The organism is Acidovorax sp. 22279 (assembly GCF_052045435.1).
GTDB classification, from domain to species: Bacteria; Pseudomonadota; Gammaproteobacteria; order Burkholderiales; family Burkholderiaceae_C; genus Acidovorax; species Acidovorax delafieldii.
Map to the genome: position 1 here is coordinate 268,431 of NZ_JBQEOV010000004.1, position 54,604 is coordinate 323,034.

Annotated in this window: 54 protein-coding genes (1 of these 54 running past the window's edge); 24 read left to right on the forward strand and 30 right to left on the reverse strand. The window is 66.7% G+C overall.

The window, feature by feature from the left end; translation table 11 throughout:
- From ACTJKQ_RS07505 to ACTJKQ_RS07515, 3 genes are all read left to right on the forward strand, one after another.
- Window positions 1-1,121, forward strand: a 1,121-nt coding sequence (locus ACTJKQ_RS07505) for an RHS repeat-associated core domain-containing protein (protein ID WP_440596479.1), incomplete at its 5' end; no start/stop codon positions are given.
- Between the two features lie 12 nt (window positions 1,122-1,133).
- Window positions 1,134-1,445, forward strand: a complete 312-nt coding sequence (locus ACTJKQ_RS07510; protein WP_440596480.1) for a hypothetical protein — start codon at window positions 1,134-1,136, stop codon at window positions 1,443-1,445.
- A gap of 145 nt (window positions 1,446-1,590) precedes the next feature.
- Window positions 1,591-1,875, forward strand: a complete 285-nt coding sequence (locus ACTJKQ_RS07515) for a hypothetical protein (RefSeq protein WP_440596481.1) — start codon at window positions 1,591-1,593, stop codon at window positions 1,873-1,875.
- A gap of 570 nt (window positions 1,876-2,445) precedes the next feature.
- On the opposite strand, the gene ACTJKQ_RS07520 is transcribed toward ACTJKQ_RS07515, so the two are convergent.
- The 4 genes from ACTJKQ_RS07520 to lplT all read right to left on the reverse strand — a co-directional run bounded on the left by ACTJKQ_RS07520 (window position 2,446) and on the right by lplT (window position 6,904).
- Window positions 2,446-3,120 carry an OmpA family protein gene (locus ACTJKQ_RS07520; protein ID WP_440596482.1) on the reverse strand — a complete coding sequence of 225 codons (675 nt, stop codon included), beginning with the start codon at window positions 3,118-3,120 and terminating at the stop codon, window positions 2,446-2,448.
- Window positions 3,121-3,846: 726 nt separating this feature from the next.
- Window positions 3,847-4,338: a glutathione peroxidase gene (locus ACTJKQ_RS07525; protein WP_440596483.1), complete on the reverse strand. Its 492-nt coding sequence runs from the start codon at window positions 4,336-4,338 to the stop codon at window positions 3,847-3,849.
- A gap of 75 nt (window positions 4,339-4,413) precedes the next feature.
- The gene (locus ACTJKQ_RS07530) at window positions 4,414-5,313 is read right to left on the reverse strand and encodes a DMT family transporter (protein ID WP_099731528.1); all 900 of its coding nucleotides are present in this window, start codon (window positions 5,311-5,313) and stop codon (window positions 4,414-4,416) included.
- 286 nt (window positions 5,314-5,599) lie between these two features.
- Window positions 5,600-6,904 (reverse strand): lysophospholipid transporter LplT, encoded by a 1,305-nt coding sequence (gene lplT, locus ACTJKQ_RS07535; RefSeq protein WP_056057261.1) that lies wholly within the window; start codon window positions 6,902-6,904, stop codon window positions 5,600-5,602.
- Between the two features lie 156 nt (window positions 6,905-7,060).
- Between lplT and alr the strand changes: the two genes are divergently transcribed.
- Both alr and ACTJKQ_RS07545 read left to right on the forward strand, forming a co-directional pair.
- Entirely contained in the window at window positions 7,061-8,176 is a 1,116-nt protein-coding gene (alr, locus tag ACTJKQ_RS07540) for an alanine racemase (protein WP_015012110.1), read from the forward strand.
- A 137-nt stretch (window positions 8,177-8,313) separates the two neighbouring features.
- Window positions 8,314-9,183 (forward strand): hypothetical protein, encoded by an 870-nt coding sequence (locus tag ACTJKQ_RS07545; protein ID WP_440596484.1) that lies wholly within the window; start codon window positions 8,314-8,316, stop codon window positions 9,181-9,183.
- A 92-nt stretch (window positions 9,184-9,275) separates the two neighbouring features.
- On the opposite strand, the gene ACTJKQ_RS07550 is transcribed toward ACTJKQ_RS07545, so the two are convergent.
- Window positions 9,276-9,767, reverse strand: coding sequence for a MarR family winged helix-turn-helix transcriptional regulator (locus tag ACTJKQ_RS07550; protein ID WP_440596485.1), 492 nt, complete (start codon window positions 9,765-9,767; stop codon window positions 9,276-9,278).
- A gap of 71 nt (window positions 9,768-9,838) precedes the next feature.
- On the opposite strand from ACTJKQ_RS07550, the gene ACTJKQ_RS07555 reads away from it, so the two are divergent.
- Window positions 9,839-10,648 carry a siderophore-interacting protein gene (locus tag ACTJKQ_RS07555; protein WP_440596486.1) on the forward strand — a complete coding sequence of 270 codons (810 nt, stop codon included), beginning with the start codon at window positions 9,839-9,841 and terminating at the stop codon, window positions 10,646-10,648.
- 37 nt (window positions 10,649-10,685) lie between these two features.
- Here the strand turns inward: ACTJKQ_RS07555 and ACTJKQ_RS07560 are convergent, their stop codons facing one another.
- Complete coding sequence (locus tag ACTJKQ_RS07560; RefSeq protein ID WP_440596487.1) at window positions 10,686-11,573, reverse strand: LysR family transcriptional regulator ArgP; 888 nt, start codon at window positions 11,571-11,573, stop codon at window positions 10,686-10,688.
- A 77-nt stretch (window positions 11,574-11,650) separates the two neighbouring features.
- Between ACTJKQ_RS07560 and ACTJKQ_RS07565 the strand changes: the two genes are divergently transcribed.
- Window positions 11,651-12,259, forward strand: coding sequence for a LysE/ArgO family amino acid transporter (locus tag ACTJKQ_RS07565; RefSeq protein WP_440596488.1), 609 nt, complete (start codon window positions 11,651-11,653; stop codon window positions 12,257-12,259).
- An 88-nt stretch (window positions 12,260-12,347) separates the two neighbouring features.
- Complete coding sequence (locus tag ACTJKQ_RS07570; RefSeq protein WP_440596489.1) at window positions 12,348-13,928, forward strand: ABC transporter substrate-binding protein; 1,581 nt, start codon at window positions 12,348-12,350, stop codon at window positions 13,926-13,928.
- A 180-nt stretch (window positions 13,929-14,108) separates the two neighbouring features.
- Here ACTJKQ_RS07570 and ACTJKQ_RS07575 read toward each other — a convergent pair whose 3' ends face one another.
- From ACTJKQ_RS07575 to hpaI, 3 genes are all read right to left on the reverse strand, one after another.
- On the reverse strand, window positions 14,109-14,732 hold the full coding sequence (locus tag ACTJKQ_RS07575; RefSeq protein ID WP_440596490.1) for a glutathione S-transferase family protein: 624 nt from the start codon (window positions 14,730-14,732) through the stop codon (window positions 14,109-14,111).
- Between the two features lie 76 nt (window positions 14,733-14,808).
- Window positions 14,809-15,786: a 2-dehydropantoate 2-reductase gene (locus ACTJKQ_RS07580; RefSeq protein WP_440596491.1), complete on the reverse strand. Its 978-nt coding sequence runs from the start codon at window positions 15,784-15,786 to the stop codon at window positions 14,809-14,811.
- A 34-nt stretch (window positions 15,787-15,820) separates the two neighbouring features.
- Window positions 15,821-16,651 (reverse strand): 4-hydroxy-2-oxoheptanedioate aldolase, encoded by an 831-nt coding sequence (hpaI, locus tag ACTJKQ_RS07585; protein ID WP_440596492.1) that lies wholly within the window; start codon window positions 16,649-16,651, stop codon window positions 15,821-15,823.
- Between the two features lie 113 nt (window positions 16,652-16,764).
- On the opposite strand from hpaI, the gene radA reads away from it, so the two are divergent.
- The 7 genes from radA to ACTJKQ_RS07620 are packed head-to-tail and all read left to right on the forward strand — an operon-like array spanning window position 16,765 to window position 22,904.
- Window positions 16,765-18,144 carry a DNA repair protein RadA gene (gene radA / locus ACTJKQ_RS07590; protein ID WP_056057287.1) on the forward strand — a complete coding sequence of 460 codons (1,380 nt, stop codon included), beginning with the start codon at window positions 16,765-16,767 and terminating at the stop codon, window positions 18,142-18,144.
- 49 nt (window positions 18,145-18,193) lie between these two features.
- On the forward strand, window positions 18,194-18,628 hold the full coding sequence (locus ACTJKQ_RS07595; protein WP_440596493.1) for a glycerate kinase: 435 nt from the start codon (window positions 18,194-18,196) through the stop codon (window positions 18,626-18,628).
- A 39-nt stretch (window positions 18,629-18,667) separates the two neighbouring features.
- Complete coding sequence (locus ACTJKQ_RS07600; protein ID WP_056057294.1) at window positions 18,668-19,606, forward strand: branched-chain amino acid transaminase; 939 nt, start codon at window positions 18,668-18,670, stop codon at window positions 19,604-19,606.
- Window positions 19,607-19,611: 5 nt separating this feature from the next.
- The gene (locus tag ACTJKQ_RS07605; protein ID WP_056057299.1) at window positions 19,612-19,818 is read left to right on the forward strand and encodes a zinc-finger domain-containing protein; all 207 of its coding nucleotides are present in this window, start codon (window positions 19,612-19,614) and stop codon (window positions 19,816-19,818) included.
- Between the two features lie 3 nt (window positions 19,819-19,821).
- Window positions 19,822-20,637 carry a glycosyltransferase family 2 protein gene (locus ACTJKQ_RS07610; RefSeq protein WP_395457613.1) on the forward strand — a complete coding sequence of 272 codons (816 nt, stop codon included), beginning with the start codon at window positions 19,822-19,824 and terminating at the stop codon, window positions 20,635-20,637.
- A complete protein-coding gene (locus ACTJKQ_RS07615) occupies window positions 20,634-21,917 on the forward strand; it encodes an O-antigen ligase family protein (protein WP_440596494.1) in 1,284 nt (427 codons plus the stop codon). Before ACTJKQ_RS07610 ends, ACTJKQ_RS07615 begins: the two co-directional genes overlap by 4 nt.
- 12 nt (window positions 21,918-21,929) lie before the next feature.
- Window positions 21,930-22,904, forward strand: a complete 975-nt coding sequence (locus ACTJKQ_RS07620; RefSeq protein ID WP_440596495.1) for a glycosyltransferase — start codon at window positions 21,930-21,932, stop codon at window positions 22,902-22,904.
- Between the two features lie 208 nt (window positions 22,905-23,112).
- On the opposite strand, the gene ACTJKQ_RS07625 is transcribed toward ACTJKQ_RS07620, so the two are convergent.
- Window positions 23,113-24,234, reverse strand: coding sequence for an NAD(P)H-dependent flavin oxidoreductase (locus ACTJKQ_RS07625; protein ID WP_440596496.1), 1,122 nt, complete (start codon window positions 24,232-24,234; stop codon window positions 23,113-23,115).
- Window positions 24,235-24,267: 33 nt separating this feature from the next.
- Window positions 24,268-25,152 (reverse strand): LysR substrate-binding domain-containing protein, encoded by an 885-nt coding sequence (locus ACTJKQ_RS07630; protein WP_440596497.1) that lies wholly within the window; start codon window positions 25,150-25,152, stop codon window positions 24,268-24,270.
- A 72-nt stretch (window positions 25,153-25,224) separates the two neighbouring features.
- On the opposite strand from ACTJKQ_RS07630, the gene ACTJKQ_RS07635 reads away from it, so the two are divergent.
- Complete coding sequence (locus tag ACTJKQ_RS07635) at window positions 25,225-26,469, forward strand: YbfB/YjiJ family MFS transporter (RefSeq protein ID WP_440596498.1); 1,245 nt, start codon at window positions 25,225-25,227, stop codon at window positions 26,467-26,469.
- Window positions 26,470-26,492: 23 nt separating this feature from the next.
- Here the strand turns inward: ACTJKQ_RS07635 and ACTJKQ_RS07640 are convergent, their stop codons facing one another.
- The 3 genes from ACTJKQ_RS07640 to ACTJKQ_RS07650 form a co-directional block, all read right to left on the reverse strand.
- A complete protein-coding gene (locus ACTJKQ_RS07640) occupies window positions 26,493-27,749 on the reverse strand; it encodes a HAMP domain-containing sensor histidine kinase (RefSeq protein WP_440596499.1) in 1,257 nt (418 codons plus the stop codon).
- A gap of 41 nt (window positions 27,750-27,790) precedes the next feature.
- Window positions 27,791-28,513 (reverse strand): response regulator, encoded by a 723-nt coding sequence (locus ACTJKQ_RS07645; protein WP_056057318.1) that lies wholly within the window; start codon window positions 28,511-28,513, stop codon window positions 27,791-27,793.
- Between the two features lie 150 nt (window positions 28,514-28,663).
- A complete protein-coding gene (locus tag ACTJKQ_RS07650; RefSeq protein ID WP_056057321.1) occupies window positions 28,664-30,058 on the reverse strand; it encodes an AmpG family muropeptide MFS transporter in 1,395 nt (464 codons plus the stop codon).
- 130 nt (window positions 30,059-30,188) lie between these two features.
- Between ACTJKQ_RS07650 and ACTJKQ_RS07655 the strand changes: the two genes are divergently transcribed.
- Window positions 30,189-31,040 (forward strand): M48 family metallopeptidase, encoded by an 852-nt coding sequence (locus ACTJKQ_RS07655; protein ID WP_056742161.1) that lies wholly within the window; start codon window positions 30,189-30,191, stop codon window positions 31,038-31,040.
- An 18-nt stretch (window positions 31,041-31,058) separates the two neighbouring features.
- On the opposite strand, the gene ACTJKQ_RS07660 is transcribed toward ACTJKQ_RS07655, so the two are convergent.
- The 8 genes from ACTJKQ_RS07660 to ACTJKQ_RS07695 all read right to left on the reverse strand — a co-directional run bounded on the left by ACTJKQ_RS07660 (window position 31,059) and on the right by ACTJKQ_RS07695 (window position 39,313).
- Window positions 31,059-32,159, reverse strand: a complete 1,101-nt coding sequence (locus ACTJKQ_RS07660) for a GGDEF domain-containing protein (RefSeq protein ID WP_395457628.1) — start codon at window positions 32,157-32,159, stop codon at window positions 31,059-31,061.
- Between the two features lie 244 nt (window positions 32,160-32,403).
- On the reverse strand, window positions 32,404-33,042 hold the full coding sequence (locus tag ACTJKQ_RS07665) for an MBL fold metallo-hydrolase (protein WP_056057330.1): 639 nt from the start codon (window positions 33,040-33,042) through the stop codon (window positions 32,404-32,406).
- Between the two features lie 161 nt (window positions 33,043-33,203).
- Entirely contained in the window at window positions 33,204-33,818 is a 615-nt protein-coding gene (locus ACTJKQ_RS07670) for a hypothetical protein (RefSeq protein WP_056057432.1), read from the reverse strand.
- A 1-nt stretch (window position 33,819) separates the two neighbouring features.
- Window positions 33,820-34,182, reverse strand: a complete 363-nt coding sequence (locus tag ACTJKQ_RS07675) for a response regulator (protein ID WP_225580994.1) — start codon at window positions 34,180-34,182, stop codon at window positions 33,820-33,822.
- Window positions 34,183-34,205: 23 nt separating this feature from the next.
- Window positions 34,206-35,852, reverse strand: a complete 1,647-nt coding sequence (locus tag ACTJKQ_RS07680; protein WP_440596500.1) for a diguanylate cyclase — start codon at window positions 35,850-35,852, stop codon at window positions 34,206-34,208.
- The gene (locus ACTJKQ_RS07685; protein ID WP_440596501.1) at window positions 35,833-36,381 is read right to left on the reverse strand and encodes a molybdopterin-dependent oxidoreductase; all 549 of its coding nucleotides are present in this window, start codon (window positions 36,379-36,381) and stop codon (window positions 35,833-35,835) included. Before ACTJKQ_RS07685 ends, ACTJKQ_RS07680 begins: the two co-directional genes overlap by 20 nt.
- Before the next feature lie 194 nt (window positions 36,382-36,575).
- The gene (locus ACTJKQ_RS07690) at window positions 36,576-38,483 is read right to left on the reverse strand and encodes a GspE/PulE family protein (RefSeq protein WP_440596502.1); all 1,908 of its coding nucleotides are present in this window, start codon (window positions 38,481-38,483) and stop codon (window positions 36,576-36,578) included.
- Between the two features lie 26 nt (window positions 38,484-38,509).
- Window positions 38,510-39,313 carry an exodeoxyribonuclease III gene (locus ACTJKQ_RS07695; protein ID WP_056057754.1) on the reverse strand — a complete coding sequence of 268 codons (804 nt, stop codon included), beginning with the start codon at window positions 39,311-39,313 and terminating at the stop codon, window positions 38,510-38,512.
- A gap of 10 nt (window positions 39,314-39,323) precedes the next feature.
- Here ACTJKQ_RS07695 and pyrE point away from each other — a divergent pair, with 10 nt between their 5' ends.
- On the forward strand, window positions 39,324-40,022 hold the full coding sequence (gene pyrE, locus ACTJKQ_RS07700) for an orotate phosphoribosyltransferase (RefSeq protein ID WP_440596503.1): 699 nt from the start codon (window positions 39,324-39,326) through the stop codon (window positions 40,020-40,022).
- 26 nt (window positions 40,023-40,048) lie between these two features.
- On the forward strand, window positions 40,049-40,726 hold the full coding sequence (locus ACTJKQ_RS07705) for a DUF4124 domain-containing protein (RefSeq protein WP_056057449.1): 678 nt from the start codon (window positions 40,049-40,051) through the stop codon (window positions 40,724-40,726).
- Between the two features lie 123 nt (window positions 40,727-40,849).
- Here ACTJKQ_RS07705 and gatB read toward each other — a convergent pair whose 3' ends face one another.
- The 3 genes from gatB to gatC are packed head-to-tail and all read right to left on the reverse strand — an operon-like array spanning window position 40,850 to window position 44,105.
- Window positions 40,850-42,298, reverse strand: coding sequence for an Asp-tRNA(Asn)/Glu-tRNA(Gln) amidotransferase subunit GatB (gene gatB, locus ACTJKQ_RS07710; RefSeq protein ID WP_440596504.1), 1,449 nt, complete (start codon window positions 42,296-42,298; stop codon window positions 40,850-40,852).
- Window position 42,299: 1 nt separating this feature from the next.
- Window positions 42,300-43,793, reverse strand: a complete 1,494-nt coding sequence (gene gatA / locus ACTJKQ_RS07715; protein WP_440596505.1) for an Asp-tRNA(Asn)/Glu-tRNA(Gln) amidotransferase subunit GatA — start codon at window positions 43,791-43,793, stop codon at window positions 42,300-42,302.
- 12 nt (window positions 43,794-43,805) lie between these two features.
- Window positions 43,806-44,105 carry an Asp-tRNA(Asn)/Glu-tRNA(Gln) amidotransferase subunit GatC gene (gene gatC, locus ACTJKQ_RS07720; protein WP_440596506.1) on the reverse strand — a complete coding sequence of 100 codons (300 nt, stop codon included), beginning with the start codon at window positions 44,103-44,105 and terminating at the stop codon, window positions 43,806-43,808.
- Window positions 44,106-44,312: 207 nt separating this feature from the next.
- Between gatC and ACTJKQ_RS07725 the strand changes: the two genes are divergently transcribed.
- From ACTJKQ_RS07725 to mrdA, 4 genes are all read left to right on the forward strand, one after another.
- On the forward strand, window positions 44,313-45,356 hold the full coding sequence (locus ACTJKQ_RS07725) for a rod shape-determining protein (RefSeq protein ID WP_008907364.1): 1,044 nt from the start codon (window positions 44,313-44,315) through the stop codon (window positions 45,354-45,356).
- Between the two features lie 132 nt (window positions 45,357-45,488).
- Window positions 45,489-46,412 (forward strand): rod shape-determining protein MreC, encoded by a 924-nt coding sequence (gene mreC, locus ACTJKQ_RS07730; RefSeq protein WP_056742141.1) that lies wholly within the window; start codon window positions 45,489-45,491, stop codon window positions 46,410-46,412.
- Between the two features lie 43 nt (window positions 46,413-46,455).
- The gene (gene mreD / locus ACTJKQ_RS07735; protein ID WP_056057460.1) at window positions 46,456-46,974 is read left to right on the forward strand and encodes a rod shape-determining protein MreD; all 519 of its coding nucleotides are present in this window, start codon (window positions 46,456-46,458) and stop codon (window positions 46,972-46,974) included.
- A 181-nt stretch (window positions 46,975-47,155) separates the two neighbouring features.
- Entirely contained in the window at window positions 47,156-49,096 is a 1,941-nt protein-coding gene (gene mrdA / locus ACTJKQ_RS07740) for a penicillin-binding protein 2 (protein ID WP_440596507.1), read from the forward strand.
- A gap of 85 nt (window positions 49,097-49,181) precedes the next feature.
- Here mrdA and ACTJKQ_RS07745 read toward each other — a convergent pair whose 3' ends face one another.
- The 5 genes from ACTJKQ_RS07745 to ACTJKQ_RS07765 form a co-directional block, all read right to left on the reverse strand.
- Window positions 49,182-50,069 (reverse strand): DMT family transporter, encoded by an 888-nt coding sequence (locus ACTJKQ_RS07745; protein WP_440596508.1) that lies wholly within the window; start codon window positions 50,067-50,069, stop codon window positions 49,182-49,184.
- A gap of 96 nt (window positions 50,070-50,165) precedes the next feature.
- Entirely contained in the window at window positions 50,166-50,918 is a 753-nt protein-coding gene (locus tag ACTJKQ_RS07750) for an amino acid ABC transporter ATP-binding protein (protein WP_099731500.1), read from the reverse strand.
- Window positions 50,915-51,697 carry an amino acid ABC transporter permease gene (locus tag ACTJKQ_RS07755; protein ID WP_056057473.1) on the reverse strand — a complete coding sequence of 261 codons (783 nt, stop codon included), beginning with the start codon at window positions 51,695-51,697 and terminating at the stop codon, window positions 50,915-50,917. Before ACTJKQ_RS07755 ends, ACTJKQ_RS07750 begins: the two co-directional genes overlap by 4 nt.
- Window positions 51,698-51,824: 127 nt before the next feature.
- Window positions 51,825-52,589, reverse strand: a complete 765-nt coding sequence (locus ACTJKQ_RS07760) for an ABC transporter substrate-binding protein (protein ID WP_056057476.1) — start codon at window positions 52,587-52,589, stop codon at window positions 51,825-51,827.
- A gap of 261 nt (window positions 52,590-52,850) precedes the next feature.
- Complete coding sequence (locus tag ACTJKQ_RS07765) at window positions 52,851-53,609, reverse strand: sulfite exporter TauE/SafE family protein (protein WP_056742136.1); 759 nt, start codon at window positions 53,607-53,609, stop codon at window positions 52,851-52,853.
- 352 nt (window positions 53,610-53,961) lie between these two features.
- Here ACTJKQ_RS07765 and ACTJKQ_RS07770 point away from each other — a divergent pair, with 352 nt between their 5' ends.
- Window positions 53,962-54,604, forward strand: partial view of an ammonium transporter gene (locus tag ACTJKQ_RS07770; RefSeq protein WP_099731499.1) — the beginning only. Its footprint extends 710 nt past the window's final position; only the first 643 of its 1,353 coding nucleotides appear in the window; the start codon lies at window positions 53,962-53,964; its stop codon lies beyond the right edge, outside the window.

Genomic DNA, 54,604 nt, shown 5'->3' on the forward strand with positions numbered 1-54,604 from the left:
TTGGCACCACGCACTTCACCTGGGACGGAATGCGGCTGCTGCAAGAAAGCCGGGGCGGGCACACGAGCACCTACGTCTACAGGCCGGGTGGCTACGTGCCCCTGGCGCGCATCGACGGAAGTGGCGGCATAGAGCCACACGCTGCGGCTGCGCATGCGCTGGGCGGAGGATCAGACAATACACAAGGCAAGCAGGCCAGCGTGCCCACGACCAACCCGGGCTGGAGCGACCGGTTCAACGTGGGGGCGGCGGCGAACGATGGGCGCACCGATGGCTTGGCCAGAGCGGACGCAAAGACCACAGCCGCAGCCGCAGCCGCAACTCCAACGGCGCAGGCAGCGCAGGTGTATTACTTCCACACCCAGCCTAACGGCCTGCCGGAAGAACTGAGCGACAACAGCGGCCACCTGGTGTGGACAGCGCAGTACAGCACGTGGGGCAGTACGGTCCGGGAGGAATGGCAGAGCTACGACGAAGCGGGAAGACCTGTTCAGCGACTGCAACAGCAGTCAGCGAACCAGACAGTGCAGCTTCAGCAGAACCTGCGGATGCAGGGGCAGTACCTGGACAGGGAAACAGGGCTGCACTACAACACGTTCCGGTACTACGACGCGGACCTGGGGGCGTTTACGACGCCGGATCCGATTGGGCTGTCGGGCGGATTGAACCTGCACCAGTATGCGCCGAACCCTGTTGGCTGGATTGATCCTTGGGGTTGGAGTTGCTCTTTTGACTCAAAAGCTAATCGGTGGAGAAATAATGAAACAGGTCGTTTTTCTCAACGTCCCAGTAGTCCGGCTGATCTGGTGAAAAACGGTCGGCTAAATTATCCTGACGTTCAGGTTTGGGCGCGTCAAGGCGGATTGCCTAATATTTTCCATCCTAATCCCACAAAATTTCCCTCTGGTGGATTCAAGCACGAAAACGCGCCTTATAGTATTCATGGGCATGGCGCAAACCCTGTTGCTGCCGCGAATTTTCCGGGTTCAAATGCTGGCGCCGGCCCTACTGCTAGCATTAAAGGTCCCGGTGGTAATAACTATAGAACTGACGGAACATGGGGGCCATTTGGCGCCGATAAAAATGGTGCGCATATCCCTTTGGATGGCTCTCCTTTTTAGCTTGAGATAATTATGATTAATCTCGAAAAAAAGTACGCAAACTTTCCAACTATTATGGATTACAAGGATGAAATTGCGGCAATTAAAGATTTGATTGATATTGGTGCAATCAATTTGTTGCAGGATGAGGGGGGGCTGTTTTTTGTTCTTCAAAAAATCGATGAAAGCCATCAGGATAACGGTGTTTTTGAATTTAAGCAGACTGATGGGGAGTTGTTTCGGCAGTTTGTTAATTTGTTGCGTGAAATTAAGTCGCTTTATCCCAATGGAAATGTTAATATAGAAAATATGATTTCTACTTTTTTGCGTCCCGGTTTTGATTGAGGCAATTTAATTAAACGTGCCGACCGTAGGAGCAATCAGCTAAGGCTGGGCATAGAACAGCGGCTTCGGTCGGCTGATCAGAAAACGCATAGGCAGCCACACGGAGCAGCACTACCGCTACGACCACCAGCACAGGCTGACCCAGGTGGCTGTGGTACGGGCGGGCAAAGACGGCCAGCCACAAAGCCAGGTCTTCAGCTACCAGTACGACGCACTGGGCAGACGCACCGCCAAGACTGACAGCTTTGGCACCACGCACTTCACCTGGGACGGAATGCGGCTGCTGCAAGAAAGCCGGGGCGGGCACACGAACACCTACGTCTACGAGCCGGGCAGCCACGTACCCCTGGCGCGCCTGGACGCAGATGGCGAGAGATCCGAGCAGGGTGCGCTGGGCACCACCCGAGACGTGCAGCAGCCAAAAACATAAAAAAACCTAGCGGCTAGCGCAGGTCGGACAAGCAATGGAGGCCAAAAAGACCCAAACTATTCCCAGCAACCAGCCAACGACCCACTGGAAGCCCGCTACTGGCAAGCACTAATTCACAGGGCACAGCGCAAAATACGCGCACAAATGGCCGCAGCGCAAACGCCAATCTGTGCGAGGTGTGCTACTCCCACATCGACCAGGTCGACCTGCCCGAAGAACTCAGCAACGCCCAAGGCCGGATCATTTGGCAAGCCGCTGCACTGGCGTGCTACTCCGTGCAAATTAAGTGCGCCTGTAAGAAAACCCGAGCAACGCTCGCACCCAGATCATCCGGCAGAGAGTTTTAGCGGGGCCGCCGCTACTACTGCGATCTACGACGAAGCAAGTGGGCGAGACGCGGTGCTTTAAATATCCCAATCATTAACACCCTGATGCAGCGCCTCGCGCCCGGGCTAGCCGTCAGGGAACGAGCCGGACGCGTCTCTCGCGCGGGCTGCCAGGCACGCGCGCGCGATGTGGACGCAACGACAAGTAGTAGCTGGCCCCGAAGGCAGGGCCAGCAAAATCAGTTTACCGAGTGGCTGCGCCGGGTGCAGCGCATGCGCAACCGGCTTGGGTGCTGGCTGCGGTGCTCATGGGGCCTGTGGGGTTTGCCTTTTCCGCGAGTTCAACGCGGCCCGTGTGCGGTGTGGAGGCCGTAGCAGGGCCGTCCTTCACCTCCATCTTGACTGCGTGCATGGGTTGCATGGTGTTGTACTTCACGCGGATGGATTTAGCGGGTACGCCCAGCTTGATGAGTTCGCGGCGTACCGCATTGGCGCGCATCGTGGCGATGTCGCGCGCATCGATGGGGGCCTCGCGTTTGTTGCAGTAGCCGGTGATTTCCAGGCGTTCGTTGGGGTCGCGGCTCTCTGCGAACTTGGCCAGCAGCGCCAGGGTTTCTGGCGAGAGTTTGACCTGCGTGGCTTTGAACTCGGCGACGATGCCGTCCTCTGGCAGGCGTGCGGGTTGGGCGATGGGCTCAGGCGCTGGCTGCTCGACAGGGGCGGCGACAGTCTCGGTCGCGGGCGCGGTGGTGGCGACTGGCTCTGTTGGCGCTTGAGGGGTGTCAGCGCAACCCGCCAAACCCGATGCCAGCGCTAGCGCCAGTGCTGCGCAAGCCATGACTTTGGCTGGTCTGGGCACCGAGGCGATAGGGCGATCGAGTGCGATATGGGTTCCCGTGGCGTGGCAAATGAATGACATCAGAAAAGCTCCTTCAAGATAACGATGTGTGTGGCCTGGTGGCGATGGTTCGGGTGCGGTACTTGCGGTACTGGAAGGCAGCACGCGGCCATGAGCTGCCGAGCGTGTGTGCTCTTTTAAGTGCGGTCCTTGCCGGGGCAGCGGTGATCGGGCACTTACACTCCGCCCTGGGCTTGTTGCATGCCGCGCTGTGGTGAATTGAGTAAGCCTTCAAAGGGGGCGGGTAGCCCGACGGCCGTGGGCGAGCGCGGGATTGGCTATCAGCGTCGTCGCAGTAGCTGGCACGAAGGCCGCTTGAGCGCCGGCCCGCCGGATCACTGGGTGCAGCCTTCGCGCTGAACAAGGTGCTGCCGTCGCCTGCGAGTCCCAGGAATGGGAACTTGCAGGTCAGCGATGCAGCGGCCATGGCGGCGCGCTGCCATGCGGCAGCGAAAGCAGGCAAAGGGGCTCCCTCCAGTAGCGAACAGATGGCGTGTGCGTTCGTTGGAGTGGGCGGTCTGATGCCACCCTGGCTCACTCGGGGTCAGCGCGATGGGCGCTGCTTCTCCGCGAACGGGCCAGAGTGTCGCTGCAGAAAAGGCCGATTGGCGCCGCAGCGGGGCGTTTGGCAACCGCTTGATTCAGGTTTCACAAATACCAACATTCGCCCACAACAGGGGGCGAGCGTCGGAAGAGAAGGGGCGCCAGGGCGTCGCAAATATTACTGATGGGTGCCGACGAAGGCGATCAGCCCGCGGCCAGCGCCGCCTCAATATCCCCCGCCAGCTTCTTCGGCGCGTCCTGCGGCGCATAGCGGCGGATCACGCGGCCGTCCTTGCCGACGAGGAACTTGGTGAAGTTCCACTTGATGGCCTTGCTGCCCAGCAGGCCCGGGGCTTCGGCGGTGAGCCACTGGTACAGGGGCGATGCGTTGGCGCCGTTCACGTCGATCTTGGCCATCATGGGAAAGCTCACGCCGTAGTTGAGCTGGCAGAAGCTGGCGATCTCGTCGTTGCTGCCGGGGTCCTGGGCGCCGAACTGGTTGCAGGGGAAGCCCAGCACGACGAGGCCTTTGTCTGCGTATTCCTTGTGCAGTTCTTCCAGCCCGCCGAACTGGGGCGTGAAGCCGCAGGCGCTGGCGGTGTTCACGATGAGCAATACCTTGCCGCGGTATTGCGACAGGGGCACGGCCTGGCCGTTCATCTGCAGGGCTTCAAAGTCGTAGATGCTGGTGGACATGCGGGTTCTCCGGGTGGGGATGACGGGCCATCGTAGCCCCAGCTGCAGAGGCCTGTGCGCAGGCGGGTCAATCCATCAATGAGGGCCCGCAGCGCCCGGTCGGCGGAACTGCAGCGCCGCCAGCAGCGAAGCCAGCAGGATCAGCGCCCCGCCCAGCACGGTGCGCGTGTTCAGCGTGGCCGCGCCCAGCAGGGCCGACGACACGCTGGCAAACATCACCTCCGACAGCATCACCAGCGCCGTGGTGCCCGCCGCCAGGCGGGCGGCGCCAAATTGCAGCGCCCAGTTGCCCAGCATCAGCACCCCGGCCAGCAGCAGGCCGGTAACGACCCAGGTGGCATTGACGGCAGGGAAGGGTTCCACCACGCCCACTTGCAGGCCAATGCTGGCCACGGCCAGCGCCATGAGCATGCAGCCACCAAACATCGAGAACATGCGCGCGGGCCCCGGCACGGTGTGCAGGCGGCGCAGTGTGACGTTGGTGAGCGCGAACATGAAACCGCCCAGCAGCGCCAGAGCGTCGGCCAGCGACAGGTTCTGCAGCAGGCGCGATGCAGGCGCGCCCTCGGGCAGCAGCACCAGCACCACGCCGCAGAAAGCCAGCGCCAGGCGCAGCAGCGCCGCAGGGGTAGGGCGCTCGCCCAGCACCTTCCAGGCCAGCAGCACGGCCCAGGCGGGCATTAGGTAGAACAGCAGGATCACGCGCACCACGTCGCCAATGGTCACGGCCCAGTTGAAGGCCACGTTGTTCAGGCCCGAGGCCAGCGCCAGCAGCCACAGCTGCGGATGCGCGCGCACCTGCTGCAAGATGCCGGGGCGCCAGGCCAGCAGCGCCAGCAGTACCACCGCATACATGCAGGCCGTGGCCCACAAGGGGTGCAGCCCCGCCTGGTGCATGTGCTGGAACGGCCACCACGCCAGGCCCCAGACAAAGGCGTTGAATAAGAGTGCGGCGAAGGGGAGGGGAGAGTGCATTGAAGGGAAAAACAGGCGGTAGCGCTAGTGGAATATGCGCTGAAAGCTATAAATTATGTAGCAGGTGGTTCCATGCTGCACAGCCAGCTAAAACTGGCACGCTTCAAGGCCAGTGCACCCGTGGAACTGGCTTTGCCAGGCCACTGGGTGCGTCCCCCTCCCGCGCAGCGAGAGAGGGGGAAGACGCGCAGCGGCTCAGGGGGAGCCTTCAATAGCTCCAGGCCACTGGGTGCGTCCCCCTCGGGGGAAGCGGCGAAGCCGCACAGGGGGGCTTCGCAATCAGGAGTCAATGGTGCGTATCGTGCCGCGCGATGTCCAGCAGGTGGTTCACTTCGTCGCGGTGGTTCACGCAGTTGCGCTGGTGCCAGCGGCGGATGACCCACATGATGCCCGCAACCACCAGCCCGAAGGTGGTGATGGCGCCAAACACCGACAGGCCGAGCTTGAGCGACAGGCTGTAGAAAGCCCCCAGGCCCAGGATGCAGGCCTGCTCGTTGAAGTTCTGCACGGCAATCGACCGGCCCGCGCCCATGAGGTTGTGGCCCCGGTGCTGCAGCAGGGCGTTCATGGGCACCACCAGATAGCCGCCCAGACCACCCAGCACGATGAGGAACGGAATGGCCAGCCAGATGTTGCTGATGAACACCATCAGGATCAGCAGCAAGCCCATCGCAATGCCCAGCGGGATCACGCGGGTGGCCATGTCCAGGCGCATGCGCATCGATGCCACCACGGCACCCACGGCGGTGCCGATGGCCACCACGCCGGTCAGGGCCGAGGCCTGGGTGGTGTTGTAGCCCAGGGCCACGGCGGCCCAGGCCAGCACGATGAACTTGAGGTTGCCACCGGCGCCCCAGAACAGGGTGGTGGTAGCCAGCGAGATCTGGCCCAGCTTGTCGCGCCACAGGCGGCTGTTGCAGGCCCAGAAGTCAGGCAGCAGGTTGAGCGCGTTGGCCACCACGCTGCGCGACGGGTCGGCGCGCAGGGGGCGCATCTCCACCCCGGTGTGCGGGATGCGGGTGTTGAACCAGGCAGCCAGCGCATAGACAGCGATCAGCGCTGCAATGGCGGCCTCGGCGGGGGTGTCCACGCCGGTGTCGATCACGGGAAAGTCAAAGCCCAGCAGCATGCCCGACAGCTGCTGCCCCACCAGCTGGCCGCCCAGCAGCACGCCCAGGATGATCGATGCAATGGTCAGGCCCTCGATCCAGCCGTTGGCCTTGACGAGCTGGGAGGCGGGCAGCAGTTCGGTCAGGATGCCGTACTTGGCGGGCGAGTAGGCCGCAGCACCCAGCCCCACCACGGCGTAGGCCATGAGCGGGTGCGAGCCAAACAGCATCATCAGGCAGCCCGCCACCTTGATGGCGTTGCTGACAAACATGACCTTGCCCTTGGGCAGCGCATCGGCAAAGGCGCCGACGAAGGGCGCCAGCACCACATAGAACAATGCGAACATGGGCACCAGGGCCGCACGCTGCCACTCGGGGGCGCCTCCGGTGCGCAGGAGTTCCACAGCGGCTACGAAGAGTGCGTTGTCGGCCAGCGAGCTGAAAAACTGCGCCGACATGATGGTGTAAAAACCGCGCTTCATCGAATGGCTGGTGAGAGCATCAGTTGGGCTGATGCCCTGGTAAATGTGAAGAATCGTAGCGAGGGACAGGCGGTTATATCACGCGGATAAACGGCCACAGTGCCAGAATCCGGCGCTGGTCCCCCGGTAAATCCCTCGCTCCATCAGGTCTGTCCCATGCCCCGTCCCATTGCTGCCACCATCCACACCACGGCCCTGCACCACAACCTCGCGCGCGTGCGCCAGTCGGTGCCTGACGCCAAGGTGTGGGCGGTGGTCAAGGCCAACGCCTATGGCCACGGCATCGAGCGGGTGTACGAGGGCCTGCGCGGCGCCGACGGGTTTGCGCTGCTGGACCTGGCCGAGGCCGAGCGCGTGCGCCACCTGGGCTGGCGCGGGCCCATCCTGCTGCTCGAAGGCGTGTTCGAGCCGCGCGACCTGGAGCTGTGCTCGCGCCTGGGTCTGTGGCATGCGGTGCATTGCGACGAGCAGATCGACATGCTGGCTGCGCACAAGACGCAGGTGCCGCACCGGGTGTTCCTCAAGATGAATTCGGGCATGAACCGGCTGGGCTTCACGCCTGAGCGCTACCGCGCCGCGTGGGCCCGGCTCAATGCGCTGCCGCAGGTGGACGAGATTTCGTTCATGACCCACTTCAGCGACGCCGACGGCCCGCGTGGCATTGCCCACCAGATGGCGGCGTTCAACGCCGCCGCGCAGGACCTGCCCGGCGAGCGCAGCCTGAGCAACAGCGCGGCCACACTGCGCCACGCGCAGGATGCGGGCGTGCGTGCCGACTGGGTGCGCGCGGGCATCGTGGTCTATGGCAGTGCGCCGGACTTCCCCGAGCACCATGCCGGCCACTGGGGGTTGCAACCCACCATGACGCTGTCCACGCGCCTCATCGCCACCCAGCAGCTGCAGGCGGGCGACACCGTGGGCTATGGCTCGCGCTTCACGGCCGACGGCCCGCTCACCATTGGCATCGCCGCCTGTGGCTACGCGGATGGCTACCCCCGCCACTGCGACACCGGCACGCCGGTGCTGGTGAATGGCGTGCGCACGCGCCTGGTGGGGCGGGTGAGCATGGACATGGTGACCGTGGACCTCACGCCGCTGCAGCAGGCCGGTGTGGACGTGGGCTTTGGCAGCGAGGTCACGCTCTGGGGCCGCGCCAGCAATGGCGTGGTGTTGTCCATCGACGAGGTGGCGCAGGCAGCAGGCACCGTGGGCTACGAGCTGATGTGCGCCCTGGCGCAGCGCGTGCCGGTGGTGGTGGACGGCGGGGCCTGAAGCCCCCCTTCATTGGCGTGCGGCAGGACGCGGTTCGCGCACAAGTTCACGCCGCAGGGCCCGCCTGCGTGGGGCGCGGCCTGAAACTGGTGTGAAATGGCGCCGTCTGTTTGCCACCGCGCCAGCGCGCTCCTTCCATGGCCACACCCCGCAGCAACTCCTCCAGTTCCAAGAAAAAAGGCAGCTCCACCTGGCGCTCGGTGCGCATGCCGCACCACGGCGCGGTCGCGCGCACCCTGCAGCAGCGCTACAGCCTGCGCTGGCACGGGCTGCTGATCGGCAGCTTCACGCTGCTGCTGATGTGGGCCACCTCGCACCTGCAGATGGTGCTGGGCGTGGATTCGCTGGCACTGCGGTACTTGATTACGCTGTCCGTGGGCTACGTCGGCTATCTGCTGGTGCTGCGCGCCTGGGCAGCGCGGCTGGTGCGGCGGGACGGGTCGTCGGGCGATGGCAGCAGTGTGGAATTGCCCGACATCTCCTGGCCCAGTGGCAATGGCCCCTCCGGGGGCGGCCAAGTGCCCTTGCCCCGCACCGGCGGTGGCAACTTTGGCGGCGGCGGCGCATCGGGGGACTTTGGGGGCGGGTGGACGCAGGGCCTGTCCAGCGGGGGCTCCGGCAGCGACTCCAGCGTGCTGGGCGATATTGCCGGGGGCGCGGCCGATGCGCTGGGCAGCGCCGACGAGGGCGCCGTGGTGGTCGTGCCCGTGGTGGCCATCTTTCTCATCGGCGCGGCGCTGATCCTGGGCGCGGGCTCGCTCGCCATGCTGTTTTTTGGCTGGGATGTGCTGCTCACAGTGGCGGTGGAGATCGCCTTTTCAGTGGCCACGGCCCGCGCCGCCGTGGGGGTGGAGCGCGAGGGCTGGCTCAGCGCCGCCGTGCGCCTGACCTGGAAGCCGCTGCTGGGCGCGCTAGTCTGCGCCGTGCTGCTGGGCGCCACCATCGACCATTTCCTGCCCCATGTGCATTCGCTGCCCGAGGCGCTACGCGTAATCCAGGGGCGCTGATTTGCTCTCTATTTGATAGCTGCCAGGGCATATTGCACTAGCGCTTGGGGCAAAAATCCCTTCAAAAGCACTTGAAACCCCCTGTGGGGCCCTTAACGGGAGGATCGGCCCTTGCCGTGGCTGCAGTCCTCGCCAGTCTCCAGGGGGGCCAGCGCGTCCAGGTTGGTCCGCACCCGCGCCAGCAGGGCCAGCAACTGCGCCTGGGTGTCGTCGTCGCAGCCCGCCAGCACCTGGGCCGACAGGGTCTGCCGCGCGGTCTGCAGCGCCTGGTAGAGCGCCTGGCCCTCGGCGCTCAGCGTGAGGCACAGGCTGCGCCGGTCCTCGGCGTGGGGCTGGCGCTCCAGCCAACCCTTGTCCTGCAATAGGCCCAGCATGCGCGCCACCTGCGCCTTGTCGGCGCCGCTGTGGCGCACCAGCTCTTTCTGCGTGGCGCCAGGGTGGCGGCCGATGAAGTTCAGCGCGCGCACTTCGTTGAAGGTCAGGTCCGGATGCACGGAGGTCATCGCGCGCACCATGCGCGCCCGGTAGGCGTGCATCAGGTCGTGCAGGGCTTCAAACACATCGGGGCGGGCACGTGGGGGCATGGCGTGGCTATCGGTTGACAAAGTCAACTGAATGGCGGATGATTTGGTTGATTAAATCAACATTTTACGCCATGAACGCACCTCTGCCCCTGGCCGCCACGGCCCTCTCTCTCGCCATCGAGCGCATTCGCCACCCTTTGCAGGGCCGCCACCTCCAGGTGGTGCGCCGCACCCAGGTCAGCCCCGGCTTTGTGCGGCTGACCCTGGCCGGCCCCGAGCTGGCGGGCTTTGTGAGCGCTGGGTTCGACGACCATCTCAAGCTCATCCTTCCCTCCCCCGGGCAAGACCGCCCCACCTTGCCCACGCTGCAGGACGGTCGCCCCGTGTTTGACGGCCCGCGCCCCGTGCTGCGCGACTACACCCCCGCGCGTTTTGACGCCGCTGCGGGCGAACTGGACATCGAAGTGGCCCTGCACGACGCGGGCCCCGCCACCGACTGGGCCGCCAGCGCCACCGTGGGCCAGTGGGTGGGCATTGCCGGGCCGCGCGGCAGCATGGTGGTGCCCACGGGCTTCGACTGGCACTGGCTGCTGGGCGACGAAACCGCGCTGCCCGCCATCGCCCGCCGCCTGGCCGAGCTGCCCGCCAGCGCGGTGGCCACGGTGCGCATCCAGCTGAACAACCCGGCCGACCAGCGGGTGTTGGTGAGTGCGGCGCAGGTGGACCTGCAATGGGTGAGCGCGTTGCCTGCCGCCGTCGAAGCCCTGGCGCTGCCACCCGGCGCGGGCTTTGTCTGGGCTGCGGGCGAACACAGCGACATGGCCGCCGTGCGCCGCGCCATGCTCGCCAAGCCGGGCGTGGACCCGAAACGCATGCGCATCTCCGCCTACTGGAAGCGCGGCGCTGCGGATCACCACGAGGACCTGGCGAGCGCTGCGTAGTCGGCCCTTGCTTGCTACATCCCTCTCGACTTTCCTCTCAGCGCAGCAGCGTCAGCGCAGCAGCCCGCTGCACGACTGCGGTCACGTGCTGCAGGGCCTGCACGTTCAGGCGCCAGCACTGCCAGTACAGCGGCACATCCACCGGCTTGTTCGCAATCAGCTCGACCAGCGCACCAGTCTTCAGGTCATCCTCCACCAGCGGGTCGGGCGTCATGCCCCAGCCCAGGCTGGCGCGGGTGGCTTTGACAAACACATGCGCCTCGGGCAGCCAGTGCACGGGCGGTGCGAGCTTGCGGCGCGTGATGCGGCCCACAAAACGCGCCTGCAGCGCATCCTTGCGGTTGAACACCAGCATGGGCGCCTGCGCCAGCGTGGTGGCGTTCACCCCTTGGGCAAAGTGGCGCTGCATGAACGCAGGACTTGCGAGTGCGCGGTAGCGCAGCGTGCCCAGCGGCAGCACCTGGCAGCCCTGCACGGGCTGCGGGTCGGCCGTCACGGCGGCCATCACGCGGCCCTCGCGCAGCAGGTTGGCCGAATGGTCCTGGTCTTCCACATGGATGTCGAAGGTGATGGCCTGCCCCTCGGCCGCCTGCGCCATGGCGTGGGGGAACCAGGTGGCCAGCGAGTCGGCATTCACGCCAATTGCCAGCCGCGTGGTGCTGTGCTGCCCGCCGCCAATGGTGGCCAGCGCGTCGGCCTCGCTCAACGCCACCTCGCGCGCATGGCGGTACAGCGCCTGCCCGGCCTCGGTGGGCGTGCAGGGCGTGGCGCGGCGCACCAGCACCTGGCCCACGCGCTCTTCCAGCAGCTTGACGCGCTGCGACACCGCCGAGCGCGTGACATGCAGCACGGCCGCCGCTCGCTCGAAGCTGCCCTCATCGATCACCGTGGCAAAGGCGTTGAGCTGGGCGGAGTCGAGTTGCATGGGTGGTTAGCCATTTTGACGGATCGTTAAAAAGTATAGCTGGCGTCAACGCAGGCCCTTGGCCAGAATCCGTGCCCATGGTCTCCACTGCCTTCGTTCACGGTTTCACTTCCACCGCCATGCTCATCATGGCCATTGGCGCGCAAAACGCGTTCGTGCTGCGCCAGGGCCTGCGGCGCGAGCATGTGATGCCCGTGGTGCTGGTGTGTGCGCTGTCGGACGCGGTGCTGCTGCAGGTGGGCGTGTGGGGCATGGGCGGCGTGCTGCTGGCCCGGCCCGAATGGGCACAGTTCATGCGCTGGGCGGGTGCGCTGTTCCTGCTGATGTATGCGGCACAGACGGCCGCGCGGGCGCTGCGCCCCGGCCAGTTGCTGGTCGCCACCAGCGGCCCCGGCGCCAGCCTGCGCACCACGCTGGCCACGGTGGTGGCGCTCACCTGGCTCAACCCGCATGTGTACCTGGACACCGTGGTGCTGCTGGGCACCATGGCCACACCCTACCCGGCCTGGGGCCGTGCGCTGTTTGCGGCGGGTGGCTCGCTGGCCAGCGCGCTGTGGTTCTTGCTGATCGGCCTGGGCGCCCGCTGGCTGGCCCCGTTGTTTGCCACACCGGCGGCGTGGCGGGTGCTGGATGGGGTGACGGCGACCACCATGCTGGTGCTGGCAGGGGTGATGGCTCTAAGCTAAGAAGAATAAGTTCGTTTTCTAAAAGCGCCGCTTGGGGGATAGTCTGGCCATTCAGCATCTTTTGGCTTTTTTGCCTATCCTCCCGTCCATGCGCTTCAAACACCTTCTCCTGGCCGCCGCCGTTGTTGCGGCCCTGCCCCTGGCCGCACAGTCCGCCACGTTCCGCTGGTCCCGCTCGGTGGACATTTCCACCTGGGACATCCACACCCAGAACGTGGGCGTGAACAACACCATGCACGGCGCGGTGTACGACACGCTGGTGGAATACAACAGCAAGACCTTCAAGCCCGAGCCCTCGCTCGCCACCGAGTGGAAGCTGATCAAGCCCACCCAGCTGCGCCTGACCTTGCGCAAGGGCGTGAAGTTCAGCGACGGCAGCGAGTTCACGGCCGACGACGCCAAGTTCTCGCTGGAGCGCGCCAAGGCCAAAAGCTCCAACTTCGCCGTCTACACCCAGGGCATTGACCGTGTGGAAAAAGTCGATGCATACACCATCGACATCCACTCCGACCTGCCCAACCCGGTGCTGGTGAACCAGCTGACCGAGCTGCGCATCATGAGCAAGGCCTGGGCCGAGAAGAACAAGTCGGTCGAGCCCAAGGACATCAAGACCAAGGACGAAAACTTTGCCCACCGCAATGCGCTGGGCACTGGCCCCTACCAGCTCAAGCAGTGGACGCCTGACCAGCGCGTGGTGCTGGAGCCCAACCCCCACTGGTGGGGCAAGGGCAAGTACCCCACCAACCTGACCGAGATCGTCTACACCCCCATCAAGGCCGACGCTACGCGCACAGCGGCGCTGCTGTCGGGTGAGGTGGATTTTGTGATCGACCCGAGCCTGCAGGACCTGGCGCGCATCAAGCAGACGCCCAACCTGCAGGTGCTCGAAGGGCCAGAATACCGCACCATCTTCCTGGGGCTGGACCAGTTCCGTGACGAGCTGCCCGGCTCGGATGTGAAGGGCAAGAACCCGGTGAAAGACCTGCGCGTGCGCAAGGCGCTGTACCAGGCCATCGACATCCAGTCCATCCAGCGCGTGGTGCTGCGTGGCCTGGCCCAGCCCACGGGCACACTCATCGCCAACCAGGTCAACGGCTGGACCAAGAAGGCCGACGTGCGCTACCCCTACGACCCCAAGGCCGCGCAGAAGCTGCTGGCCGATGCGGGCTACCCCAACGGCTTTGAGGTGGACTTTGCCTGCAGCGCGGGCCGCTACATCAACGACGAGCAGCTGTGCCAGGCCATCACGTCACATTGGGCCAAGGTGGGCGTGAAGGCCAAGCTGCGCTCGCTGCCGTTTGCCACCTACTTTCCGATGATCCAGCGCAACGAAGCCAGCATCTACCTGCTGGGCTGGGGCGTGCCCACGTTCGATGCGTTCTACAGCCTGCAGTCGCTGGTGCGCACAACGGGCGCGGGTGGGGACGGCAACTTCAACCTGGGCCGGTTCTCCGACCCGCAGATGGACGCGCTGATCGAGCGTGTGAAGAAGGAAACGGACACCGCCACGCGCAACGGCCTGATCGAGCAGGCGCTGATCAAGGAGCATGAGCTGGTGTCGCACATCCCGCTGTACAACCAGGTGATTCCGTGGGCGGGCACCAAGAAGGTGGACATCATCCACCGCGCCGACAACCGCATCGACTGGCGGTATCTGAAGGTGAATTGAGAGTGACAACCCCCTGAGGCACTTCGTGCCTTCCCCCTTCTCTCGAATTGCTGCGCAGTTCGGGAAGGGGGACGCCGCCAGCGCGGCGGGGCGCCCCTTGCGCGGCGGCCCTCGCCTCGGCCCCGCCAGTTTCAAACGCCGCGCATCCAGACGGCGTTGATGTAGTGACCCAGCAAAAACTCAGGCCAGTGCGCGCTGCACGGCGGGGCGCTGCAGCATGCGCTGCGTGTGTGCAAACACCTTCGGAAACTGGGCAATGTCCACGCCGTCGCTGTGCAGCCAGGTGCCGATGGTGAACAGGTAGCCGTCGGCCACCGTGTATTGCTCGCCCATCACCCAGGGCCCCTGGTCCGCTTGCGGCAGGTAGTGGGTTTCGATGAGGTGAAAGCACTCCGTCATGTTCTGCGGCACCTTGCGCTGCATCGCCGCCTGGGCTTCGGGATCGTCGGCCCAGCGGCTGGCGCGGGGGCGGTGGGCATGGGCGATGTGCACCGTGGACGCGAGGTAGCTGTGGAACTCTTGCAGGCGCGCAAAGCCATGCGCGTCGGCGGGCGCCAGGCGCGCCTCTGGGAAGCTCTGCGCCACGTAGGCCAGCAGGGCAGGGGTCTCCGTCAGCGTGCCGTGCGGCGTGGCCAGCGCGGGCACGCGGCCCTTGGGGTTCACCGCCAGGTACTCGGGCGTGCGTTGCTGGCCGGCGGCGAAGTCCACGCGCACCAGGTCGTAGGGGGCGCCCGCTTCTTCCAGAGCGATGCGAACGGCCTGCGCGCAGGTGCCGGGGGTGTAGTACAGCGTGAGTTGGGTCATGGTTGGTTTGCTATGAATTAAATAGCTGTTGGCGCATATTCCACTAGCGCCTGCAGTCGATTTTGCTTGAAATGAATCAGTACAGGCCCCGCGTGCGCGCCATCAGCCGCGTGAGGCCCAGCAGGGCGTCTGTGTGCGGCGTGGGCGTGTGGGTGATCTGCCCCAGCTCGCGCACCGCGCCCACCAGGGCGTCGATCTCCATGGGCTTGCCCGCCTCCACATCCTGCAGCATCGAGGTCTTGAATGCACCCAGCTTGCGCGTGACGGCGTGGCGGTCCTCGGGCTGCTGGTCGATGGGCAGGCCCAACTGGTCGCCGATGGCCTTGGCTTCCAGCATCACCGCGCTGACAAAGCCGCGCACCAGCTCGTCGTCCAGGATGCGGTCGGTGGTGGCGCCGGTGAGGGCGCTGATGGGGTTCATGGTGAGGTTGCCCCAGAGCTTGAACCAGATGTCCTTCTGGATGCAGTCGCTCACTTCCACATCGATGCCGCCGCGCTGCAGCGTGTCGGCCAGGGCTTGCAGGCGCGGGCTGCGGCTGCCGTCCGGCTCGCCCACGATGAGGCGGTTGCCAAAGTGCTGGCGGACGAAACCCGGAGCCTCCAGCGAGCAGCTGGTGTGCACCACACTGCCCACCACGTTGCGCGCCGGGACGGCCTGGGCAATCACGCCCCCCGCGTCCACGGATTCAAGGGCACGCCCCTGCGCCGCACCGCCAAAGCCGTCGAGGAACCACCACGGCACGCCGTTCATGGCGGTGAGCACGATGGTGTCGGGCCCGATCAGCGGCGCCATGGCGCGCGCCACGTCGGGCAGGCCCGGGGCCTTGACGGCGACCACCACCAGGTCTTGAACGCCGAGTGCGGCCGGGTCGCTGTGGGCTGTGACGGGCACCTGCGCCAGCGAGCCGTCGGCGCGCCGCATGCGCAGCCCATCGGCTTGCAGGGCGCGCAGCGTGTCGCCCCGCGCCACCATGCTGACGGTGTGGCCCGCTTGCGCCAGGGCCACGCCCAGCCAGCCGCCGATGGCGCCGGCGCCGTAGATACATGCTTTCATGGATGTCTGTCCTTGAGTCTGAAAGAAGAAAAGCTCAGTAGCCTGCGGGCCGGGTGGGGGTGGCGTCGGTCGCGCTGCGGTAGCGTGCCAGCAGCTCCTGCGCAGCACTCACCAGCAGCATGGTGTCCACGCCTACGGCCACAAACAGCGCGCCCGCTGCCAGCCACTGGCGCGCCTGTGATTCGGTCGTGGCCAGGATGCCCGGCGCCTTGCCTGCGCGCAGGATGCGCGCAATGCCTTCGTGGATGGCGGCCTGCACGTCAGGGTGCCCTGGGTTGCCCGGGTGGCCCATGGAGGCCGACAGGTCGGCCGGGCCGATGAACACGCCGTCCACCCCGGGCGTGGCGGCAATGGCATCGAGGTGGGCCATGGCTTCCACCGTTTCTGCCTGCACCAGCAGGCAGATCTGCTGGTTGGCCTCGTGCACATACTGCGGGTACGCCTGCCAGCGCGACGAGCGGGCCAGTGCGCTGCCCATGCCGCGCACGCCTTCGGGCGCATAGCGCGTGGCGCGCACCAGCTGCTGGGCCTGCTCGGGCGTATCGACCATGGGCACCAGCAGGGTCTGTGCGCCGATGTCCAGGTACTGTTTGATGAGGGCCGTGTCACCCACCGGCACCCGGGCGATGGGGTGGGGCGCCTGCATTCCGGGGGGCAGGGCGCTGGTGGCGCTGGCGATGGCCTGCAGCTGGTGCAGGATGGAGCGCAGGTCGTTCGGCGCATGTTCGCCATCGACCAGCAGCCAGTCGTAGCCGGTGCCTGCGAGGATTTCGGCGCTGTAGCTGTTGGCCAGCCCGAGCCAGAGGCCGATTTGCGCCTGGCCTTGGGCCATGGCCTGTTTGAAGCGGTTGGTGGGTGTCTGCAATGTCAACTCCGTGCGGTGCCAAGCCCGCCATCGTACGGGCTGCGGCGGATCGATGTGGGCATGGCCGCTATAGTCGGCTGCCCCTGCATCGGGGCGCCTCACCGACACCTGCCATGGCCAAAGAAAAAACCACGTTCACCTGCACCGAGTGCGGCGGCACCAGCCCGCGCTGGCTGGGCAAATGCCCGTCCTGCGGCGCCTGGAACACGCTGATCGAGCAGGTGGCCGAGGCCGGGCCGGGCAAGAACCGCCTGAGCACGCCGCAAGGCTACGCGGGCCTGGCCAATGCGCAGCCCGTCCTGCCGCTGGCCGCCATCGAGGCCCAGGACGTGGCCCGCACCCCCAGCGGCATCGACGAGCTGGACCGCGTGCTGGGCGGTGGCATTGTGGAAGGCGGCGTGGTGCTCATCGGGGGCGACCCGGGCATCGGCAAATCGACCCTGCTGCTGCAGGCCATGGACGCGCTGCAGCGCGCGGGCCTGCCCACGCTGTATGTGACGGGCGAGGAGAGCGGAGCGCAGGTGGCGCTGCGTTCGCGGCGCCTGGGCATCGACGGTAGCCAGGTGCAGCTGCTGGCCGAGATCCAGCTTGAAAAGATTCTGGCGACCGTCGAGGCCACGCAGCCCGCCGTGGTGGTCATTGACTCCATCCAGACCACTTACTCCGACCAGCTCACCAGCGCGCCGGGCTCCGTCGCCCAGGTGCGGGAATGCGCAGCGCACCTCACGCGCATGGCCAAGGGCACGGGCATCGCCGTCATCCTGGTCGGCCATGTGACCAAAGAGGGTGCGCTGGCCGGGCCGCGCGTGCTGGAGCACATGGTGGACACGGTGCTGTACTTCGAAGGCGACACGCACAGCCAGTTCCGCCTGGTGCGCGCCATCAAGAACCGCTTCGGCGCGGTCAACGAAATTGGCGTGTTCGCCATGACCGAGAAGGGCCTCAAGGGCGTGAGCAACCCGAGCGCCATCTTCTTGAGCCAGCATTCCGAGCCCGTGCCCGGCAGCTGCGTGATGGTGACGCTGGAGGGCACACGCCCGCTGTTGGTGGAGATCCAGGCCCTGGTGGACAGTGGCGGCCCCAGCCCCCGGCGCCTGTCGGTGGGCCTGGACAAGGACCGCCTGGCCATGCTGCTGGCCGTGCTGCACCGCCATGCGGGGGTGGCCTGCATGGACCAGGACGTGTTTGTGAATGCGGTGGGGGGCGTGCGCATCAGCGAGCCCGCAGCCGACCTGGCGGTGATGCTGTCCATCACCTCCAGCCTGCGGGGCAAGGCGCTGCCGCGCGGCTTTCTGGCGTTTGGCGAAGTGGGGCTGGCCGGTGAGGTGCGGCCTGCGCCCCGGGGGCAGGAACGCCTGAAGGAAGCCGCCAAGCTGGGTTTCAGCGTGGCCGTGGTGCCCAAGGCCAATGCGCCCAAAAAACCCATCGAAGGGCTGACCATCCACGCCGTCGAGCGGGTGGAAGAGGCCATGAACGTGGTGCGCGGTCTGTAAGCAATGCCCACAGCGCCATGTCCATGGCGCCATAAGACAATCTCGACCTATGAACTTGCGCAATATTCTGGTGCCCCTGGGGGCGGTGGCCCTGATCGGGTTTGGTTTTTATGCCTACGGCTGGGCCGGGGTGGCTGCCGTGGCCGGTGGGCTGGTCATGTGGGGCCTGCTGCACTTCACGCGGCTGATGAGCGTGATGCAAAAGGCCGCCAAGCGCCCCATCGGGTATGTGGGCAGCGCCGTGATGCTCAACGCCCGGCTGACGAAGGGCGTGAACCTCATGCACGTGGTGGCCATGACCCAGGCGCTGGGAGAGCGCGTTTCGGCCGAAAACGTGCAGCCCGAGGTCTACCGCTGGACCGACGGCACCCGCTCGTACGTGACCTGCGAGTTCCAGCAGGGCAAGCTGGTGGTGTGGACCCTGGTCCGCCCCCAGGACAACCCTGCCGCTGATGGAGAAGGCGCGCCGCCCGCCGCCCCGTAAAATCCTGGTTTTGCGACCCACAGCAACCAAAGGACACCCATGAGCCCCGTAGTTCCCTCGATGGCCGACCGTGACGGCAAGATCTGGATGGACGGCCAGATGGTCGATTGGCGCGACGCCAAGATCCACGTGCTGACCCACACCCTGCATTACGGCTGCGGCGCCTTCGAAGGCGTGCGCGCCTACAACACCGCCAATGGCACGGCGATCTTCCGCCTGGAAGAGCACACCGACCGCCTCTTCAACAGCGCCAAGATCCTGCGCATGAAGATCCCGTTCACCAAGGAAGAGGTGAATGAGGCCCAGAAAGCCGTGGTGCGCGAAAACAAGCTCGAATCCTGCTATCTGCGTCCATTGACCTGGATCGGCTCGCAAAAGCTGGGTGTTTCGCCCAAGGGTAACCAGATTCATCTGATGGTCGCTGCCTGGGCCTGGGGCGCCTATCTGGGCGAGGAAGGCCTCAAGCGCGGCATCCGCGTCAAGACCAGCAGCTACACCCGCCACCACGTCAACATCACCATGACGCAGGCCAAGGCGGTGAGCAACTACACCAACTCCATCCTCGCCAACATGGAAGCCACGGACGACGGCTACGACGAAGCCCTGCTGCTGGACAGCTCGGGTTTTGTGTCCGAAGGCGCGGGCGAAAACATCTTTGTGATCAAGAACGGCGTGATCTACACGCCCGACCTGTCGGCCGGCGCCCTGAACGGCATCACCCGCAACACCGTGTTCCACATCGCCAAGGACCTGGGCCTGGAGATCGTGCAAAAGCGCATCACGCGCGACGAGGTGTACATCGCCGATGAGGCCTTCTTCACCGGCACGGCCGCTGAAGTCACGCCCATCCGCGAACTCGACCGGATCGAGCTGGGCAGCGGATCGCGCGGCCCGATCACCGAAAAAATTCAAAGCGCCTTCTTCGACATCGTCGGTGGCCGCAATCCGAAATACGCCCACTGGCTGAGCAAGGTCTGAAGAACATGTCGCAAGCAACCGTTGAACTCCTGGCCAAAGACCTGAACGCCCAAGGCGGCGTTTTCTGTCCCAGCCCCAAGGCCGACATGAAGCTGTGGAACAGCCACCCCAAGGTGTACCTGGACGTGGCCCGCACGGGTGAAGCCAAGTGCCCTTACTGTGGCACGGTGTACCGCCTGAAGGCCGGTGAGCACGTACACGCTGGTCACTGATTGATGCCGGTTGCAGTCGGCGGCGCTACGCCGCCGCCCACGTTGACCGTGGCGGTGCTGACCCTCAACGAGGCGCACCGCATCGAAGCCTGCCTGCAAAGCGCTGCGTTTGCCGACCAGTTGCTGGTGGTGGACAGCGGTAGCACCGATGACACCGTGGCCATCGCCCAGCGCCTGGGCGCCGAAGTCCACAACTATCCCGACTGGAAAGGCTTTGCCGTGCAGCGCAACCGGCTGCTGGCCCATGCGCGGGGCGACTACATCTTCTTTCTGGACGCCGACGAGGTGATGACACCTGCGTTCGCCCAGGAGCTGCAGGCCATCGTGCGCTCTGGCGCGCAGGCCGTGTGGAGCATCCGCTGGCGCATGGTGGCCTACGGGCACGAACTCAGGTACTTTCGCTCGCAATCGCAGATCGAGCGCCTGTTCGTGCGCGCCATGGTCCGCGAGTTCACGGGTGTGGTGCACGAGCAGGCCGAACTGTTGCCGCTACCGGGCGGTGGCGCCGTGCCGCGCCGCCTGATCGAAGCGCGGCTGCTGCACTACTCGCGCACCACGGTGCGCGGCAGCCTGGAAAAGCTCACCCAGTACGCGATGCTCGGTGCCGCCAAGCGGGCGGCGGCAGGCAAGAAGGGCGGCGTGGTGCGGGGCCTGGCCTCGGGCACCAGCATGTTCCTGCGCCTGTATGTGTTTCGGCTGGGTTTTTTGTGTGGCGGGGCGGGTTTTCTGTATTGTCTGTTTGTGGCACTGGAGGCGTTCTTCCGGTACGCCGCCCTGGAGTACGACCACCAGCAACTGAGCGAGAGCGTGCGCCGGTGACCAAAGCTGACGAATTTTTTGTGCGCCTGTCGGGCGCGGCGGCCTTCATGGTGCCGGGTATGGCGCTGTGGGTGCGCTCGGGCTATTCCTGGGGGGCGGTGGTGCTGCTGTTGTGCAGCCTGGCCACCGCCGGGGTGTGGCTGCGGCGCCGGCCGGGGCGCGATGCCTGGCTGCTTTTGGCCTCCATCGTGGCGATGGGCACGGTCTGGGCCCTCGACTTTGACCCGGCCCAGGGCAGTTGGTCCAACCTGGACCGGCCTGCCAAGTACCTGCTGGCGCTGCCGTGCCTGCTGTATGTGCTGGCCTATCCCCCGCGGGTGCGCTGGCTCTGGGCCGGTATCGCCGTCGGCGCCTTTGGCGCGGGGCTGATCGGTTTGTACCAGGCCATGGTGCTGCACCTGCCGCGCGCCAATGGTTTTACCAACGCCATCCAGTACGGCGGGCTCAGCCTGTTGCTGGGGCTGATGTGTTCGGTCGCGCTGCTGGTGCTGTGGGACCGCTGGAAGCCCTGGCAGCGTGCGGGCTGGGCGGTGGGCATTCTGCTGGGCCTGGAGGGATCGCTGCTATCCGAGTCGCGCGGGGGCTGGGTGGTGCTGCCGCTGGCGTTGCTGCTGTGCGCCTGGCTGCAGGCCCGCTGTGGCCAGCGCAAGCTGGCCATAGTGGGCGGCGTGTTGGTCGTGGCGGGTGCGGCCGGGCTGATGGCCTTCAAGGCCAACGAGGTGCGCCTGCGCGTGGATGAGGCGCGGCAGGAGATCACGCAGTACGAGTCGCGGGGCGACGCGGCCAGCTCGGTGGGCCAGCGCCTGGCGCACTGGGGCCTGGCCTGGCGCATGGGTCTGGACCGCCCCTGGACCGGCTGGGGCCGCTACGGCTACGAGGCCGAGAAGCAGCGGCGGGTGGCTGCCGGCGAGGCCCACCCGATTGTTTTGCAGTTCAGCCACGCCCACAACGAGGTGCTGGACATCTTTGCCAAGCGCGGCATCCCCGGCGTGGTGGTCTTGCTGTTTTTCTATGGTGTGCTCCTGGTGCTGTTCTGGCCCACGCGGCGGCGCGTGTTCCCGGGGAGTGCGGGCGTGCTGGATACCGAGGGCCTGTGCCTGCGCATGATCGGGGTGCTGCTGCCCGTGTCCTACATGGGCTTTGGCACCACCCAGGTGTTTTTGGGGCACAACAGCGGCACCATGTTCTACCTGTTCATGGGCATGCTGGTGCTGGCCATCCTGCAAGGCCGCGAGCGCCAGCGGCTGCAGGCACCCGGGCAGGCCGCCGCTCTTTCCTGAAGGACCTCTGCCATGCACATCCTGCTGGTCAACAACTCCCCCATCCCTGTGTATGGCTACGGCGGCACCGAGCGCGTGATCTGGGACCTGGGCAAGACGCTGGTGCAGCAGGGCCACCGCGTGAGCTACCTGGTGCCCGAGGGCTCGACCTGCGACTTCGGCCAGGTGCTGCCCATCCGGCCCGAAGAGCCCTGGGAGGGGCAGATCCCAGCCGACGTGGACATCACGCATTTCCAGTTCAACCCACGCTCCGAGCTGTCCAAGCCCTACCTGGTGACCGAACACGGCAACGCCCGCAAGCCCAAGCCGCTGCCCCGCAACACGGTGTTCCTGTCGCGCGACCATGCGGCGCGCTACGGCTCCAGCGAATTCGTCTACAACGGGCTGGACTGGGCGGGTTATGGCCCGGTGGACTTTGACCGCCCGCGCTCGCACTACCACTTCCTGGGCAAGGCGGCCTGGGGCGTGAAGAACGTGCGCGGCGCCATCAAGGTGGCCAAGATGGCCGGGGTGGAGCTGGACGTGCTGGGCGGCAACCGCATCAACTTCAAGCGCGGCTTTCGCTGGACCCTGTCGCGCAAGATCCACTTTCACGGCATGGTGGGCGGCACGCAGAAGACGGGCCTGCTCAACGCCTCGCGCGGGCTGATCTTTCCGGTGCGCTGGCACGAGCCGTTCGGGTTGGCCGTGATCGAGAGCCTGTACTTTGGCTGCCCCGTGTTCTCCACCCCCTACGGCGCCTTGCCCGAGCTGGTGCCCGTGCACTGCGGTGTGCTGTCCGACCAGGCCTCGGTGCTGGCCGAGGCTGTGCGGGGCAACCGCTTTGACCCGCGCGCCTGCCACCAGCATGTGGTGGAGCACTTTGGCGCCGAGCGCATGGCGCGCAACTACCTGCGCATGTACGAGCGGGTGCTGGCGGGCGAAACCCTCAATGCCCAGCCTCCCGTGATCCAGGGCCCTGCGCGCGAACTGCCCTGGAGAGGCTGAGACGCCCCCCTGAGTCGCCTTCGGCGCCTTCTCCCCAACGGGGGACGCCACCCGTGGCCTGGCAAAGCCAGCTCCACGGTGGCACGGGTTTGACAGCGCGCCGGTTTTTGGCGTCCTGCTCATATCGGGGAGGCTGCTGCGCGGGTTTTGGGGCGTTTTTGGCCGCAAGCGCTTGTTCAATATGCCTCTGGCGCTATAGAAATAATAGTTATTGGTGGCCGACAGTGGAGTTTCCACCCGGCGCGGTGGCCTGCTGCCACTCCTGGGCCAACAACGCCACCAGCTGCGCCGCTGGCATGGGCCGCACCTGGGCCACACCCTGGCCTGCCCACAGCGACAGGCAGTCCGCCTGGCCCGCTTGGGCGGCCGCGCGGCGCAGTGCACCGGTCAGCGCGTTCTGCACGGGGTAGGGCGGCACGGTGGCCTCGTCGGCCTGCAGGGCTTGCATCATGCGGTTGACGATGCCGCGTGCCGGCCGGCCCGAGAAGATGCGGGTGGTGCGCGTGTCGGTGGCCTGGGCGTGTGCCAGGGCCTCGCGGTACGCCGGGCCAATGGCCGACTCGGGGCAGGTCAGGAAGGCCGTGCCCATCTGCACCGCCTGGGCGCCCAGCGCCAGCGCACCCGCAATGCCGCGCCCGTCCATGATGCCCCCCGCAGCGATCACCGGGATGGACAGGGCCTGCACACACTGCGCCACCAGCGGCAGCGTACCCACCATGCTGGCCGCAAAGTCGGCCAGCGACGGCGCCGCTCCGGTGGCGCCGGGCTGTGTGGGCGTGAGGAACGTGCCCCGGTGCCCCCCGGCTTCCATGCCGGAGGCGCAGACAGCATCCGCGCCCACGCTGGCCCAGGCCTGCGCCTCGGCCAGCGTGGTGGCGGTGCCGATCACGTAGCTGCCTACGGCCTGTAGCCTGGCCACCTGCGCCGCCGTGAGGATGCCGAAGGTAAAACTGGCCACGGCCGGCCGTGCAGCCACCAGGGCGTCGAGCTGGGCCGCGAAGTCCTCACACCACTGTGCGGGCCGCTCGGGCACCAGGCCGAACTCCGCGTAGAACGGCGCCAGGCGCTGCAGTGCGGCTTGCACCGTGGCGTCGTCCGGCGTTGGGGTGGCCTGCACAAACAGGTTCATGCCAAAGGGCCGGTCGGTGCGGCGGCGCACCTCAGCGGCCGCCTCGGCCATGGCGGCGGGCGAGCGCATGCCGCAGCCCAGCATGCCCAGGCCGCCGGCCTTGGACACGGCGGCGGCCAGCGCGGGCGTGTCCGACCCGGTCATCGGGCCCTGGATGATGGGCAGCGCAAGGCCCAGGTGGGTGGTGAAGGCGGCGGGCATGGGGGCTCCTTGTGCGATCTGTGGGGGAGGGGGTCAGGTCGATGTGGCGGGGCGGTGTGCTTCGCCGGAGGTCAGTGCGGTCCGCAGCGCGTCCAGCGCAGGCGACTGGTAGCCGCGCCGGTGCACCAGCACCGTGTCGCAGGTGGCCAGGGGCACCAGGCGCAGCGCAGGCGGCTCGCGCATCAGGTCGATCACGGCCTGGGGCACCACGCCCGCGCAGCGACCGGTGGCCACACAGGCCAGGATGGCGTGGTACGAGGCCAGCTCCAGCACGCGCGGCGGGCTGCCGTCCTTTTGCTGCATGAAGGCCTCGCCCATGCGGCGGTAGGTGCAGCCGGGGCTGAAGGCGGCCAAGGTGTCCAGCTGCAGGTCCTGGGGCGTGTGCACGGGCGGGTGGTCGGCGGGCAGGGCCAGCAGCAGGGCCTCGGCAAACACGGCGGTGCGCTCCACCGGCGCCTCGGCGTCGATGCCCGGCGGCGGCCAGGCCACCAGTGCGCTGTCGATGGTGTGGGCCAGCACCTGCTCCACCAGCTGGCGCGAGGGGGCGGTGGACAGTTCCAGCACCAGATCCGGCCACTGTGCATGCAGCCGGGCCAGCGGCTGCGGCAGGCGTGCGGCGGCCGTGCTTTCCATGGCGCCCAGGCGCAACCGGCCGCCGGGCTGGCCGGGGTGCACCGACTGGCGGGCCTCTTCGGCCAGCGCCAGCAGGCGGTCGGCATAGCCGCGCAGCGCCTCCCCGGCAGGCGTCAGCACCATGCGTTTGCCCTCGCGCAGGAACAGCGTGGCGCCCAGCTGCTCTTCCAGCTGTTGCACGCGCGTGGTCACGTTGGACTGCACGCGGCCCAGCCGTTCGGCCGCGCGGGTCACGCTGCCTTCCTGCGCGACGGCGCGGAATATTTCGAGCGCTGCCAGATCCATAAATATTCTTGTTATGAGATGATTAATAGAAAATAAATCTCAAAACAGAATCATAGACTGGAAACCGCCTGCATGGAACCGCGCACCGCCCCCCAAGACCGTCCCCTGGCTGTAGCACTGGCGGGCATGGCCGCACTGGCGGTGGCGATGGGCGTGGGCCGGTTTGCTTTCACCCCGCTGCTGCCCATGATGCTGCACGACGGCGTGGTCACGCTGGCCGGCGGCAGCTGGCTGGCCACAGCCAACTACCTCGGGTACCTGATCGGGGCGCTGGCCTGCATGGCGCTGCCCTGGGTGGCGCCCCGTGCGCGGCAGCGGTGGCATGCGGCGCGGCTGGCGCGCTGGGGGCTCGCGGCCACGGTGCTGCTCACCTTGGGCATGGCGCTGCCGCTGCCGGGCTCCTGGCCCGCGCTGCGGTTTGCGGCCGGGGTTGCCAGTGCGCTGGTGTTCTTGAACGTCTCGGTGTGGTGCATGCTGCGGCTGGTGGCGCTGGGCCAGCCCGCGCTGAGCGGGTTGATCTTTTGTGGCCCGGGGCTGGGCATCGTGCTCACCGGCCTGTCGGCCAGTGCCATGGTGGCGCTGCAGTGGCCCGCCGCAGCGGGCTGGGCGGTGTTCGGGCTGCTGAGTGTGGGGTTGTGCGCTGCCATCTGGCCCGTGCTGCGGGGTGTGGCGATGCCCGGGTCGGCCGCAGCCTCCGGCCCGGTGGTGGACGGCTCCACCCCCGGCCACGGAGTCTGGGCGCGCACGGGGCTCACGCTGGCCTATGGGCTCGCAGGGCTGGGCTACATCGTCACGGCCACCTTTTTGCCCGTGATTGCGCGCGCTGCCTTGCCTGCGGGGTCGCCTTGGCCTGACCTGTTCTGGCCGCTGTTTGGTGCTGGCGTGGCGCTGGGCGCGGCGTTGTCCACCCGCACCCCGGCCGCGTGGGACCGGCGCTGGCTGCTGATGGCAGCCTACGTGGTGCAGGCCGGGGCCATCGCGCTCAGCCTGGTGTGGCCGGGGCCTGCGGGGTTTGCACTGGGCAGCCTGCTGCTGGGCTTGCCGTTCACTGCCATCACCTTTTATGCCCTGCAGGAGGCGCGGCGCGTGTGGCCTGCGGCGGGCGACAGTTTTCCGGGGCTGCTCACGGCCGCCTACGGCATCGGTCAGATCGTGGGCCCGCCCATGGTGGCGTGGATGCTGCACCACGCGGCCACGCAGGGGCAGGGCTTTGTCTACGGGCTGGCTGTGGCCGCCGCAGCGCTCGGTGTGGGGGCGGTGCTGTATGCAGCCATGGCCTGGCGCTGGCCCCTGGCGCCCCGCCCGGCAGCGCGCTGAGCACACGCGAATGCAGGCGCAGATCAGTGCGTGGATGGTGCCAGCGGCAGCGCCAGCACAAAACACGCGCCGCTGTCGCCGTCAGCACGGTCCTGGCAGTGCACGGTGCCGTTGTGGCGGCCGGCAATCGACCGCACCAGCGCCAGCCCCAGGCCCACGCCGCCCGCGCGCTCGCTGGCGCCCGGCAGTCGGTAGAAGGGCTCGAAGATGCGCTCGCGCTGGCCGGGCGGCACGCCCGGGCCGTGGTCACACACATGCACCTCGGCGCGGCCCTGGCGGCGGTGCACCACCACGGTGATCTCGCCGGTGCTGTAGCGGCGTGCGTTTTCCAGCAGGTTGCGGATCGCCCGGCGCAGCAGCTTGGCCACGCCGCGCACCTCCAGCGAATCGGGGCTCGCGCTCACGTCCAGGTCGGCGTCCACGCGCGCGCACTCTTCGGCGGCCAGGCCAATCAGGTCCACCAGTTCCACGGTGCCCACGTCGGCCTCGCGCGCGTCGAGCCGGCTGGCCAGGAGGATCTCGTCCACCAGCTGGTCCAGCTCGGCGATGTTGCGCAGGATTTCTTCGCGGAAGGCGGGGGAAGGCTGCTGGCCACCCATCAGCTCCAGCCCCATGCGGATACGGGTCAGGGGCGAGCGCAGCTCGTGCGAGGCATTGGCCAGCAGCGACTTGTGCGACTTGACCAGGGTTTCCACACGCTCTGCCGCTGCGTTGAACTGGCGCGCCAGGTCGGCCACCTCGTCCTGGCCCTGCTCGGGCACCCGCACCGACAGGTCGCCTTCGCCAAACTTCTTCACGCTGCGCTGCAAGGCCTCAAGCCGCTGCGTGAGGCGGCGGATGATGGGGTACACGCCCACCGCTACCGCCAGACCCACGATGCCCAGCAGCCACAAGAAGCCGAAGGGCGGACGGGTCCAGAAAGCCGCCTCGTCCTGGCCGGGCCCCCCGGGCCGGCCGCCGTTGCGGCCCATGCGGGGCTGGCGGGGCGCCATCTGCAGGGTGAAGATCTGGCCGTTTTCTGCCTCGATGTGGAATTCCACCACCTCGCCCGGCTCGGACGGCTGGCGCGTGGCCATGCCGCGCAGCACCAGGTTGCCCGACGGGTCGCGCACCGCCATCTCGCGCGAAGGCGGCACAAACGGCTGGTTGGTCTGGGCCTTTTGTTCCTCGGCAATGCGCCAGGCCCATCCCACGGTGAGCGTCAGCACTGCCATGCCGCCGACCACGGCGAGCCAGATGCGCAGATAAAGGCGGCGGGAAAAAGGGTTGGACAGGGACATGCGTGGGGCGACAGTGCAGGCAGCGGGGCCTGCGTCAGCGGTCAATCTTGCTGCTTGGCAAACACATAACCGACACCGCGCACCGTGAGGATGCGGCGCGGGTTCTTGGCGTCGGCCTCGATGGCCGCGCGGATGCGGCCCATGTGCACGTCGATGGAGCGGTCAAACGCCTCCAGCTCGCGACCGCGCACGGCCTCCATGATCTGGTCGCGCGTGAGCACCCGGCCCGCGCGCTCGGCCAATGCCACCAGCAGGTCGAACTGGTAGGAGGTGAGGTCCGCCAGCTGCCCCGCCACGGTCACGGTGCGCGCGTCGCGGTCGATCTCCAGCGTGCCAAAGCGCAGCACCTGGGTGGCAGCTGCCGCGCCGCCACCATCCGTGCGCCGGCGCAGGATGGCGCGGATGCGGGCCAGCAGCTCGCGGGGCTCAAAGGGCTTGGGCAGGTAATCGTCAGCACCCAGCTCCAGCCCGATGATGCGGTCCATGGGGTCGCCCTTGGCGGTGAGCATGAGCACCGGCACCTGCGCCGCGTTGCCCTGCAGCGAGCGAATGCGGCGGCACACTTCCAGTCCATCCATGTCGGGCAACATCAGGTCCAGGATCACCAGGTCGGGCAGCGGCCCGGCATCAGGGCCCTGCAGCTGCGCCAGGCCACTCTTGCCATCGGCACGGTGCGTGACCTGCAGGCCCGACTGGCCCAGATACTCGCCCACCATCTGCGCGAGGCGGGCGTCGTCTTCGATCATCAGCAGTTGGGAGCTCATGGGAGCAGTGTAGTAGCGAGGCTTTGAAACTGTCTTCATGGTCCGGCCCAGCCGTCTCCCCGTGTTGAAGCCCCCGTAAAGTTCCGGTAAACCGGGTGGCGAGAGGCTTCAGAAATTGCTATTGATTTGGTAGCTGTCTGGACATATGAATCAGGCGCCACCGACCTTCTGGATGCGCGATGCCAGCCACACCAGCACCAGCACCGGCAGCCCCAGCAGCGCCGTGGAGGTGAAGAACTGGGCGTAGCCAAACGCATCCACATAGTCGCCCGAGAAGCCCGCCACGAACTTCGGCAGCAGCAGCATCATCGAGCTGAACAGCGCGTACTGCGTGGCCGAGTAGCTCACGTTGGTCAGACTCGACAGGTAGGCGATGAACGCGGCCGATGCAATGCCGCTGGCCAGGTTGTCGGCAGACACCACGGCAATCAGCGCCGTCACGTCGTGCCCGTGGCCCGCCAGCCAGGCAAACAGCAGGTTGCTGGCGGCGCTCAGGATGGCGCCCAGCATCAGGATGCGCATCACGCCAAAGCGCATGGACAACACGCCGCCCACGAAGGCGCCAGCGAGCGTCATGATCACACCGTAGATCTTGGTCACGGCGGCCACTTCGTCCTTGGTGTAGCCCATGTCCACGTAGAACGGGTTGGCCATGATGCCCATCACCACATCGCTGATGCGGTACACGGCAATCAGCGCCAGGATGAGCGCCGCATGCCAGCCGTAGCGGCGCAGGAAGTCGGCAAACGGGGCCACCAGTGCGCCCTGGATCCACTCGGCAGCGTTCTTGGCGGGGGGCAGCGCCACGGGCGCGGGCTCACGCGAAAACAACACGGTGACCACGCCCACGGCCATCGACGCCGCCATGGCCAGATAGGCCGCCTGCCAGGCGCCGTTCTGGTACGCCGCGGCACCCAGGGCCACGGCCTGGCCGGCCGCGGGCGCGACCTCGGAGCGCGCGGCAATCCACAGCACACCGGCTCCGGCCCAGATCATCGCGAGGCGGTAACCCGTCTGGTACGACGCCGCCAGCGCGGCCTGGTGGTTGGCGTCGGCCGATTCGATGCGGAAGGCATCGAGCGCAATGTCCTGCGTGGCCGAGCCAAACGCCACGGCCAGCGCGCACCACACGATGGGGCCCAGTGTGAGGCGCGGGTCGGCCAGCGCCATGCCGATGAGTCCCGCCACCACCACCAGCTGTGCCAGCAGCAGCCAGCTGCGCCGCCGCCCGAGCAGCCGCGTGAGCACCGGGATGGGCATGCGGTCCACCAGCGGCGCCCACACCCACTTGAAGCCGTAGGCCAGGCCCACCCAGCTCAGGTAGCCGATGGTGCTGCGGTCGATGCCCGCCTCGCGCAGGCGAAAGCTCAGCGTGCCCAGCACCAGCAGCAGCGGCAGCCCGGCCGAAAAACCCAGCGTCAGCATGCGCAGGCTGGCGGGCTCCAGGTACACGCGCAGGGTTTGCAGCCAGGGGGTGCGCGGGGGCTTGTCCGGGGCGGTAGCGGGAGCGAGGCTGGGGGTGGAAGATGTGGAGGTGTCTGACATGGGCGGGCGGGGGTTTTGTCTATCATCGCCGACGCACCCTTGTAGCCATCCTGTCAGCCTCCATCTGCGCGGCAGGCTCTGGTGTGTTGTGTGCCAGCGCTGCTCATTATTCCTTCTGGGATTGCCTTGTATGTGTCTTTTCTGCCCCGCTCCTTCCGTCGCGCCGTCGTCCCCCTGGTCCGCACGCCGCGCGTTCCTGCTGGCTGCGGGCGCCGCTGCGGCCACGCCGGTGCTGGCGCAGGTGGACGTGGGTTCGGCATCCAGCCTGCGCAAGCTCGTGCCCGCCGAGACGCTGGAGCAGTCTGCCGCCCAGCAGTACCGCCAGATGCTGGAGCAGGCCCGCGCCAAGCGCGCGCTGGCGCCCGACAACCACCCCCAGCTGCAGCGCCTGCACGCCATCGCCAAGCGGCTGATCCCGTACGCCACGCCCTGGAACGACCGCGCCCGCCAGTGGCGGTGGGAGGTCAACCTGATCGGCAGCTCGCAGATCAATGCGTTTTGCATGCCCGGCGGCAAGATTGCGTTCTACACCGGCATCCTCGACCAGCTCAAGCTCACCGACGACGAGGCCGCGATGATCATGGGCCACGAGATGGCCCATGCGCTGCGTGAGCACGCACGCGAGCGCATCGCCAAGACGCAGGGCACCAACCTGGCGCTGCGACTGGGCTCGCAGCTGCTGGGGCTGGGCGACCTGGGGCAGGCGGCCGCCGGTCTGGGCGGGCAGTTGCTCACGCTGCAGTTCAGCCGCTCGGACGAAAGCGAAGCCGACCTGGTGGGGCTGGAGCTGGCCGCGCGCGCGGGCTACCAGCCGTCGGCCGCCGTGAGCCTGTGGCAGAAGATGGGCAATGCCAGCGGCAGCAAACAAGGCGGGCTGGCGTTTTTGTCCACCCACCCATCGGGCCCCGCGCGCATTCGCGAGCTGGAGCAGAACGTGCCCAAGGTGCAAGGCCTGTACGAGGCCGCGCGCCGCAACGGTTGAACCGCCGAGCCAGCGTATTTAAGCGCTAGCCGCCACTGCATCGGTGGCGTCTTCACCCGCCAGCTGCACCCGGTTGCGCCCCGCGTGTTTGGCGGCATACAGCGCCTGGTCTGCGCGGGCAATGGCGGCCTGCAGGTCGTCGGGCCCGTGCACCAGGGCCACGCCAAACGACAGCGTCAGGGCCAACGGCTCGGGGCCGACGGGCAGCGGTGCCCGGGCCACAGCGGCACGGATGCGCTCGGCCGTGGCGCTGGCGGCGTCCAGCGGGCTGGCGGGCATCAGTGCCAGAAACTCTTCGCCACCCCAGCGCGCCAGCACATCGCCCTCGCGCAGGTTGTCGGCCAGCACCTGGCCCATGGCCACCAGCACCTGGTCGCCCACGGCGTGGCCGTACTGGTCGTTCACGCGCTTGAAGTGGTCCACATCGCACAGCAGCAGCGTCACCGGCACACCGCTGCGCCGGCTGCGCTCCAGCGCCTCGGTGGCCTGCGCGTCAAAGTGGCTGCGGTTGGCCAGGCCGGTCAGCGGGTCGCGCGTGGCCTGCTTGCGCAGGCGTGCCTCGGCAATGAGTATGGTGCGGCGGTAGAACGCCGACAGCGCTGCCGACATGGCAAACACCACGCAGATGTGCACCCAGTTCACGATCTTCACGCTGTGCGCGGGCAGCGGGTCCAGCGGCCCCACGGCGTCGCTCAGCATGTGCAGGCCCAGGTAGTAGGCCAGCAGGGCCAGCACCATGGGCGCGGCATAGCCGCGCGTGTTGGCGATCACGATGGCGGGGATGAACATCAGCAGGTAGTAGTGAAAGCCGCTCTCCCAGCCGATGAGCAGCGAGCCCAGGGCCGAGTGCCCGATCACCTCCAGCCAGATCAGGGCCAGTGCAGCGGTGTTGTAGCGCTTCTGGATGAGCCGGTAGGCGCCCAGGTACATGGCGATGCTCAGCACATTCACGGCCGCCAGCGGCATCGAGCCCAGCCACAGAAACAGCAGGATGTAGCCCGCGTCGATGGCAGCGGCCGTCAGCGCGACCCGCTGCACCATGGCCCAGTAGGCCTTGCCCGCGAGGCTGGAGCCGCGCTGGGGTTCAAGCGGGGGGCGCGGCGCGTTGGATGGGGTCATGGCACGGGGGCACGGGCGGCCTGCAGAGGTGGCAAACCGCTCCATCGTAGCCCCCGGCGGTGTCGGGGGTGCGGCGAACTGGCTGGTATCCCGGGGTCTGATCGCCGCTGGGCACCCGGCGGCGCGGAGCACGCAACCAGGGCCTGTGACGGCCTCCGGCAACCCATTTCAAGCCCAATCAGCTGGATGCGATAGTGGAATATGCCTGGCGTGCTATGAATAAGAGAGCATTGATGGTCTGTGCTCAGGTCCCGCCCACGTAGGGATTGCTTTGCCGCTCGCGCCCGAAGGTGCTCTCGGGCCCGTGGCCAGGAATGAACACCGTCTGGTTGCCCATGGGCCACAGCCGCTGCGTGATGCTGTCGATGAGCTGCTGGTGGTTGCCCTGGGGAAAGTCCGTGCGGCCAATGCTGCCCGCAAACAGCACGTCGCCCACAAACGCGCGGTCGATCTGCGGCGCGTGGAACACCACATGGCCGGGCGTGTGGCCGGGGCAGTGGCGCACGGCCAGCGTCTCGTTGCCGATCTGCACGGTGTCGCCGTCGTGCAGCCAGCGCGTGGGGGTGAAGTGCTGCGCGGGCGGAAAGCCGAACATGGCGCTTTGCTGCGGCAGCCCGTCGATCCAGAACTGGTCGCCCGGGTGGGGGCCCACGATGGGCAGCGACAGGCGCTGGGCCAGCTCGCCCGTGCCACCGGCGTGGTCAATGTGCGCGTGGGTGAGCCAGATCTGGGACAGCGTCAGCCCGTGCTCTTCCACCGCGGCCAGCAAGGTGTCCAGGTCTCCGCCTGGGTCGATCACGGCGGCCTGCCGGGTGGCGTCGCACCAGACGATGGAGGCGTTCTGCTGGAAAGGAGTGACGGGGACGGTGAGGTAGCGGAGCATGGGATGGAGGCAGTAAACCCATCGCCCATCGGGCCAGGGCTGCTTTCTCCCAGGGGGCGATAGCGGGCTGGCGCGGCGGCGGCAGGGCCGGAAGGCAACAGCCGCGAGTTTCGCACAGGGCCTGTGCAGCGCCCGCCGTCCCTTGGCGGCCGCTTGGGGCCTCAGTCTGCGTCCACAGGCCGGCCCAGCAGCCGGTTCACGGCGGTGCGCAGGCCCTCGAGCGACGTGGTGTTGAGCACGAACACCACAAAGCCCTCGATCTGGCTGCTCAGCAGCTCAAAGCGGATGTGCAGGAACACCACCAGGTGGTTCTGGATGCGGGTGCCCAGGATGGTGCGGCTGTCGCCCATGTCGAACCGTGGCGGGCTCAGTTCGAACTCGTGGCCCAGCAGGTCGGACAAGGCGGCGATGCAGGCGTTGAGCATCACGTTGCCCACCTCGGTCAGCGCATCCTGCTCGATGGCGCTCAGGTCTTCGCTGGGCACGTTCTGCCCGGCGACGATGCGCACGATCTCCAGACTGCGGTGGCCTGGAAAGATCAGCAGGGCATCGCCGTTGAGCACGCCGCGAAACGGCTGGCGCACGCCATACATGGGGTGGCCCTGGGCGCCCAGTTGCTGCGCCGCCTCGCTCACGGTGAACACGCTGACATGCGGCACCGACAGCAGCACCTCGTCGCGCAGCAGGCTGCCCATGGCGGCGGCGGCCTTGCCCACGCCGATGTTGAAGATCTCGCTCAGTGCATCGATCTGTTCGGCGTCTAGCTGGATGGGCATGTCAGGCTCCTGCGAGGGCGATGAGCTGTTGGGCGGCTTGGGCGGTGATGGGCTTGGCAATGAACACCATACCCGCTTCCTCGATGCGCTCCTGCACGGCGTTCTGCACATTGGCCGTGAGGATGGCAATGGGCACCCGGGGCAGCAACTGGCGCAACGCCAGTGCGGCATCCAGGCCGTTCATGCCGTGCATGTTGAAGTCCATGGAAACCAGGTCCACGGGGTTCTCGCGCGCCAGCTGCAAGGCTTCTTCGCCGCTGCTGGCATGCACGATGGTCCAGTCGGGGTGGGCCTGTTGCACCAGGCCCTGCAGGATCAGGCGGGACATGCGGCTGTCATCCACAATCAAAAGGCGCAGGCTCATGGTTGTTGTGTCGTTGGTTAAGGTCAGAGTTCGGGGTGCGCCGCATCGTGGGTCAGCACCCGGTTGCGGCCGGCGGCCTTGGCGCGGTACAGCGCCGCGTCGGCATCGGCCATCAGCGGCTCGATGCCTGTGTGGTGGCGCTCGCTGGAAGCCATGCCGATGGAAATGGTGAACGTGACCGGGTGCCCTGCAGGCGACGCCAGGCCCAGCTGTGCGATGGCGCCCCGGATGCGCTCGGCCACCTGGCGTGCGCTGTCGGCGCTGGCATGGGGCAGCAGCGCGGCAAATTCCTCCCCGCCCAGGCGGCCGAGCAGGTCGGCCTCGCGCAGGGCCTGGCCGATGGCCTCGGCACAGGCGCGGATGGCGGTGTCGCCCATCTGGTGGCCGTACCGGTCGTTGATGCGCTTGAAGTGGTCGATGTCGATCATCAGCACGGTGCAAGGTTGTCCATGGCGGCGGCAGTGGTCGAACAGGGCGGTGCTGCGCTCCATGAAGGCCCGGCGGTTCAGCAGGCCGCTGAGCGCATCGCGCGTGGCCAGTTCACGCAGCTGGGCTTCCAGGGCCTTGTGGGTGCTGATGTCAAAGCCCCACAGCAGGTGGGCCAGCTGGCCCTCGACGTCGATGAGGCGGGCCGACAGTGAACTCCAGCGCGGGGCATGGGTGCCGATCTGCGCCTCCATGGCATCGACCTGCCCGTACTGGTCCAGGGTCTGCATGAAGCGCTGGCGTGTGCCGGGGTCGTGCAGCAGGTCGGGCAGAAACAGGGTCTGAGGAGCGGTTTTGAGCCCCAGGCGCTCGGTCAGCCGATGGTTGATGAAATGCACGCGACCGCTCTCGACCTCGGCCAGCAGCACGTCGCTGGGGCTGGTGTCCAGGATGAAGCCCAGCAGCGCGCGGCTTTCTTCGAGCTTGCGCGTGCGCCGGGCCACGCGGTCTTCCAGCTCCCGGTTGGTTTGCGCCAGCTGCCGCGATGCGGCTTTGGCGGCGCGTGCATCCTGCACCAGCCGGGCAATCAGCAGCGTGGTGCCCACGAGCAGAGCGCTCAGCACCACGCTGAGCACGATGAAGCGCTGGTGCAACTGCTGGCGCGCCTGGTCTGTCTGCTGGGTGCTGAACAGGTGCACGGTGGCCACTGCTTGGCGCAGGCGCTCCAGCAGCGCGTCGGACTGGCGGGTGATGTCTTCGGCCACGCGCAGCGCCTGGGTGGGTGTGGCCGTCGCCTGCGTGCGCCGCGCCGCGGCGCTGCCGGGCTCGTTGGCGCTGCCGCTGGCCTGCGACGACCAGCGCTCCACCTGAGTGCGCAACCCGTCCAGGCCCTGTGCGGTGTCCGGCAGTGCCTCGCGCAGCTGGGTGCTCACGCGCGGTCCGCGACCGCTGGTGTCGAGGGTGCTGTACAGCACGTCCAGCCGGTCGACCAGGTCTTGCGCGCTGGCCTCCCGGGCCCGCAGCTGGCGCGCCAGCAGACTCACCCGCGCTAGTTCGTTGTGCACGCTGGCGATGTACCAGAGGTCGTTTTGCTGGTGGGGCTGCGCAAGGTCCTGGGCCTGGCGCAGCGTCCACCACAGGGCCGCAGAGGTGCCCAAAGCCATGGCCACCACCAGGGCCAGCAGCCGATGGGTGGTGCGTGTGTTGCTGGCGGCGGGCTGCTGTTTAGCGGATGGAGACAGCATGGACCTGCCAGATGGTGCGGTTGACGTAGTCCTGGCCCTGCTGCAGAGCGGGGTGGGCATCAAACGGGTAGATCAGGATCAGTGGCCCCTTGTCGCGGATGCCCATGCGCTGGCCGTCGCGCCGGTAGGCCAGCACGGGGTTGTAGCGAAGCAGGTCGCTCCAGGGGATCACGACGGCATAGTCGTTCAGGGCCATCAGCACGATGCGGCTGCGTTCGCCGCCCCCGAGCTGCTCCACCAGGTGGCGCAGCGGCACACCGGTCCAGCGGTGTGTACCCGCCATGCCCAGCGTGGGGGGCAGGGCGGTGGTGATGTCTAGCGCTGGCAGTCGCTCCAGGGCCTGCAGGTCGCAGGCCTGCGCCTGGCCGTCGCCGGCAGGCTGCAGTTGCAGCACGCTGCGGCCCTGGGGGGCTGGGCACAGCGGGGCGGGGTGGGCCCACAGCGGCAGGCACAGGCTCAAAGGTCCGAGCAGGGCCACCAGGGTGGCGTCTGTGCGGGCCCGCAGGGCAGCCAGGAATCGGAACAACATCGTCAACACTTTCACATCCAGCCAGCGCGCCGGGGACCTGGAATGGCTCCAGGTGCGGCAGCTGGCACGGCTTGACTATGCCCGTGAAAGCAGGAAAACCGACTGCCGTCCAACGGAAAATTGCCGCGAGATGGGTGGTTTTGACAATTGTTGACGGTTTTTGGGGGCTTGTGGGTGACTGTTGGGGCTGAAGGCTACAGATTGGTCGCCGCCACCACTTCGCTCATGTCGGTCAGGCCCTGCAACACCTTTTCGATGCCGTCCTGGCGCAGGGTGAGCATGCCGGCGGTGAGCGCAGAGTGCCGGATGTCCGAAGCCGGGGCCCGGTGGCGGATGTGCTGGCGAATGGCTTCGTCACTCATCATCAGCTCGTGGATGCCCAGGCGACCGTGGTAGCCGTGGCCTTCGCATTTGGCGCACCCCACGGGGCGCCACATCCGCAGCTCGCCCTGGGCGCCGCCGTATTGCTGGCGCCAGCGTCCGATCTGCGCCTGGCGCGCCTCGGCGGTGTTGTGGGTGCCACTCTCCAGGTACTGCGACGCCAGACCCGCCAGCATGTCGTCGTCGGCCACACGCGGCTCGCGGCAGGCGGTGCACAGGCGCCGCACCAGGCGCTGCGCCAGGATGGCCAGCAGCGAGTCCGAGAAGTTGAAGGGGTCGAGGCCAATTTCGAGCAGGCGCGCAATGCTCTCGGGCGCGGAGTTGGTGTGCAGGGTGGAGAGCACCAGGTGCCCGGTGAGCGAGGCCTCGATGGCGATGCGCGCCGTCTCCTCGTCGCGCATCTCGCCGATCATGATCACGTCCGGATCAGCGCGCAAAAAGGTTCGCATGGCGGCGGCAAAGGTCCAGCCGATGCGTGGGTTCACCTGCACCTGGCGCAGGCCCTCCTGCGTGATCTCGATGGGGTCTTCGGCCGTCCAGATCTTGCGGCCTGCGGTGTTGATGTCGCGCACCACCGAGTGCAGCGTGGTCGTCTTGCCGCAGCCCGTGGGGCCACACACCAGCACCAGGCCATAGCTTTTTTGCACCACCGCACGCAGCGCCAGCAGGTTGGGCTGGCTCAGGCCGATGTTCTCCAGCGGCAGGGGCTTGGCGCCTGCCAGCAGGCGCAGCACCACGTCCTCCAGTCCGCGCGAGGTGGGCACCGTGACCACCCGCAGCTCCACCGGCGGGCCGCCAAAGCGGGCAAAGTCGATCTTGCCGTCCTGCGGTTTGCGGTGCTCCGAGATGTCCATGCTGGCCATGATCTTGATGCGTGCCACCATCGCAAAGCGGTAGCGCGCGGGCAGCTCCAGGTAAGGCACCAGGTCGCCATCGATGCGCAGGCGCACGCGCACGTTGTGCGGGGCGGGCTCGGTCTCGATGTGGATGTCCGACGCACGGTGGCTGATGGCTTCGTCAATCACCGAGTTGATGAGCCGCACCAGGGTGTTATCCGACTCGCTGATCACGTCGGCCTGCTCGGTGTCTGCGTCTGGCGACGCAGTGGCCAGGTTGGTCAGCAACTCCTGCGAGGTGGCGCGTGCGCCGGCTGCCGCGCCGCCCGCGTCGGCAGGGCGGGTGCGGTAGGCCTTGTGGATGGCGGGCATCAGCGTGCCGGGCGCTGCGCGCAGCGGGATCAGCCGCCGCTGGGTCAGAAAGCGGATCTCGTCGATCAGCACGCGGTCCCAGGGGTCCGCCATCAGCAGCACCAGCGCGTCCTCGCGTGCGATCAGGGGCAGCACGGATTCGCGCTCGGCCACGGCACGGGGGATGAGTGCCAGGGCCGGCGCTTCCGGCGTGATGTCGCCGGGGTGCACGGTGTATTCACCCAGCCAGGTGGCAATCACGCTGCGCAACTGGTCCTGGGTGAGTGCCCCCCGGTCCACCAGGATCTGGCCGATGGGCCGCTGCACGCCATTGCCGCGCTCCTCCTGCTGCGCCTGCAGGCCTTCTGCCAGGTCCGGCGTGGACAGCAGCCCCGCGTGGACCAGAGCCTCGCCCAGGTGCCGGGCCTTGCCCACCGTGGGGTGGGGGGTGGAGATCTGACGCCACAGCGCCTCGGCGCTCTGGGGGCGGAAACTGTGGGCGGGAGGCTGGGCAGAGGTGCTGGCGTCGGTCATCGGGGGCAGAGGGGCTGGGGCAGGGCTCAGAGGGTCAGTGCGTAGTCCACCGTGATGGGTGCGTGGTCCGAGAACTTTTCGCCCTTGTAGATATGTTCAGCACGCGCCAGCGCCGCGATCGCAGGGGTGGCCAGGTGATAGTCCAGCCGCCAACCCACGTTGTTGGCATAGGCCTGGCCGCGGTTGCTCCACCAGGTGTAGGCGGTGTCGGTGGCGGTAGGTTGTAACTGACGGTAAACGTCTATGATGCCGCCGCCTTCATCAGTTGTGTGCAACAACTTTGTCATCCAGGCGCGTTCTTCGGGCAAAAAACCACTGTTCTTCTGGTTGCTGCGCCAGTTTTTGAGGTCGATTTGCTGGTGCGCAATGTTGATGTCGCCACACAGGATGAAGTCGCGCTCTGCCTTCAGGCGCATGAGGTGGGGGTGGAACTCCGCCAGAAAGCGGAATTTGGCCTGCTGCCGCTCTTCGCCCGACGAGCCGCTGGGAAAGTACGCACTGATGATCGACAGCTTGCGGGCGGGCGTGTCAAAACGCAGCTCGACGTATCGGCCTTCTGCATCGAACTCGGTCGATCCATAGCCAATGACTACATCCGACGGCACGTGCCGCGTGTAGATGCCGACGCCCGAATAGCCCTTTTTCTGGGCAAAGTGGAAGTGCCCCTGCAGGTCGGCCAGGCGCTCGAAGCGGTTGGCCATGTCGGCGGCCTGGGCCTTGACTTCCTGCACACAAATACAATCCGGCCGCGTGGCTGCCATCCAGCTTTCCACGCCTTTGCTGGTGGCCGAGCGGATGCCATTGAGATTGAGGCTGGTTAACTTGAACAAGGATTTCCCCATGGTGGATGTTGGCGTGCAAACCCCCGAACAGGGCCTGCTGGCGCAGGATTTCGTCCGTTTTGCCGTCGAGTCGGGCGTGCTGCGGTTTGGCGAATTCAAGACCAAGGCCGGGCGCCTGAGCCCCTATTTTTTCAACGCCGGACTGTTTGACGACGGCCGCAAGATCGGCCGGCTCGCGGAATTCTATGCAAAAGCCCTGCTGGCCAGCGGCATCGAATTCGACATGGTGTTTGGCCCCGCGTACAAAGGCATTCCGCTGGCTGCCACCGTGGCGGTGGAGCTGGCGCGCCTGGGCCGCAACGTGCCCTTTGCCTACAACCGCAAGGAGGCCAAGGACCACGGCGAAGGTGGGACCCTGGTGGGCGCGCCTCTCAAGGGCCGGGTGCTCATCGTGGACGATGTGATGTCGGCCGGCACGGCCGCCCGCGAGTCCATCGCCATCATCCGCGCCGCCGGCGCCACGCCCCACGCAGTGGCCATTGCGCTGGACCGCCAGGAGAAAGCCACCGAGAATGGCCAGGACGTGGACCACAGCGCGGTGCAGTACGTGCGCAACCAACTGGGCATGCAGGTGTGTGCCATTTCACGGCTGGCAGACTTATTGCTCTTTCTTGAGAAAAATGGGGAAGAGGGGATGCGTTCCCACCACGAAAAGGTGCTGGCCTACCGCCAGCGTTACGGCGTCAACGAGGGGTAGATGGTTTGAGCAAATCGGCGTGGATCATGGGCGGGGTTCTGTTGGCCACCCTGGGCGCTGATTGGGCGCGGGCGCAAGCCCCCGGGACATCCGGCGGCATCTACACCTGCGTGGACCGCAATGGCCGGCGCCTGACGGCCGACCGTCCGATCGCTGAATGCCTGGACCGCGAGCAGCGGGAACTCGGGCCCTCGGGCATCGTGCGGCGGCAAATTGGCCCCTCGCTGACCGAGCAGGAACGCGCCGCGCAAGAGGCGCAGCGCCGCAAGGAGGCCGAAGCCCGTGCCCGCGAGCTGGAAGAACGCCGCCGCGAGCGCGCGCTGACGGCCCGATATCCCGACAAGGCCACGCACGATGTGGAGCGCGCTGCGGCCATTCAGCTCGTCGACGACGTGACCGCCACCGCCGAAAAGCGCCTGGTCGAACTGGCCCAGCAGCGCAAAGCCTTCGATGTGGAGATGGAGTTCTACAAGAAGGACCCCAACAAAGCCCCCATGGCGCTGCGCCGCAAGATTGCCGAGAACGAAGACAGCATTGCCGAGCAGCAGCGCTTCATTGCCGGGCAGGACCAGGAAAAGCGCCGCGTGCACCAGCGCTTTGACGTGGAGCTGGCCCAGCTGCGCAAACTGTGGGATGCGCAGCGCATGCCGCTGCCGGGCACAACGCCTGCCAGCGACGCCTCCGCTCCAGCCGCCACGCGGTGAGGCCCGCGCGGGGGGCACTTCACCTGCCATTGGCCTGCGATGTCCGCCACCCCATTGAGTAGATCCAAACAACAAAGGGCCTCGCGGCCCTTTGTTGTTGGTGTCGCAGCCGCTACGCCTGCGTCAGCCTGCCAGCTTGGCGCGCAGCAACTCGTTGACCTGCGTCGGGTTGGCCTTGCCTTTGCTGGCTTTCATGATTTGGCCCACCAGCGCATTGAAGGCCTTGTCCTTCCCCGCGCGGAACTGGGCCACGTTGTCGGGGTTGGCGGCAATCACCTCGTCGATGATCTTCTCCAGCGCACCGGAGTCGTTCATCTGCTTGAGGCCCTTGGATTCGATGACGGCGTCCACGTCGCTCGACTCCCCGGTCCACAGCGCATCAAACACCTGCTTGGCGGCGTTGTTGGAGATGGTGCCGTCGGCAATGCGGCCGATCAATGCGGCCAGCTGCGCTGCAGTCACGGGAGCCTGCTCGATACCGGTCTCCGCCATGTTCAGGCGGCGCGACACCTCGCCCATGATCCAGTTGCTGGCCAACTTGGGCTGGCCGCAGGCTTTGGCCACGGCTTCGAAGTAAGCCGCCATGGCCTTGCTCTGCGTGAGCGTGGTGGCGTCGTACTCGGGCAGGCCATACTCCGCCACAAAGCGTGCCGCCATGGTGCGGGGCAATTCGGCCATCTGCGCCCGTTCTTCCTGCACCCACTGCTCTGAAATATGGAGCGGAGGCAGGTCTGGATCGGGGAAGTAGCGGTAGTCCGCAGCATCTTCCTTGGTGCGCATCGCACGCGTTTCGCCCGTGTCGGGGTCGAACAGCACGGTGGCCTGCTGGATCGCGTGGCCGTCTTCGATCTGCTCGATCTGCCAGCGGATCTCGTAGTCGATGGCCTGCTGCATGAACTTGAACGAGTTCAGGTTCTTGATCTCGCGGCGCGTGCCCAGCGGCTGGCCAGGCTTGCGTACGGACACGTTGGCATCGCAGCGGAAGCTGCCCTCCTGCATGTTGCCGTCGCAGATGCCGATCCAGGTGACGATCTTGTGCAGCTCCTTGGCATACGCGACGGCCTCTTCGGACGAGCGCATGTCGGGTTCGGTCACGATCTCCAGGAGCGGCGTGCCCGCGCGGTTCAGGTCGATACCACTCTGGCCGATGAAGTCTTCATGCAGCGATTTGCCTGCGTCTTCTTCGAGGTGGGCGCGCACCAGGCGCACGGTCTTCTTCTCGTCGCCCAAGAAGAACTCGACCTCGCCGCCCTGCACCACCGGGATCTCGAACTGGCTGATCTGGTAACCCTTGGGCAGGTCAGGGTAGAAGTAGTTCTTGCGCGCGAAAATGCTCACGGGCGCAATGTGGGAGCCGAGGGCCAGTCCCAATTTGATAGCGCAGGCCACGGCTTCGCGGTTCATCACCGGCAAGGTGCCGGGCAGGGCCAAGTCCACGGCGCACGCCTGGGTGTTGGGCTCGGCGCCAAAGGCGGTGGGAGCGCGGCTGAAGATCTTGCTCTGGGTTGCGAGCTGGGTGTGGGTTTCGAAGCCGATGACGACTTCGTAGCCATGGATCAGTTTGGCGGTCATGTCAGAAGCCCTCCGGACGGCGGAGGTGGAAGTCGGTGGCTTGCTGCAGGCGGTGCGCAGCGTTCAGAAGGCGGGCTTCCTGGAAGTAGTTGCCCAGCAGCTGCAGGCCCACGGGCATGCCCCCCTCGCCAAAACCGGCGGGCACGCTCATGCCGGGCAGGCCGGCCAGCGAGCCGGGCAGGGTGAAGATGTCGGCCAGGTAGTCGGCCAGCGGGTCGTTGCCGTGGTCGCCCAGCTTCCAGGCCACCGTGGGGGCCACTGGGCCGGCGATGACGTCACAGCTCTTGAACGCGTTCTGGAAGTCGTCGGCGATCATGCGGCGGATCTTCTGTGCCTGCAGGTAGTAGGCGTCGTAGTAGCCGTGGCTCAGCACGTACGCGCCAATCATGATGCGGCGCTTGACCTCGTCGCCAAAGCCTTCGGCGCGGGTCTTCTTGTACATGTCCACCAGGTCGGTGTAGTCCTTGGCGCGGTGGCCGAACTTCACGCCGTCAAAGCGGGAGAGGTTGGACGACGCCTCGGCCGGGGCAATGATGTAGTACACCGGGATGGACAGCTGCGTGCGCGGCAGGCTGATGGGCACGAGCTTGGCGCCGAGCTTTTCGTATTCCTTGAGGGCACCATCTACGGCGGCGCGCACATCGGGCGCCAGGCCTTCGCCAAAGAACTCGGCCGGGATGCCGATGCGCAGGCCATCGATGCTGTCGTTGAGCTTGGCGCTGAAACTCTCGGCGGGCACGTCCAGGCTGGTGGAGTCGCGGTCCGGGTCCGGGCCGCACATGGCGGACAGCAGCAACGCGCAGTCTTCGGCCGAGCGGGCCATGGGCCCCGCCTGATCGAGGCTGGAAGCGAACGCGATCATGCCGTAGCGGCTGGCGCGGCCATAGGTGGGCTTGATGCCGGTGATGCCGCAGAACGAGGCGGGCTGGCGGATGGAGCCGCCGGTGTCCGTGCCGGTCACGGCCGGGGCCAGGCGCGCGGCAACGGCCACAGCGCTGCCGCCGGACGAGCCGCCCGGGATGCGGTCCGTGGCCCAGGGGTTGCGCACCGGGGCGGGGGCGTCAAAGCCCACGGGGGCGACGGCGGAGTTCTCGTTGGCCGAGCCCATGGCGAACTCGTCGCAGTTGAGCTTGCCCAGCGTCACGGCGCCTGCGTCGGCCAGCTTGGTGACCACGGTGGAATCAAAGGGCGACTGGTAGCCCGCGAGCATCTTCGAGCCTGCGGTGCTGGGGAAACCTTTGGTGACAAAGATGTCCTTGTGCGCAATTGGCACGCCCGCCAGCGGGCCGGCGGTGCCTGCGGCAATGGCGGCGTCCTGGGCGCGGGCCTGGGCCAGGGTGATGTCCGGGTTCACGGCCACGTAGGCGCCCAGGCTTTGGTGGGCCTGCGCGCGGGCGAGGAAATGCTGGGCGGCCTCGACGGCCGAGACGCGGCGCTCGCGCAGCTCGGCGGCCAGCTGGGCGACGCCCAGGTCATGCAATGCGGTGGAAGTCATGCGGCGGGGCTCTTACTCGATCACTTTGGGCACGAGGAACAGGCCTCGTTCGACGGCGGGGGCGCTTTGCTGGTTGGCTTCGCGCTGGTTGGGCTCGCTGGCCACGTCCTCGCGCAGCCGCAGGGCCACGTCCTGGATAGCTGCGACGGGGTGGGCCAGGGGCGTGACGCCCGAGGTATCCACAGCCCGCATCTGTTCCACGATGTCAAAGAAGTCGTTGAGCTGAGTGAGCATGCGCTCACTTTCGGAGGGCGTCAGCTCAAGCCGCGCCAAGTTGGCAATGCGGCCGATGTCCTGGGGGGTCAGTGCCATAGGGAGGAGAATCTAGAGAAACCAGAAGTAAAGCTGTGATCCGGGCTGCGCCGGAGGGAGTTATTCACAGGGGATGGGGTATTATCCCGGCTTTGCCGCAAAGCTCCTGGAACGGGAGTCAATTGCGTGAAAAAAGCCCATAAACACCCCCCTGAATACCTGGCGATGGCAGGCCGACGCGCATGCCGTGCCCGAGAGGATTTTTGAATGTTCGGAGCTTTCCGTCGGTATTTCTCCACCGACCTGGCCATTGACCTTGGCACAGCCAACACCCTCATCTTCGCCCGCGACAAAGGCATCGTGCTCGACGAGCCCTCCGTTGTCGCCATCCGCCACGAAGGCGGGCCCCATGGCAAGAAAGTCATCCAGGCCGTAGGCCACGAGGCCAAGGCCATGCTGGGCAAGGTGCCCGGCAACATCGAAGCCATCCGCCCGATGAAGGACGGCGTGATCGCCGACTTCGTGATCACCGAGCAGATGATCAAGCAGTTCATCAAGATGGTGCACCCGCGCACGCTGTTCACCCCCAGCCCGCGCATCATCATCTGCGTGCCCTGCGGCTCCACCCAGGTCGAGCGCCGCGCCATCAAGGACGCGGCCGAGGCCGCAGGCGCCACGGCGGTCTACCTGATCGAAGAGCCCATGGCCGCCGGTATTGGCGCGGGCCTGCCCGTCTCGGAAGCCTCGGGCTCCATGGTCGTGGACATCGGTGGCGGCACCACCGAAGTGGGCGTGATCTCGCTGGGCGGCATGGTCTACAAGGGCAGTGTGCGCGTCGGTGGCGACAAGTTCGACGAAGCCATCATCAGCTACATCCGCCGCAACTACGGCATGCTGATCGGCGAGCCCACCGCCGAAGCCATCAAGAAGAACATCGGCTCGGCCTTCCCGGGCTCCGAAGTGCGCGAGATGGAAGTCAAGGGCCGCAACCTGTCCGAAGGCGTGCCACGCAGCTTCACCATTTCTTCTAACGAAGTGCTGGAAGCCCTGACCGACCCGCTGAACCAGATCGTCTCGGCCGTGAAGAACGCGCTGGAACAAACCCCCCCCGAGCTGGGCGCCGACATTGCCGACCGCGGCATGATGCTCACCGGCGGCGGCGCGCTGCTGCGCGACCTGGACCGTCTGCTGGCCGAAGAAACCGGCCTGCCCGTGCTGGTGGCCGAAGACCCGCTGACCTGCGTGGTGCGCGGTTGCGGCATCGCCCTGGAGCGCATGGACCGCCTGGGCAGCATTTTCACGAGCGAGTAAGTCGGCAGGCCTGTATGCTGCAGGCACTTTTTTTGCGCTCTGAATTGCATGACTGCACCTGCTCCAATGCTTGTTTCTGAGCACCCGCCCGTGGAGCCCGCTCCCCGCGGCAGATCCTGACCGCTGCGCACCATGCCCCTGGGTACTCTGGAGCGCAGCGCTCCCCCTTTCTTCAAACAGGGCCCTTCGGCCCTGTCGCGTTTGGCCGTGTTCAGTGCGCTGGCGCTGTTCCTCATGGTGGCCGACGCACGCTTCCAGATTACCGGCCCCTTCCGCCAGGCTGTGGCCACGGTGCTGTACCCGGTGCAGTGGCTCATGCTGCAGCCGGTGGAGTTCGCGAGTCACGGGCGCAGCTATTTCCAGTCGTTGCAAACCGCGCAAGAAGACCTGGATGCCGCCCGCAAGAAGATGACCGTGATGGGCCAGCGCGCCAACCAGGCCGACCAGCTGGCCATGGAAAATCAGCGGCTGCGCAAACTGCTGGAGCTGCGCGACCGGCTCCAGACCCCCGCACAGGCGGCCGAAGTAATCTACGACACCGCAGACCCCTACACGCGCCGTGTGGTGCTGGACCGGGGGCAGCTGGGCGGCGTGGAGCTGGGCGCTCCGGTGATGGACGAGGCCGGTGTGCTGGGCCAGGTCACCCGCGTGTTTCCGCTGGTCAGCGAAGTCACGCTGCTGGTGGACCGTGACCAGGCGATTCCGGTGCTGAACATCCGCACCGGCGTGCGCGGCGTGGCCTATGGCGACCCGGTGGCGGGCCATGGTGGTGGCATGGAGCTGCGCTTCATGCCCGCCAACGCCGACATCCGCGAAGACGACCTGCTGACCACCAGCGGCGTGGACGGCCTGTATGCGCCGGGCCTGCCCGTGGCGCGCGTGGTAAAGGTGGAGCGCCGTGCCGACTCCGCGTTTGCGCGCATCTACTGCGTGCCTTTGGCGCAGGTGCAGGGTGCGCGCCATGTGGTGGTGCTCAAGCCCCTGGCCGACAACGAATTGCCTCGCCCGGATGCGGCCCCCGCCGCGCCCGCGAACAAACGCGGGGGCCGCAAATGAGCCGCCGCCTTGCCCCGATGACCCCGACACAAGGAGGCCCGCGATGATCATGCCGCGGGGTGAGCCCCTGCTGATGCCGGTGAACCCGGTGTTCATCTGGGCCAGTCTGGCTGCGGGTCTGGCCATCAACATGCTGCCGCTGGGCCGCGTGGTGTGGATGCCTGATCTGCTGATGGTGCTGCTGGTGTTCTGGGGCGTGCACCAGCCGCTGCGCATTGGCATGGGGGCGGCCTTTGTGCTGGGCCTGTGCATGGACGTGAGCCAGTCTGCGCTGCTGGGCCAGCATGCGCTGTCCTACACCGTGCTGTCGTTCGGAGCCATCGCCATCCACCGCCGTTTGCTGTGGTTCAGTGTGCCGTCGCAAGCGCTGCAGGTGTTTCCGCTGTTTGCCGTTGCCCATGCCATCGAGCTGCTGCTGCGCATGGCGGCGGGCGGAATTTTCCCGGGGTTCTGGAGCTTTCTGGCCCCGTTCTTGGAGGCGCTGCTGTGGCCCCTGGCCAGTTGGGTGCTGCTGGCGCCCCAGCGCCGCCCGCCCGACAAAGACCAGAACCGGCCGTTGTGAACATGAGGCAACAACCCCCTGAGCGGCAGCGCTGCCTCCCCCCTCTCTCGCAGCGCTGCGCACTGCGGGAAGGGCTGCGACGCGCTCGCGGCGGGGCGACCCTTGCTCGGCGTCCCCTGGTCTGGGCCGCGCCAGTCACACAGGCAGCCAGCTTCTGGGCCGTGTTTTCAGGGGTGAGGCCATGACCGAGGTGCGCAGCAGCGAAGCCGACGCCTCGCGGTTCCGGGTGCGCGCCTTGGTGGTGGGCCTGGTGGTGATGGCGGCGTTCTGCCTGGTCGCGGCGCGCCTGGTGTACCTGCAGGTGGTGCGCCATGAGGACCTGGCAGCCCAGGCGGAGAGCAACCGCACGGCCGTGGTGCCCATCGTGCCCAACCGGGGGCTCATCCTGGACCGCAACGGCGTGGTGCTGGCCACCAACTATTCGGCCTACACGCTGGAGATCACGCCCTCGCGTGCCGGCGTGCTGGACGAGACCATCGATGCTCTGTCCAAGGTGGTGGACATCCAGGCGCGTGACCGCCGCCGCTTCAAGCGGCTCATGGAAGAGTCGCGCAACTTCGAATCCCTGCCCATCCGCACCCGCCTGACGGATCAGGAGGTGGCGCGTTTCACCGCCCAGCGCTACCGCTTTCCGGGTGTGGACATCAAGGCGCGGCTGTTTCGCAACTACCCGCTGGGCGACGTGGCCAGCCATGCGATTGGCTACATCGGGCGCATCAACCAGACCGAGAAGGCCCGTATCCAGGACTCGGAGGACGAGGCCAACTACCGGGGCACGGAGTACATCGGCAAGCTCGGCATCGAGCACAGTTTCGAGTCGGCCCTGCATGGCGCGACAGGTGTGGAGCAGATGGAAACCTCGGCGGGTGGCCGCGCCGTGCGCAAGCTTTCCAGCCACGCCGCCACCCCCGGCGACAGCGTGATGCTGTCCATCGACATCAAGCTGCAAAAACTCATCGAAGAGCTGTATGGCAGCCGCCGCGGAGCGCTGGTGGCGATCGACCCGCGCAATGGCGAGATCCTGGCGCTGGTGAGCAAGCCCACCTTCGACCCCAATCTGTTTGTCGAAGGCATTGACGCCGAAAACTGGGCCGCGCTCAATGAGTCCATCGACAAGCCGCTGCTCAACCGCGCCCTGCGCGGCACCTATCCGCCCGGCTCCACCTACAAGCCCTTCATGGCGTTGGCGGCGTTGCAGCTGAACAAGCGCTCGCCCAGCCTGGTGGTGAACGACCCCGGCTTCTACACCTTCGGCGGCCACACCTTCCGCAGCCACGAGGGCGGGCTGGGGGGCGTGGACATGCACCGTGCCATCCAGTTCTCCAGCAACACCTACTTTTATTCGCTGGCCGTGGACATGGGTGTGGATGCCATCCACGACTTCATGAAGCCGCTGGGTTTCGGCCAGTCCACGGGCATCGACCTCAACGGCGAAGTGCGGGGCACGCTGCCCAGCACCGAGTGGAAGCGCAACACCTACAAACGCGCCGACATGAAGCGCTGGTTCCCGGGCGAAACGGTGTCGCTGGGCATTGGGCAGGGCTACAACAATTTCACGATGCTGCAGCTGGCACTGGCCGAAGCCACGTTGGCCAACGGGGGCATCCGCTATCGCCCCCACATGGCCAAGGCGGTGAAGAATGCGGTCACCGGCGCCATCACCGAGATCGTGCAGCCCCCTGGCATCAACCTGGGCTACCAGGCCAAAAACGTGGAGCTGGTGCGCAATGCCCTGGTGGCGGTGAACAAGGGCGGCACGGGCACGCGGGTGTTCATGGGCGCGCCCTACACCTCGGCCGGCAAGACGGGCACCGCCCAGGCCGTGACCATGGGCCAGAACGTGAAGTACAACGCCAAGGCGCTGGAGGAGCACCAGCGCGATCACTCGCTGTTTGCGGCCTTTGCCCCGGCCGAGAACCCCACCATCGCCCTGGCCGCCATTGTGGAGAACGCAGGCTTTGGTGCTGCCCACGCCGCCCCGATTGCGCGGCGCGTGTTTGACTATTGGCTGCTGGGCGAATACCCCAGTGAAGAAGACATCGCCGCCGTGCAAAAGGGCCTGGCCAGTGCGCCCATGGGCAAGCCCCGCAAGGCCAGCGAGGTGCCGTTGGCCGCTCCTTGATTTGGCACTGGATTGCTCTGAAATTTATAGCTGTTGACGCAGTATCGACTATCGCTACAAGCTGTTTTTGCTTCAAAAGCGCCTGCTAGGCACCGGCGGCGCGCGGTGACGGCTGGAGCTGGCTGAACACCAGCGCTGCCACAATCAGCGCCGCCCCGCTCAGCCCGGCCCAGCCCAGCTGCTCGCCCAGCAACATCCACGCCGTGAGTGCGGCAAACACCGGCTCCAGCCCGAACACGATGGCGCTGCGCATGGCATCCACGCGCTGCTGGCCCCAGGCCTGCAGCGTCACCACCACCACGCTGGCCAGCAGGCCCAGGTACAGCAAGGCCAGCAAGGCGTCCACCGGCAGGTGGGCGGCCGAGTGCAGCCAGTCCATGTTGCCGCTTTGCACCAGCAACAGCGCAGTGGAGGCCAGTGCCATCACTGTGGCCTGTGCGGCGGCCATGCGGGTGGCACGCAGGGGCTGTGCGGCCGTGCGGCGCGCGCATTCCTCCAGCGCCAGGATGTACAGCGCATAGAACACGGTGCTGGCCAGCGTCAGCGTATCGCCCAGGTTCCAGGGCTCGTTCTCGTGGAACATCAGCGCCATGCCTGCCAGCGCCATCACGCAGGCGCCCCACAGGCGCCAGCCGTAGCGCCGCCCCAGCGCTGCCATCGCGATCAGCGGCACCACCAGCACGTTGAGCCCGGTGACAAAGGCATTGCGGTTGCTGCTGGTGCGTGCGAGGCCCTCGATCTGCAGCCAGAACGCCAGGAACAGCAGCAACCCCAGCGCGCAGCCCCAGCGCCGCTCGTGGCGCAGCATGCCGCGCCACAGCGGCGCCAGCACCAGCAGTGCGATCACAAACCGCAGCCAGATGATCTGCAGTGCGTCGAGGTGCGCCGAGAGTAGTTTCATCGCCGGGAAGGTGGTGCCCCACACCACGGTCACTGCCAGCAGGGCCATCAGGCCCCAGCGTTCAGTACGCATTGGAAGAATTCTCCAAACCAATAAGAACCTGTTCAAAGAAAAAGGGCCACCGGTTGCCCGGTGGCCTCTGCTTTGCAGAGTGTGCAGCGTGCCCGTTCAGTGGCTGACCTGACCCAGGAACGCGCGGATGCGGTCGTTGGCCGGGTTGCTGAAGAACTCCTGCGGCGGCGCATCGTGCGCGATGCGACCCTGGTCGAAGAACATCACCCGGTCGGCCACCTCGCGCGCAAAGCCCATTTCGTGGGTGACCACGATCATGGTCATGCCACCACGGGCCAGACCACGCATCACGTCCAGCACTTCCTTGACCATCTCGGGGTCCAGCGCCGAGGTGGGCTCGTCGAACAGCATCACCTTCGGAGCCATGGCCAGTGCGCGAGCAATGGCCACCCGCTGCTGCTGCCCGCCCGACAGCTGCCAGGGGTACTTGTGCGCATGGTCCTGCATGCCCACGCGGCGCAGCAGCTGCATGGCCTCGTCGTTGGCCTGGGTGCGCGGGGTGCGGCGAATGCGGCGGGGCGCCAGCGTCACGTTGTCCAGCACGCTCATGTGGCCGAACAGGTTGAACTGCTGAAACACCATGCCCACCTCGCAGCGCTGGCGCTGCAGGGTGGTGAGGTCGTCGCACACCTCCACGCCATCGATGGTGATGCGCCCGCTGTCGTGGGGCTCCAGGCGGTTGATGGCGCGCAACAGCGTGCTCTTGCCCGAGCCCGAGGCGCCAATGATCACCGTCACCTCGCCGGTGTGGAACACGGTGGACACGTCCTTGAGCACCTGGTGCGCGCCAAACGACTTGCACACGCGCTCGGCCACGATGTAGGGCTTGGGTGGAACGTTGGAGTTCATTGGTTGCGGCCCTCCACGTCAAAGCGGTACTCGACGGCGTTGGAGATCTGTGTGACCAGTGTGGTCAGCAGCAGGTAGGTGATGGCCACCGTGGTCAGCGTGGCGATGGGCTGGAACGTGGCCGACTGGATGCGGTTGCCCACGTTGGTCAGCTCCACCACGCCGATCGCGTAGGCCAGCGAAGAGTCCTTGAGCAGCGCCACAAAGTTGCTCACCAGCGGCGGCAATGAGATCTTGAACGCCTGCGGAAACACCACGTCCATGAACACATGCATGCGGCCCAGGCCCAGCGCCCGGGCGGCCTCGGTCTGCCCGCGTGGCACGGCCAGCAGGCCTGCGCGCAGCGCTTCGGCGTTGTAGGCGCCCACATTGAGTCCCAACGCCACGACGGCGGCGGCAAAGTCGGGCAGGTTCAGCCCTGGCACCAGCACCGGCAGCGCAAAGTACACAAACAGGATCTGCACCAAGAGCGGTGTGCCGCGAATGGCCCAGATGTACACGCCAGCAATCCAGCGCACGGGCGTCCAGCGGGCGGTGCGGGCCAGCGCCGCAGCTGTGCCCAGCACCAGGCCCACGGCACCGCTGACCAGCGTGAGCCACAGCGTGGTGCGCGCACCTTCAGAAAACGCCTGGGCATTGGGGCCGATGGGGTCAGGGAAGAACGACAGCAATTGGCCCAGCAACGAGAGGGCCAGCACCATCACCACCAGTGCAGCGACCAGCGTGGCATTGCTGCGCTGCTGTCGGGACCAGCTTTGTGGCCAAAGAGCGAGAAGCATGGATCAGACGACCAGAAGGTCTTGGTTGGAAATCGGACTGGGGCAGGGCGATCATGCGCCCGCCACCAGAAACGGCAAAGGGTGCGCAGCTGGCCCGAGCCCTCTGCGCACCCCATGTGCCATCACATCAGTTGCAGCGCACGTCTTCGTTGAAATACTTCTTGGAGACGGCGGCGTAGCTGCCATCGGCCAGCACTTCGGTGAACGCCTTGTTCCAGGCATCGGCCAGGCCGGTGTTGCCCTTGGCCATGGCGGGGGCGATGCGCTCGATGAACAGCATGTCGCCCAGCTTGAAGCCGGCTTTGGCGTTCTTGGCAGCGGCTTCCTTGGCCACGAACTTGTCGCTAACCCAGGCGTCCACGCGCTTGGAGATCAGGGCACGCTGGGCGTCGGTGTCTTGCGGGAAGTTCTTCACTTCCTTCACGCCGCTGACCTTCTTGACCTGCTCCAGGTAGCTGGTGCCGGTTTGCACGGCCACGACCTTGCCGGTCAGGTCCTTGGCGTTGCGGATCTTGTCGTCCATGGCCACGATGATGCCGCCCGAGCAGTAATGGGGATTGGCAAAGGTCACGGCCTTGGAGCGCTCGTCGGTCACACCGTGGGAGGCAATCACGGCGTCCCAGCGGTTCTGGCCCAGGCCGGTCAGCAGGGCGTCAAAGCCCAGGGTCTTCCATTCGAGCTTCAGGCCCATCTTCTTGACCACCAGCTCCGCCACTTCCACCTCAAAACCCGTCAGCTTGGTGCCTTCGAAATAGTTGAAGGGAGCGAACTGGCCCTCGGTGGCCACGATGATCTTGCCGTCCTTCTTGACTTCGTCCAGCGTGCGGGCCTGGACGGCGAGGGCAGCGCACAGCGCCACGGCGGTGACAACGGCAGACTTGAAAAATTGCATGACAGGTTCCTGTGGGGGTGGTTCAGGTACAAAAAATCCGGCCTGCGGGTAGGCAGGCCGGAGCGGGTGGATGCGGACATCGCCATTGGCGATGGGCCTCGTCATCAAACGGAAACGTGCGGAAATTATAGGACGCGCGTTCACATTCGGGCCATGCAGGGCAACCCCGATGACCTCGGGGCGCCCTGGTGGTAGGCCTTGCAGGGCGTTGCAAGTTGGGTGCCACCCTGGCAACCGACACCCGGTGCGTGAAGTGCAGGCCTACCGCAGAAAGGCGTCGTACCCCGTCTTCAGGATCAGGGTGCTCACCACCACGATGAAGATGCCCCGCACAAAGCCGGTGCCGTGCTTGAGCGCCATGTGGGTGCCGAGCAGGCTGCCCAGCACGTTGGCCACGGCCAGCGTCACCGCAAAGTGCCACCACACATGGCCCTTGGCGGCAAACAGCGCAATGGCGGCGACGTTGGTGGCGCAGTTGAGCAGCTTGGCCGACGCCGATGCATTCAGAAAGTCATAGCCCAGCAGCCGCACGAACAAAAAAACGAAGAAGCTGCCTGTGCCCGGGCCAAAGAACCCGTCATAAAAGCCGATGAGCACGCCAATCAGGCAGGCGGCGATCACCTCGGCCCTGCCCGCAAACCGGGGGGTGTGGTGCCGCCCCAGTTCCTTCTTGGCCAGGGTGTAGAGCAACACGCCCAGCAGCACCAGGGGCAGCAGCTTGCGCAGGAAGTCGGCCGACACCACGGTGACGGCCCAGGCGCCCACGAACGAGCCGGCAAAACCGGCGGCTGCAGCCGGCAGCATGGCCGACCAGCGAATCTGCACCTTGCGGCTGTATTGCCAGGTGGCCATGGCGGTGCCCCAGACCGAGGCCGCCTTGTTGGTGCCCAGCAGCGTGGCCGGGGGCGCCCCCGGAAAAGCTGCAAATAGCGCGGGCACCATCACCAGTCCACCGCCCCCCACGATCGCATCCACAAAGCCCGCGAGCAGCGAGGCCAGGGTCATCAAAATCCATTCCATCGCAGGATTGTCGCACCGGGCCTGCTATCGATTCAGGACCGCTCAGGATCGAGCGGGCAAGAAAAAGGCGCCGGGATCGCCAGCGCCTGAAAGGGTTCACACCTCGTTGGGTGTTTTGAATGTGGTTCTTGGTAGAAAGGTTGTCTCCTCGGGCCCCTCGCTTGGCACACCGAAGCGCGCTTTCGAGTGCAGTGACTGTAACGGCTGCACCCTGCTGGTGCATTGGGGGTTTCCCGCCCCCCGTTGTTGGGCGCCGGACGGCTTGTGGGGGCGCCCGGTGCCCCGATTCGGTGGCAACTGGCTGGCATGGCTCGTGCAATGCGCTTGTAACAAATTGCGAAATGGAGCGTGCATGCGTGCAGTCAACCACCGGGTGTTTGCGGTCGTGTCGTTGTGTCTGGGGCTGTGCACCTGCGCGCTGGCCCAGGGCGTGCCAGAGGCTCCTGCAGTCGCGGCGCCCCTCACGCGCCCCGCCCTGGTGGCCCAGGACACGGTGAATGCAGCCCATACCGGCTGGATGATGACTTCCACCGCACTGGTGCTGCTGATGACGCTGCCAGGCATTGCGCTGTTTTACGCAGGCATGGTGCGCAGGAAGAACGTGCTCAACACCATGGCCAGCGTGGTGGCCATTGCAGCGCTGGTCAGCCTGTTGTGGTTTGCGGCGGGGTATTCACTGGCCTTCACACCGGGCAGCGCCTGGCTTGGCGGCTGGGACCGTGCTGGCTTTGCCGGGCTCGACTTTCAGCTGGAGGCGGGCAAGCTGGCCGTGAGCCACATTGCGCCGCTGATCCCGGAGTCGGTGTACGCGATGTTCCAGCTCACCTTTGCCATCATCACGGCCGCGCTGCTGGTGGGCGCGTTTGTCGAGCGCATGCGGTTTTCGGCCATGCTCGTCTTCATCAGCCTGTGGACACTGGTGGTCTATGCGCCCGTGGCGCACTGGGTGTGGGAGCCGGGTGGCTGGCTGGCGCAGATGGGCGCGCTGGATTTTG

Bases quoted from the DNA above. Each gene is read 5' to 3' on its own strand.
- ACTJKQ_RS07510 (WP_440596480.1), top strand. From the start codon at position 1,134: ATGATTAATCTCGAAAAAAAGTACGCAAACTTTCCAACTATTATGGAT.
- ACTJKQ_RS07520 (WP_440596482.1), bottom strand. From the start codon at position 3,120: ATGTCATTCATTTGCCACGCCACGGGAACCCATATCGCACTCGATCGC.
- ACTJKQ_RS07525 (WP_440596483.1), bottom strand. From the start codon at position 4,338: ATGTCCACCAGCATCTACGACTTTGAAGCCCTGCAGATGAACGGCCAG.
- ACTJKQ_RS07530 (WP_099731528.1), bottom strand. From the start codon at position 5,313: ATGCACTCTCCCCTCCCCTTCGCCGCACTCTTATTCAACGCCTTTGTC.
- lplT (WP_056057261.1), bottom strand. From the start codon at position 6,904: ATGAAGCGCGGTTTTTACACCATCATGTCGGCGCAGTTTTTCAGCTCG.
- alr (WP_015012110.1), top strand. From the start codon at position 7,061: ATGCCCCGTCCCATTGCTGCCACCATCCACACCACGGCCCTGCACCAC.
- ACTJKQ_RS07545 (WP_440596484.1), top strand. From the start codon at position 8,314: ATGGCCACACCCCGCAGCAACTCCTCCAGTTCCAAGAAAAAAGGCAGC.
- ACTJKQ_RS07550 (WP_440596485.1), bottom strand. From the start codon at position 9,767: ATGCCCCCACGTGCCCGCCCCGATGTGTTTGAAGCCCTGCACGACCTG.
- ACTJKQ_RS07555 (WP_440596486.1), top strand. From the start codon at position 9,839: ATGAACGCACCTCTGCCCCTGGCCGCCACGGCCCTCTCTCTCGCCATC.
- ACTJKQ_RS07560 (WP_440596487.1), bottom strand. From the start codon at position 11,573: ATGCAACTCGACTCCGCCCAGCTCAACGCCTTTGCCACGGTGATCGAT.
- ACTJKQ_RS07565 (WP_440596488.1), top strand. From the start codon at position 11,651: ATGGTCTCCACTGCCTTCGTTCACGGTTTCACTTCCACCGCCATGCTC.
- ACTJKQ_RS07570 (WP_440596489.1), top strand. From the start codon at position 12,348: ATGCGCTTCAAACACCTTCTCCTGGCCGCCGCCGTTGTTGCGGCCCTG.
- ACTJKQ_RS07575 (WP_440596490.1), bottom strand. From the start codon at position 14,732: ATGACCCAACTCACGCTGTACTACACCCCCGGCACCTGCGCGCAGGCC.
- ACTJKQ_RS07580 (WP_440596491.1), bottom strand. From the start codon at position 15,786: ATGAAAGCATGTATCTACGGCGCCGGCGCCATCGGCGGCTGGCTGGGC.
- radA (WP_056057287.1), top strand. From the start codon at position 16,765: ATGGCCAAAGAAAAAACCACGTTCACCTGCACCGAGTGCGGCGGCACC.
- ACTJKQ_RS07595 (WP_440596493.1), top strand. From the start codon at position 18,194: ATGAACTTGCGCAATATTCTGGTGCCCCTGGGGGCGGTGGCCCTGATC.
- ACTJKQ_RS07600 (WP_056057294.1), top strand. From the start codon at position 18,668: ATGAGCCCCGTAGTTCCCTCGATGGCCGACCGTGACGGCAAGATCTGG.
- ACTJKQ_RS07605 (WP_056057299.1), top strand. From the start codon at position 19,612: ATGTCGCAAGCAACCGTTGAACTCCTGGCCAAAGACCTGAACGCCCAA.
- ACTJKQ_RS07610 (WP_395457613.1), top strand. From the start codon at position 19,822: ATGCCGGTTGCAGTCGGCGGCGCTACGCCGCCGCCCACGTTGACCGTG.
- ACTJKQ_RS07620 (WP_440596495.1), top strand. From the start codon at position 21,930: ATGCACATCCTGCTGGTCAACAACTCCCCCATCCCTGTGTATGGCTAC.
- ACTJKQ_RS07625 (WP_440596496.1), bottom strand. From the start codon at position 24,234: ATGCCCGCCGCCTTCACCACCCACCTGGGCCTTGCGCTGCCCATCATC.
- ACTJKQ_RS07630 (WP_440596497.1), bottom strand. From the start codon at position 25,152: ATGGATCTGGCAGCGCTCGAAATATTCCGCGCCGTCGCGCAGGAAGGC.
- ACTJKQ_RS07635 (WP_440596498.1), top strand. From the start codon at position 25,225: ATGGAACCGCGCACCGCCCCCCAAGACCGTCCCCTGGCTGTAGCACTG.
- ACTJKQ_RS07640 (WP_440596499.1), bottom strand. From the start codon at position 27,749: ATGTCCCTGTCCAACCCTTTTTCCCGCCGCCTTTATCTGCGCATCTGG.
- ACTJKQ_RS07645 (WP_056057318.1), bottom strand. From the start codon at position 28,513: ATGAGCTCCCAACTGCTGATGATCGAAGACGACGCCCGCCTCGCGCAG.
- ACTJKQ_RS07650 (WP_056057321.1), bottom strand. From the start codon at position 30,058: ATGTCAGACACCTCCACATCTTCCACCCCCAGCCTCGCTCCCGCTACC.
- ACTJKQ_RS07655 (WP_056742161.1), top strand. From the start codon at position 30,189: ATGTGTCTTTTCTGCCCCGCTCCTTCCGTCGCGCCGTCGTCCCCCTGG.
- ACTJKQ_RS07660 (WP_395457628.1), bottom strand. From the start codon at position 32,159: ATGACCCCATCCAACGCGCCGCGCCCCCCGCTTGAACCCCAGCGCGGC.
- ACTJKQ_RS07665 (WP_056057330.1), bottom strand. From the start codon at position 33,042: ATGCTCCGCTACCTCACCGTCCCCGTCACTCCTTTCCAGCAGAACGCC.
- ACTJKQ_RS07670 (WP_056057432.1), bottom strand. From the start codon at position 33,818: ATGCCCATCCAGCTAGACGCCGAACAGATCGATGCACTGAGCGAGATC.
- ACTJKQ_RS07675 (WP_225580994.1), bottom strand. From the start codon at position 34,182: ATGAGCCTGCGCCTTTTGATTGTGGATGACAGCCGCATGTCCCGCCTG.
- ACTJKQ_RS07680 (WP_440596500.1), bottom strand. From the start codon at position 35,852: ATGCTGTCTCCATCCGCTAAACAGCAGCCCGCCGCCAGCAACACACGC.
- ACTJKQ_RS07685 (WP_440596501.1), bottom strand. From the start codon at position 36,381: ATGTTGTTCCGATTCCTGGCTGCCCTGCGGGCCCGCACAGACGCCACC.
- ACTJKQ_RS07690 (WP_440596502.1), bottom strand. From the start codon at position 38,483: ATGACCGACGCCAGCACCTCTGCCCAGCCTCCCGCCCACAGTTTCCGC.
- pyrE (WP_440596503.1), top strand. From the start codon at position 39,324: ATGGTGGATGTTGGCGTGCAAACCCCCGAACAGGGCCTGCTGGCGCAG.
- ACTJKQ_RS07705 (WP_056057449.1), top strand. From the start codon at position 40,049: ATGGGCGGGGTTCTGTTGGCCACCCTGGGCGCTGATTGGGCGCGGGCG.
- gatB (WP_440596504.1), bottom strand. From the start codon at position 42,298: ATGACCGCCAAACTGATCCATGGCTACGAAGTCGTCATCGGCTTCGAA.
- gatA (WP_440596505.1), bottom strand. From the start codon at position 43,793: ATGACTTCCACCGCATTGCATGACCTGGGCGTCGCCCAGCTGGCCGCC.
- gatC (WP_440596506.1), bottom strand. From the start codon at position 44,105: ATGGCACTGACCCCCCAGGACATCGGCCGCATTGCCAACTTGGCGCGG.
- ACTJKQ_RS07725 (WP_008907364.1), top strand. From the start codon at position 44,313: ATGTTCGGAGCTTTCCGTCGGTATTTCTCCACCGACCTGGCCATTGAC.
- mreC (WP_056742141.1), top strand. From the start codon at position 45,489: ATGCCCCTGGGTACTCTGGAGCGCAGCGCTCCCCCTTTCTTCAAACAG.
- mreD (WP_056057460.1), top strand. From the start codon at position 46,456: ATGATCATGCCGCGGGGTGAGCCCCTGCTGATGCCGGTGAACCCGGTG.
- mrdA (WP_440596507.1), top strand. From the start codon at position 47,156: ATGACCGAGGTGCGCAGCAGCGAAGCCGACGCCTCGCGGTTCCGGGTG.
- ACTJKQ_RS07745 (WP_440596508.1), bottom strand. From the start codon at position 50,069: ATGCGTACTGAACGCTGGGGCCTGATGGCCCTGCTGGCAGTGACCGTG.
- ACTJKQ_RS07750 (WP_099731500.1), bottom strand. From the start codon at position 50,918: ATGAACTCCAACGTTCCACCCAAGCCCTACATCGTGGCCGAGCGCGTG.
- ACTJKQ_RS07755 (WP_056057473.1), bottom strand. From the start codon at position 51,697: ATGCTTCTCGCTCTTTGGCCACAAAGCTGGTCCCGACAGCAGCGCAGC.
- ACTJKQ_RS07760 (WP_056057476.1), bottom strand. From the start codon at position 52,589: ATGCAATTTTTCAAGTCTGCCGTTGTCACCGCCGTGGCGCTGTGCGCT.
- ACTJKQ_RS07765 (WP_056742136.1), bottom strand. From the start codon at position 53,609: ATGGAATGGATTTTGATGACCCTGGCCTCGCTGCTCGCGGGCTTTGTG.